The organism is Streptomyces sp. NPDC003943 (assembly GCF_053605265.1).
Window position 1 is genome coordinate 1 of sequence record NZ_JBSGIW010000021.1, and the last position, 57671, is coordinate 57671.

42 protein-coding genes, 1 pseudogene and 1 riboswitch (1 of these 44 running past the window's edge) are annotated in these 57671 nt (G+C 72.4%); of the genes and pseudogenes, 12 read left to right on the top strand and 31 right to left on the bottom strand.

The features are described 5' to 3' along the window. The 16 genes and pseudogenes from ACWEV0_RS11835 to ACWEV0_RS11910 form a co-directional block, all read right to left on the bottom strand. Positions 1-362, bottom strand: a pseudogene (locus ACWEV0_RS11835) (hypothetical protein); the annotation flags it as partial. Further along, complete coding sequence (locus tag ACWEV0_RS11840; RefSeq protein ID WP_453148706.1) at positions 359-3976, bottom strand: hypothetical protein; 3618 nt, start codon at positions 3974-3976, stop codon at positions 359-361. The gene ACWEV0_RS11840 and the pseudogene ACWEV0_RS11835, both read right to left, overlap by 4 nt. A 14-nt stretch (positions 3977-3990) precedes the next feature. Beyond that, the gene (locus ACWEV0_RS11845) at positions 3991-4992 is read right to left on the bottom strand and encodes a hypothetical protein (RefSeq protein WP_453148708.1); all 1002 of its coding nucleotides are present in this window, start codon (positions 4990-4992) and stop codon (positions 3991-3993) included. Positions 4993-5003: 11 nt separating this feature from the next. After that, positions 5004-5621 (bottom strand): hypothetical protein, encoded by a 618-nt coding sequence (locus ACWEV0_RS11850; protein ID WP_453148710.1) that lies wholly within the window; start codon positions 5619-5621, stop codon positions 5004-5006. Beyond that, entirely contained in the window at positions 5618-7834 is a 2217-nt protein-coding gene (locus ACWEV0_RS11855; RefSeq protein ID WP_453148712.1) for a hypothetical protein, read from the bottom strand. Before ACWEV0_RS11855 ends, ACWEV0_RS11850 begins: the two co-directional genes overlap by 4 nt. Beyond that, the gene (locus tag ACWEV0_RS11860) at positions 7831-9141 is read right to left on the bottom strand and encodes a baseplate J/gp47 family protein (protein WP_453148714.1); all 1311 of its coding nucleotides are present in this window, start codon (positions 9139-9141) and stop codon (positions 7831-7833) included. The genes ACWEV0_RS11855 and ACWEV0_RS11860 overlap by 4 nt, the downstream gene beginning before the upstream one ends. A 3-nt stretch (positions 9142-9144) precedes the next feature. Further along, entirely contained in the window at positions 9145-9543 is a 399-nt protein-coding gene (locus ACWEV0_RS11865; RefSeq protein WP_453148716.1) for a hypothetical protein, read from the bottom strand. A gap of 13 nt (positions 9544-9556) precedes the next feature. Continuing rightward, positions 9557-9901 (bottom strand): hypothetical protein, encoded by a 345-nt coding sequence (locus ACWEV0_RS11870; protein ID WP_453148718.1) that lies wholly within the window; start codon positions 9899-9901, stop codon positions 9557-9559. Then, a complete protein-coding gene (locus tag ACWEV0_RS11875) occupies positions 9901-11610 on the bottom strand; it encodes a hypothetical protein (RefSeq protein ID WP_453148720.1) in 1710 nt (569 codons plus the stop codon). Before ACWEV0_RS11875 ends, ACWEV0_RS11870 begins: the two co-directional genes overlap by 1 nt. Then, positions 11607-11957: a hypothetical protein gene (locus tag ACWEV0_RS11880; protein ID WP_453148721.1), complete on the bottom strand. Its 351-nt coding sequence runs from the start codon at positions 11955-11957 to the stop codon at positions 11607-11609. The genes ACWEV0_RS11875 and ACWEV0_RS11880 overlap by 4 nt, the downstream gene beginning before the upstream one ends. Positions 11958-12010: 53 nt before the next feature. Next, positions 12011-12511 carry a hypothetical protein gene (locus ACWEV0_RS11885; RefSeq protein ID WP_453148723.1) on the bottom strand — a complete coding sequence of 167 codons (501 nt, stop codon included), beginning with the start codon at positions 12509-12511 and terminating at the stop codon, positions 12011-12013. A gap of 3 nt (positions 12512-12514) precedes the next feature. Next, positions 12515-12775: a hypothetical protein gene (locus tag ACWEV0_RS11890; protein ID WP_453148725.1), complete on the bottom strand. Its 261-nt coding sequence runs from the start codon at positions 12773-12775 to the stop codon at positions 12515-12517. Between the two features lie 2 nt (positions 12776-12777). Further along, entirely contained in the window at positions 12778-13170 is a 393-nt protein-coding gene (locus tag ACWEV0_RS11895; RefSeq protein ID WP_453148727.1) for a hypothetical protein, read from the bottom strand. Positions 13171-13199: 29 nt separating this feature from the next. Beyond that, complete coding sequence (locus ACWEV0_RS11900; protein WP_453148729.1) at positions 13200-14336, bottom strand: hypothetical protein; 1137 nt, start codon at positions 14334-14336, stop codon at positions 13200-13202. A 99-nt stretch (positions 14337-14435) separates the two neighbouring features. Beyond that, positions 14436-15239, bottom strand: coding sequence for a hypothetical protein (locus ACWEV0_RS11905; protein WP_453148731.1), 804 nt, complete (start codon positions 15237-15239; stop codon positions 14436-14438). A gap of 341 nt (positions 15240-15580) precedes the next feature. Continuing rightward, a complete protein-coding gene (locus tag ACWEV0_RS11910; RefSeq protein ID WP_453148827.1) occupies positions 15581-16264 on the bottom strand; it encodes an HAD-IA family hydrolase in 684 nt (227 codons plus the stop codon). A 151-nt stretch (positions 16265-16415) separates the two neighbouring features. Between ACWEV0_RS11910 and ACWEV0_RS11915 the strand changes: the two genes are divergently transcribed. Continuing rightward, entirely contained in the window at positions 16416-16973 is a 558-nt protein-coding gene (locus ACWEV0_RS11915) for a carboxymuconolactone decarboxylase family protein (protein ID WP_453148733.1), read from the top strand. A 238-nt stretch (positions 16974-17211) separates the two neighbouring features. Here the strand turns inward: ACWEV0_RS11915 and ACWEV0_RS11920 are convergent, their stop codons facing one another. Beyond that, on the bottom strand, positions 17212-18021 hold the full coding sequence (locus tag ACWEV0_RS11920; protein WP_453148734.1) for an inositol monophosphatase family protein: 810 nt from the start codon (positions 18019-18021) through the stop codon (positions 17212-17214). A gap of 147 nt (positions 18022-18168) precedes the next feature. On the opposite strand from ACWEV0_RS11920, the gene ACWEV0_RS11925 reads away from it, so the two are divergent. Continuing rightward, the gene (locus tag ACWEV0_RS11925) at positions 18169-18630 is read left to right on the top strand and encodes a GreA/GreB family elongation factor (RefSeq protein ID WP_453148736.1); all 462 of its coding nucleotides are present in this window, start codon (positions 18169-18171) and stop codon (positions 18628-18630) included. Between the two features lie 20 nt (positions 18631-18650). Here ACWEV0_RS11925 and ACWEV0_RS11930 read toward each other — a convergent pair whose 3' ends face one another. Genes ACWEV0_RS11930 through ACWEV0_RS11940 form a run of 3 tightly spaced genes read right to left on the bottom strand, consistent with a single transcriptional unit; the run spans position 18651 to position 21177 of the window. Then, on the bottom strand, positions 18651-19289 hold the full coding sequence (locus ACWEV0_RS11930; RefSeq protein ID WP_453148829.1) for a DUF1345 domain-containing protein: 639 nt from the start codon (positions 19287-19289) through the stop codon (positions 18651-18653). Between the two features lie 17 nt (positions 19290-19306). Further along, positions 19307-20143: a family 1 encapsulin nanocompartment shell protein gene (locus tag ACWEV0_RS11935; protein ID WP_453148738.1), complete on the bottom strand. Its 837-nt coding sequence runs from the start codon at positions 20141-20143 to the stop codon at positions 19307-19309. Positions 20144-20148: 5 nt separating this feature from the next. After that, a complete protein-coding gene (locus ACWEV0_RS11940) occupies positions 20149-21177 on the bottom strand; it encodes a Dyp-type peroxidase (RefSeq protein ID WP_453148740.1) in 1029 nt (342 codons plus the stop codon). 250 nt (positions 21178-21427) lie between these two features. Between ACWEV0_RS11940 and ACWEV0_RS11945 the strand changes: the two genes are divergently transcribed. Next, positions 21428-23950: an ATP-dependent Clp protease ATP-binding subunit gene (locus ACWEV0_RS11945; protein ID WP_453148742.1), complete on the top strand. Its 2523-nt coding sequence runs from the start codon at positions 21428-21430 to the stop codon at positions 23948-23950. A gap of 52 nt (positions 23951-24002) precedes the next feature. Here the strand turns inward: ACWEV0_RS11945 and ACWEV0_RS11950 are convergent, their stop codons facing one another. Beyond that, on the bottom strand, positions 24003-25271 hold the full coding sequence (locus ACWEV0_RS11950) for a YhgE/Pip domain-containing protein (protein ID WP_453148744.1): 1269 nt from the start codon (positions 25269-25271) through the stop codon (positions 24003-24005). Positions 25272-25394: 123 nt separating this feature from the next. Here ACWEV0_RS11950 and ligD point away from each other — a divergent pair, with 123 nt between their 5' ends. Together ligD and ACWEV0_RS11960 are read left to right on the top strand one after the other, a co-directional pair. After that, positions 25395-26330 (top strand): non-homologous end-joining DNA ligase, encoded by a 936-nt coding sequence (gene ligD / locus ACWEV0_RS11955; protein ID WP_453148746.1) that lies wholly within the window; start codon positions 25395-25397, stop codon positions 26328-26330. A gap of 5 nt (positions 26331-26335) precedes the next feature. After that, positions 26336-26707, top strand: a complete 372-nt coding sequence (locus ACWEV0_RS11960) for a hypothetical protein (protein ID WP_453148748.1) — start codon at positions 26336-26338, stop codon at positions 26705-26707. 16 nt (positions 26708-26723) lie between these two features. On the opposite strand, the gene ku is transcribed toward ACWEV0_RS11960, so the two are convergent. After that, entirely contained in the window at positions 26724-27713 is a 990-nt protein-coding gene (ku, locus tag ACWEV0_RS11965) for a non-homologous end joining protein Ku (protein WP_453148750.1), read from the bottom strand. Positions 27714-27849: 136 nt separating this feature from the next. Continuing rightward, on the bottom strand, positions 27850-32193 hold the full coding sequence (locus ACWEV0_RS11970; protein ID WP_453148752.1) for a ricin-type beta-trefoil lectin domain protein: 4344 nt from the start codon (positions 32191-32193) through the stop codon (positions 27850-27852). Between the two features lie 381 nt (positions 32194-32574). On the opposite strand from ACWEV0_RS11970, the gene ACWEV0_RS11975 reads away from it, so the two are divergent. Then, on the top strand, positions 32575-39519 hold the full coding sequence (locus ACWEV0_RS11975; protein ID WP_453148754.1) for a ricin-type beta-trefoil lectin domain protein: 6945 nt from the start codon (positions 32575-32577) through the stop codon (positions 39517-39519). Between the two features lie 85 nt (positions 39520-39604). Here the strand turns inward: ACWEV0_RS11975 and ACWEV0_RS11980 are convergent, their stop codons facing one another. The 4 genes from ACWEV0_RS11980 to ACWEV0_RS11995 all read right to left on the bottom strand — a co-directional run bounded on the left by ACWEV0_RS11980 (position 39605) and on the right by ACWEV0_RS11995 (position 44402). After that, complete coding sequence (locus tag ACWEV0_RS11980; protein WP_453148756.1) at positions 39605-40489, bottom strand: geranyl diphosphate 2-C-methyltransferase; 885 nt, start codon at positions 40487-40489, stop codon at positions 39605-39607. 17 nt (positions 40490-40506) lie between these two features. Further along, a complete protein-coding gene (locus ACWEV0_RS11985; protein ID WP_453148758.1) occupies positions 40507-41808 on the bottom strand; it encodes a family 2 encapsulin nanocompartment cargo protein terpene cyclase in 1302 nt (433 codons plus the stop codon). Between the two features lie 77 nt (positions 41809-41885). Next, positions 41886-43298 (bottom strand): family 2B encapsulin nanocompartment shell protein, encoded by a 1413-nt coding sequence (locus tag ACWEV0_RS11990; protein WP_453148760.1) that lies wholly within the window; start codon positions 43296-43298, stop codon positions 41886-41888. Positions 43299-43724: 426 nt separating this feature from the next. Next, positions 43725-44402, bottom strand: coding sequence for a GntR family transcriptional regulator (locus tag ACWEV0_RS11995; protein WP_453148762.1), 678 nt, complete (start codon positions 44400-44402; stop codon positions 43725-43727). Between the two features lie 165 nt (positions 44403-44567). On the opposite strand from ACWEV0_RS11995, the gene ACWEV0_RS12000 reads away from it, so the two are divergent. From ACWEV0_RS12000 to ACWEV0_RS12020, 5 genes are all read left to right on the top strand, one after another. Continuing rightward, entirely contained in the window at positions 44568-45893 is a 1326-nt protein-coding gene (locus ACWEV0_RS12000; RefSeq protein WP_453148764.1) for an MFS transporter, read from the top strand. Continuing rightward, positions 45890-47053 carry a maleate cis-trans isomerase family protein gene (locus ACWEV0_RS12005; RefSeq protein WP_453148766.1) on the top strand — a complete coding sequence of 388 codons (1164 nt, stop codon included), beginning with the start codon at positions 45890-45892 and terminating at the stop codon, positions 47051-47053. Before ACWEV0_RS12000 ends, ACWEV0_RS12005 begins: the two co-directional genes overlap by 4 nt. Positions 47054-47055: 2 nt before the next feature. Beyond that, entirely contained in the window at positions 47056-47964 is a 909-nt protein-coding gene (locus ACWEV0_RS12010) for a polysaccharide deacetylase family protein (RefSeq protein WP_453148767.1), read from the top strand. Between the two features lie 57 nt (positions 47965-48021). Next, a complete protein-coding gene (locus tag ACWEV0_RS12015) occupies positions 48022-48705 on the top strand; it encodes a class I SAM-dependent methyltransferase (RefSeq protein ID WP_453148769.1) in 684 nt (227 codons plus the stop codon). 67 nt (positions 48706-48772) lie between these two features. Next, complete coding sequence (locus ACWEV0_RS12020; RefSeq protein WP_453148770.1) at positions 48773-51868, top strand: ABC transporter substrate-binding protein; 3096 nt, start codon at positions 48773-48775, stop codon at positions 51866-51868. Positions 51869-52243: 375 nt separating this feature from the next. On the opposite strand, the gene ACWEV0_RS12025 is transcribed toward ACWEV0_RS12020, so the two are convergent. The 4 genes from ACWEV0_RS12025 to ACWEV0_RS12040 form a co-directional block, all read right to left on the bottom strand. Continuing rightward, positions 52244-53998, bottom strand: coding sequence for an ABC transporter ATP-binding protein (locus ACWEV0_RS12025; RefSeq protein ID WP_453148772.1), 1755 nt, complete (start codon positions 53996-53998; stop codon positions 52244-52246). Between the two features lie 198 nt (positions 53999-54196). Continuing rightward, entirely contained in the window at positions 54197-55474 is a 1278-nt protein-coding gene (locus ACWEV0_RS12030) for a cytochrome P450 (RefSeq protein WP_453148774.1), read from the bottom strand. Positions 55475-55560: 86 nt separating this feature from the next. Next, positions 55561-56199, bottom strand: a complete 639-nt coding sequence (gene thpR, locus ACWEV0_RS12035; RefSeq protein WP_453148775.1) for an RNA 2',3'-cyclic phosphodiesterase — start codon at positions 56197-56199, stop codon at positions 55561-55563. Positions 56200-56314: 115 nt separating this feature from the next. Beyond that, a complete protein-coding gene (locus tag ACWEV0_RS12040) occupies positions 56315-57136 on the bottom strand; it encodes a transglycosylase SLT domain-containing protein (RefSeq protein WP_453148777.1) in 822 nt (273 codons plus the stop codon). A gap of 4 nt (positions 57137-57140) precedes the next feature. Further along, a riboswitch (cyclic di-AMP (ydaO/yuaA leader) is annotated at positions 57141-57298 on the bottom strand. Between the two features lie 366 nt (positions 57299-57664). Between ACWEV0_RS12040 and ACWEV0_RS12045 the strand changes: the two genes are divergently transcribed. Beyond that, a protein-coding gene (locus ACWEV0_RS12045) for a UdgX family uracil-DNA binding protein (protein WP_453148779.1) crosses the window boundary here: on the top strand, positions 57665-57671 show its 5' end (the start). 680 nt of this gene lie beyond the right edge of the window; 7 of the gene's 687 nt are visible here — the first part of the coding sequence; its start codon is at positions 57665-57667; its stop codon lies beyond the right edge, outside the window.

Below are 57671 nucleotides of genomic sequence, written 5' to 3' on the forward strand. Positions count from 1 at the left end.
GTACGGTCACCCGAGTCGCGCCCGCCGGCGCCGGCGCCCGATCCGGTGCCGAGGCCGCCCGCGGGTCCGGCCGCGCCCCACCGGGAAGCGCCGCGGAACCGCACGGTGACGGGGCGGCCCCCGCGGTCGTAACTGGGCACCTGATAGCCGTCCCCGGACGTCTCCTCGCCTTCGGCGCGGGCCCCGCCGTGAGCCTCGGGTGCGGGCGTTTCCGAGAGGTGTCCGCCGGCCGCCCGTACCGCGTCCGCGAGGGCCTGCCGGACAGCCGCCTCCAGGAGCCGGGCGGTGTCCGTCGCCAGCCCCTCGGGTCGGGCGACGGACTCGGGCAGGTGGAAGTGGCGCTCGGGGCGGCCGGTGTTCACTGCACCCTCCTTCCGGCGATGATCCGGTAGACCGTGCTGAGGTCGTCGGCGGTGACCTCGAAGACGATGTCGGGATGGCGGGCGCTGAGCCGGGCGAGCACCCCGCCGCGTGACCCGCCGCCGAGGCCGGCGGCGCAGATTCTGCAGACCTCCTCGTCGACGCGGATGTACACGGTGTGGCCGCGCGCCGCCTCCCGTTCGGCCTCGGTGAGGGCGTTCAGGCGGGCGTCGAGCTGCTGGCCGATGTCCTGCTCGGCATGGCCGTGGGCCTGCCGCACGACGACTCTGTCCGGCGGCCGGATGTCATGGGCGGGGTCGTACGAGCCGAGGGCGAGCGGCGAGCCGCCGGAGAACCGCTCCCCGGCGAGCGCGGGGATGTCCGAGCGGGCGACGGCGACCGTGCCCCGGTACCCGGCGGCGGCCTTCGCGGTCGGCTCCACCCACTGCACTCCGGCCAGGGTCTTGAGCTCCTCGTATCCGGCCGGCTCGACGGATGACGGTTTGCGCAGCCCGGCCGCCTCCAGGCGGCGGCGCTCGGCCTCGACCGCGTCACGCGCCGCGCGCAGGTCCTCGCGCAGCTGGTCCTGGACGGCGGGGTCGCTGGGGCGCTCGGGCCTGTAGGGGCGCCGGGTGCCGCCCCACGCCTCGTTCAGGAACCCCTTGGCGACCGGGTCATGGGCCTCGCGGGCCAGCAGCTCCTCGGGGCCTGCCTTCTCGTACCACCACCGGTCCAGGGCCGCCTCCCGGTCGGTGAGGGATGCCTTCTTCAGCTGCGCCCAGCTCTGCCACCGGGGAGCGGGGCCGGGTCCCGCGGTCTTGGCGGCGGACGCGGGCACGGGTTCGGGAGTCTCGGGCGGCGGCACGGACGCGGGGCTCTCATACAAGGGCTCGACCCGCGCGGGAACGCGCGACTCGGTGCCCGTGGGGCGGGCGTGGGTGAGCCCCTCCGCCGCCTCGTCGACGCGCTTGACGAGCGCCCGCGTCCAGGCCCGTGCCTCCGCCGCCGACAGGCCCTGGCCCATGGCCTGCTCCATCCGTTGTTGGGTCAGGGCCATGGCTTCGGCCCATCGTTCCGCCGTGACGCCCTCGGTGCTCAGGAGGCGGGTCAGCAGGGCGGCCTTGACCAGGGTCGGACGGGCCCGGGTCAGGAGTCCGTGCAGGAACGGCTCGACGGTGAAGGCGGCGACGACGCCGACGACCGCGTCGAACTCCATCTTGGCCACGTACACGTCGATGTCCGACCAGCGTCCGGCGACGACGTCGTGGGCGAAAATCTGCAAGGCCCCCCAGGCCGCGCCGCCCACCGCTCCGGTGACGAGCCTGGTCGCGAGCCAGGAGGCGATCCTGGCCCGCAGGGTGGCGGTGCCGATACGGCTGCCGGCCCAGCCACCGAGCCCGGCGCCGATCCGGTAGCCGGTGACGGCGCCGAGGTAGCCGTCGACGGCGGCCATGAGGAAGCCACCGACGCTCGCCTCCTCCTCGTGGAGCAGGAGCTTGAGCAGGTAGGCGCCCTCCGAGAGGGCGATGTTGAACCTTACCGCCTTGATCCCGCCGCCCAGTCGGACGAGGGAGGCGACGACGCCGGCCTCCCAGGCGACGGCGAGCCCGCCGATCGCGAGCACGGCGAAGCCGAGGGTGCGATAGTCCTCCCCTTCGCGGCCGAGCCGCCACTGCACGAGCCGTGCCTCGAACGCGCCGACCGGTTCGCGCAGGGGACCCGCCGCGATCCCCCACGCCTCCCCACGGCCCGCGACACGCGACACGATCTCGAACCCCACCTCGTAGGAGGGCAGTCCGTTCTCCTGGGCGTCGTACACCTCCAGGAGCCGGATGCCGTACTCGACCTCGACGCGCTCGAAGTCGTCCTCGGTGATCCGGGCCGCCCGCGCGGCCCGCTCCATGGCCACGGCCGTGAACTCCTCCTCCGTGTAGAGGCGTTCATCGCGCCCGCTGAGGATGTCCTCGACCATGGACCGCCGCTGCGCGAGGAGCGCGTCGCGCAGCGCCTCGGCCCTGCCCTGCTTCGGCCGCACGACGGTGACGGTCTTGCCATAGACGGACTGCGTGTCCCCGAAGAGCCGGCCGGCGAACACGGTCTCGTCCGGGTGCCGGTTGAGCTGCACGGCGCCCTGCATGGTGCCGCCGACCGTGTAGGCGTGGGCGGTGGTGACGGCCCGTTCCCTGGCGAGGGAGGCGCGCAGCGCGCGTACCCGCTCGTGGTGCGCGTACGGGGTGGCCTCGGACTGCTGGAGCAGGCGCAGCCGCAGGGCGAACCGCCGGGTGGCGTCGGCGGCGTCGAAGAACTCGTGCAGTTTCCCGTGCCGTTCGATGCTGCCCAGTACGTGTTCGAAGAGGCTGCCGAACCGTCCGCGCGCGTGCGAGGTGGTCTTGGTGAGCACCCGGTCGAGGGCGGCGCCGAAGCGCTCGTCCCCGATCAGCGCGACGAGCTCGCCGGCCAGCTTCCGGGCCTCCGGCCGGAGGACCGCGGCGCCGAGGGTCTCCGCGGTGAGGTCGAGACCGGCCCGGCAGTAGAGGACACGCTCGCCCGCCACGTCCGGCCACTTGGTCTCCTGCCGGACGGAGTCGGGCACACCGGGCATGGCGTCGCCCTCGGCGGACTCGGCGACGAAGAGGCGGGAGGCCGGCTGGTGGCGCGGGTGCCCGTCGCCCGTGTTCCGGTCGAACAGTGCCAGGAGGAGTTCGCGATCGATTCCGGCCGGGGTGCGGACCGGGTTCGAGGCGGCGCGCAGCACGGCGGGCCGGGTCCAGACGGTGACGGTCTCGCTCGCGAACTCCTCGGCGTACCGGCTCCATGGAATGCCGGTGGCCCGCTCGAAGACGGCCTCGTCCACGCAGAACCCGGCCTCGCGCACGGTCATGGTGACCGAGAGGCCGGGGCCGAGGACAGCGACGTCGGTGAGGTCGGCGCGCGGCAGCCGCATGGAGGCGAAGACGACGTGTCCCATGGGCACGTGCGGGATTCGGGCGGCGACGGTCCCGCTCTCGTCGGCCTCGGTGAGCCGCCGCAGCGCGGCCTCGGAGGCGGAGTGCGCCCAGGCCGGATCGGTCCTCCCTCCTTCCTCCTTCTCCTTCTGCCCCTTCTCCTTCTGCTTCCCGGAGCTCCTGGTCAGCAGCTCCTGCCCCAACACGTCGGCCGCGTACGTCGCCCTGTTGACGCGCACCAGCCAGACGTCGACCGGGCGCACGGTGCCGGTCAGCGAGCGGTACAGCACGGCCTGGGCGAACGGCTGTCGCATCACCTCCGCCACGTAGCCGAGGAACCGGTCGACCTCGATCCGCGCCCGCACGGCGGCTACCACGGTCCAGGGCTCCCGGCCGTGCACCTGGATTCTGGCGGGGCGGCCGGCGTCGCCGTACGAGGGCAGCGCGTAGCCGTCGTCCACGTCCCGCCCCGGGTCGTGCGCCTCCCGCACCCCGAGGCCGTCCGCCGCGGCCCACGGCGACGCGCCGCACTGGCGCCCGATCTCCCGCTCGGCCTGCGCGAGGCGCCGGGCGACGAGGGTGGTCAGGCGCCGGGTGAGCGCGGCGAGTTCGTCGGGGCCGGGCTCGCCGGTGAGGGTGATCCTCACCGGCACGTGGACGTGGATCTCCAACGGGACGGCCTCGGCTACTCGGTGACCAGCGTCATGATGCGCAGCCCGGAACCGACCATGTCGCCCCGGTCGGTCCAGAGGCCGAGGTCGAAGACGTGCAGGCTGCCGATGGGGGCGCCTTCGGGGAGTCGGACGACGATGTCGGTGGGGATCTTGTTGGGCCGGCCCTCGGCGAAGGTGAAGGGAGTGTCGAGTCCGGGGATGAGCTCGGACCGCAGGTCGAAGCCGGGCGCCACGCTGCTGAGCGTGATGGGAACCGGCCCCCGGGAGGTCATCAGGCTCAGGCCGCCCACGGACGTCCCGTCGCCGTTCGGCACGATGCCCGAGTGGGTCCTGAGCACGTCGAGCTGACCGGCGTCGGGCTTCGTCGTGACGTGGTCGGCGCGGACGAGGTACCGCGTTGACGCACCGAGGGTGGCGGCGGCGAATTCCGGGGGCGGATAGGTCGTCGTGGGGATGTTCTTGGATGTGCCTCCGCCTCCGCCTTGCGGGGCGGGCACCAGCATGATGTTGCACTGGCCGTGATGCGGATCCTTGTCGGGGTGCAGGGGTTCCGTCGACGTGACCGGCACTTCCTGGCCCTCACCGCCGCCCTGCTGGAAGGTGTTGGCCATGAGGCAGAAGTGTTTCTGGGGCTCTCCGCCGAGTTCGGTGGGGTCCGGGTGCCAGACCGGCGTCATGAAGAACGTGACCAACTCGTCCTTCTTGATGTCCTGAGGGTTTCCGGCGTTTCCGAACCGTTTGACCGCGTCCCCCGGGCTGCTCATGCCGATGCCCGGATCGAACAGCCATGCCTGCACGGAGACGTTCTTCCTCGTCTCGGGTCCCCTGTTCTTCACGCGGACGATGACGTTGTTGTCCCTGCCCGCGTATGCCTTCGTGTCTGTGCCGAACGAACTGCTGATCCGGATGTTGGCGTTGGCGTACGCCGGTGTGGTGGCGTTGGGGGGCCACGGTCGCGTGCCGTCGGTGTCGGCCGCGTCGTCGATGGGGATGAAGAGCTGGTTCTCGGTCACGGGAGTTCCGTTCAGGCGGCGTTGTAGGAGAGCTGCACGCTGGTGATGTAGACGGTGCCCCCGGCGGTGGCGCCGTCGAGGCTCGCGTTCACGAAGTAGCTGAAGTGGGACATGTCGACCAGGCCCTTGCCGGACGTGACCGGCTGGGCCTCACCGAAGGCTCCGCCGGAGCACGTGACCTCGGCGATCTGCTCGGGCGGGCCGAGGACGCTGAGCGAGTTGCGGAAGAGCGTCACCTTCAGAGTGCCGTCGCCGGCGTTCCGGCCGGTGGCCCCGAGGGTGAGCAGCTGGACGCCGTCGGGAGGTGTGACGGTGAGAAGCCCGGAGAGTGTGATGTCGGTTGAGCTCGCCCGGGTCGCCACCCCGGTCGCGTCGAGCACCCACTCCGCCCTGAGCTGCACGGGCGCGAACGTCGGCGCCAGGGTCAGCTTCCGCTGCACCACCGGCCGCTGCGCCACCGCCTTCAGCCCCGCGTCGATCGCCGTCACCACCCCCGACAGCTTCTCCAGGTCCCTCTGGATCGCGTCGAAGCGGACGTTGAAGCCGTTCTGTCCACCGGCCGCCACCCGGTCTCTGTTGTCCACCCACGCCACGTGTTTGAAGGTGGGGCTGAAGCTGATGTCGGTCACGGATTCCCTCCGGTCAGGGGACGGGTGACGATCTCCACGCCCAGCGGGCGCAGGTCGTCGAGGAGGTTGAGGATCAGGTTCCGGGTGGCGGGCGGCAGCGTGTGGCCGGTGAGTTCGGGGCGGAGCCGTACGGTCATCTGGTACGGACCGGGCTTGTCGCCGACGCGGTAGGCGGCCTGTACCCAGGCGGGGCCGGGGCGCAGGCCGCGTACGGACATCTCGCCCGGCGCGGTGGTCACGAGGGCGGCGGCGCCGTCGCCGGTGGACCAGGCGAGCACGCCGGCGGCGCCGGCCTCGGCGGTCGCGGGGGTCACGGTGAGGGGCACGGTGGTGCCGGTCTCCAGGCAGTCGATGTAGAGCCCGGGTGCGCTGACCCGGACGGGGTCCTGGTCCTCCTGGGCGACCGTCACGACGCCGCCCGCGACGCGGACGTAAGAGAAGCCGGCCCGGTGGGCGAGCGCGCCGAGCGTTCCCGGGGGCAGGTCCGGGTGGCTGAGGCGCAGTTCCCGTGCCTCCTTGGCGAGTTGGCTCGCGGTCGCGCTCAGGTCCCTTCGTACCGCGAGCCTGCCGGTCGCCGAGGCGGGCAGCAGGGCGATCAGGGCGTCGAGGTGTTCGGCGAGCTCGCGGCGCATCCGGTGGTTCTCCGCGTCCGTTCCGTACTCGGCGTGGGCCGGGTCGTCGTGGCGCACGAGGAAGGCGGGGTGGAGGCCCTGGCCGGGCGGCATGGGCGCGGGCGGGTCGGGGTCGAGGGTGCCGTCGGCGCCGATCGCGGTGCCGTCGGCGACGGTCACGGGGTGGACGGTCAGTTCGCGGGTGGCGGAGAGGGTGAGGGAGTCGAGGCGGAGTTCGGCGGTGACGATCACGCGCCCCGCGGCCTTGCCGGTGAACGTGACGGACGCGCCCTCGGCCGGCGGGGCGAGCACGCCGCGGCCCGCGCCGCACTGCACCACGTACCAGCGGACGAGGGAGCCGGGGGGCAGCAGGACGGGCCGGGCGGCGAGCGTGATGCTGCCGTCGACCGGGACGGTGCCGCCGGCGGTGTCCATGCCGAGGAGTTCGCCGGGGGCGCACTCGGCGTAGACGAGTCCGTCGCCGCGATGCGTGACGAAGTCGAATCCGGCCCAGTGGGCGAGGGCTGCGAGCCGCTCGGAGGGGAGGGTGGCGTGGCTGATCAGCACGGCGCGGCCGGTGGCGCGGGCGTCGGCGGCCGTCGGGTCGTATCCCGCGTGCACGCGGGACCTGGAGGTGAAGAGGTTGAGCTGGCCGATGGCCGCGGCGACGACGGGCTGGGCGCGCATGGGATCGGGTACGCCGGGGAGCGGATCGGGCTCGATGGCGAAGGGTGACAGGGTGACGAGGAAGTCGGGGTGGAAGGGTTCCTCGGCGCGGGGCCGGCGCAGGTCGGTGCCGATGGTGCCGAGCATGTCGATGCTCTGGCCGGGGAGCAGGGCGGAGGGGACGACCCGCAGCGGCAGCAGGCCACGGCGCAGTTCGGCGTCGGTGTCGTCGAGGACGAGCGGGTCGGCGATGCCGTCGATCGGGCCGACGGCGTCGTTGAGGGCGGCGGCGAGTCCGGCGGGGGTGGGCAGGGTCCAGCGGCGGGCGACGGTGAGGCGCCGGCGGTAGGCGTCGTCGGTCTCGCCGGGGGCGCGGACGACGCCGAGGCCGGAGCCGTTGCGGTCGAGTTGGGCGCCGTAGGCCTGGGCGGGGTGGCGCTGGGCGACGGTCCGGGCGAGCTGTCGGCGCAGGTGGTCGCGTTCCCAGCCGACGGCCCACAGCAGCCGGCTCATGGTGCCGAGGAGGGCGGTGAGCTGCCACCACTCCTCCTGGCCGCCGGTGAGCCCGGACTGGATGCCGGTGAGGATGCCGGTGCCGTCGGGCAGCGGGACGGAGGTGCCGGCGGTGAGCCCGTCGGGCAGCGGCACGGTGAGCGTCGCGCCGCCTCGGACGCCGAAGGTGACGGTGGTCGCGGCGGGGATGTCCTGGCGGGCCTGGAGGACGTAGAGCGGCTGCGGGACGACGCCGAACCGGGCGGTGTGCAGGGTGAAGTCGTACGGGTCGATGACCGTGCCCCGCACCACGAGCCGCAGCTGGTCGGCGCCGCGGGCGAAGGGCGCGGTGAGCCGGGCGGCCATGTCGGCGACGGCGAGGCGGGGCCGGTCGGGCGCGGCGGCCGGGTCGGTGGCGGTGGTCGGGCCGGTGGTGGTGGTCACGCGCCCACCACCTCGATGCTGCTGAGGGCGGGGTCGGTGGCGAAGACGGCCATCTCGGTGGGGCCCATGGCGAGGGACTCGCCGATGGCGGCCTCGACGGTGCCGAGCTGATAGGGCACGGAGCCGAAGCCGAACCGGCCGAAGGAGGGCGGGCAGCGCCGCAGATGAAGCCTGCGGACGTCGTCGACGCCGGGCTGTTCGGCGACGGCGCACATCACCCGGGCGTAGAGGACGTCGTCGCCGAGGCGGAGCCGGCCGATGTCGGCGGCGAGGCGCTCTCGGATGCGGGTGACGGCAGTGGGGCCGTCGAAGCCGGCGGCGAGGACGATCTCGGCGCGGACGGCGACGTCGATGTGGTCGGCCTCGACGATGTTCAGGTGGACTCCGATGGGCCTGACCCGGTCCACGGCCTGCTCGACGAGCTCGTACACGCCGGTCACGGAGCCGGGGGCGGGGAGGGTGCGCCAGGGCCGCAGGCCCCGGTGGGCGACGGCGACCTCGGCGAAGTAGGGTTCGCCGACCCGGCGTTCGTCGCTGAAGGTGCGGCCGCCGAAGTCGAAGCCGCCGAAGTATGCCTGGGAGACGTCGATGCCGCCGAGCGGGTCGGAGACGCGGGCGTCGATGACGTCGGACACGCCGAGCGCGGCCTGCCGGACGCTCTCCACGGTCCACAGGGCGCGCGGGAGGGCGATGATCCGGGCCCGGTAGGCGTCGTCGTCCTCGGGGATCAGCTCGTCGAAGGGCGCCGGGTTGGTGACGACGAGGGCGGCGGGCGGCCAGTCGGCGAGGTACTGGGCGCGGTGTTCGGGGTGCACGTCGTCGACGGTTCCGGCGGCGACGGGCGCGTCCCCGGGGTCGACGGCGAGGACGCGTACGGTACGGGCGGGGGCGGCGGCGGTCAGTTCGACGGGCGCGGTGGTGGCGAAGGCCCGGGCCGGGTCTCCGTCGCCGAGCAGGACGGTCGCCTCGGGCAGCACGTAGGTGCGGCCGGGGACGCCGCCGGTCAGCGTGAGCGCGACGGTTCCGGCGCGGCGGCCGGGGTGGCGGGTGAGTCCCGCGTCGTCGCCGAGCAGGTCGAGTGCGGCGCCGGACGCGGTGGCGGTGAACTGCCCGTAGTACAGGGCCTCCATCCGCTTCCACAGTTCGGCGTCCTCCTGCGCGACCACTTCCAGGATCTTGCCGAGGGGGCTGGTGGACGACAGGTCGACATCGGCGCCGAGGGCGGCCCTGGTGCGGGCCTTGCTCTCGGCGAGGATCACGTCGAGGCCCTTGAGGACGAAGCCGTCGCGGGTCACGCCGTACGTCATGGTTCACACCTCCACTTCGGCGGTCAGGGCGGTGGTCCGGCCGTCGACGGCCTCGACGAGGACCCGGGCGGTCAGGAGCCGGACGACGGGGTCCTCGGTGAAGGTGACGTCGAGGACCTCCCGTACCCGCGGGTCGGCGGCCAGGGTGCGGACGATCTCCAGGCGCAGCAGGTCCTTGAGGACCCGGCTGCCGCCGGGGTGGGTGAAGGCCTCGCCCGCGCTGAGGCCGTACCGGTGGTTGCAGCGGTCGGTGCCGTACGGGGTGAGCAGGCGCAGGGTCAGGGCCTGGACGAGGTTGCCGAGGCCGCGCACCTCGGCGAGGCCGGTGCCCCGGACGACGAGGTCGCCGTCGTCGAGGAGCAGGCTGTGGCCGAGGGGTTCCGGGGTTTCGTCGGTTGCCATGGTGGTCGGTTCCTCAGTCCGTACGGAGCAGGGTCTGGCCCGCGTCCGCGACCTGCCAGGCGACGGGGAGGACGGGGGTGGCCTGGGTGGTGCCCTGCGCGGTGGCGAGGGCGACGGGCGTGCCGCCGACCGCGAGCAGCCGGCTGGCTCCGGCGCTGACCGCGGTGATCCGCGCGCAGGGCGCCTGTCCCTTGGTGGCGTCGACGTTGGGGCAGTCGGGGACGGTCGCGGCGAGCAGGTCGGTGACGAGCAGGGCGGGTGCGCCGCCGACGGTCAGCGCGCTCTGCGAGGCGGTGGCGAGGACGGTGCCGCCGTGGGCGCACTTCAGGACGGAGGCGGTGGTGAGGACCTCGGGCATCACTTCACCTGCACCGAGGCGCCGTCGAGGGACAGGCTCACGGCCCCGTTGGTCAGCGTGATCCCGCTTCCCTTCGTGCGGACGGTGACGGCACCGGCGGGGTCGATCTCGATGGTGGTGCCGGTGTGGTGCTCGATGGTGATCGAGTCGTCGTCGGGCGGGGTGGGGCGGGTGCCGACCTGCGGGAGCTTCGGCGTGCCGACGAGGACGTGCAGACCGCGGGCCTGGATGACCCGGCCGCCGCTGGCGTCGGTGAGGTCGTTGACGCCGGGGCCGGTGGGCTGCCCGTCGGAGCCGGTGCCGGTGGGCAGGGCGAGCCAGTAGTCGCCGGGTTCGGGCGCGGGCGCCCGGGCGCCGGGGGTGCGCGGCCAGAGGTAGCCGACGACGGCGGCGTCGTTGACGAGGTTGCGGTTGTGGGCGAGCAGGGCGCGCATGCCGGGGTAGACGGGGGTCATGAGGCCGCACGGGCCGAACGCGAAGGGCGCGGCGACGGGTTTGTCGAGCAGCACGTCGTCGCCGACCGGGCCGCTGACGCTGGGCGTGCTCATGGAGGGCGGCGGGGACTGCCCGTAGTTGAGGGACACCTGGTGTCCGGCGGCCCGGTAGGAGCTGACCTCGCCGACGTCGACGGCGGGGCGGGCGAGCAGGGCGCGCTCGGCGCCGGCGTCCAGGCGGTCGGTGACGGCGCGGACCCCGTCGACGGCCTCGACGAACTCCCCGGCGCGCGCCGCGACGAGCTGGACCTCGCACACGTAGCCGGTGCGCACGCCGAAGCGGTGCACGAGCCGGTTGACGCGCAGCGGTCCGGCGGGCGTGTCGTCGATGTGGTCGAAGGTGACGACCTGGCCGACCCTCAGGCCGGGGTGGCCGAGGACGACCACGTTCATGGAGCTGCGGACCGGCGGGGCCTCCTCGCCGGGCGCCACGACGAGGGTCTCCTCGCCCTGCGCGTCACCGCACGAGACGAGGTTGACCTCGGGGTCGAAGACGACCGGGGCGGGGTCTTCGGTGCCGACGGCGGGGCCGATGAACACGAGCCGGTCGCGGATGACGACGGGGGCGCGGGCGGTGCCGGCGAGCTCGCGCAGGGCGTCCAGCGCGGTGGGGTTGCGCACCGTGTGGTCGGTGAGCGTCGTCTCGAGGGCGGAGCCCTTGGCGAGGCTGAGACCGGCGGCTGTGACGACCTTGTCGGCGAACTCCAGGGCGGTGGTGGACTGGGCGCGGTGGACGGCCGCAGGGGTCGACCGCAGGTCGTAGCCGCCGGCGTCCTGGCCGGTGAGCCGGACCCGGCCGAGGCCGTCCTCCGCGACCCAGGAGGCGAGTTTGCCGAGGCGGCCCACCATGACGGGGGCGGCGCTGCGGGCGCCTGGGTCGTCGAAGTATCCGAGCCGGATGGTGACGGCGAGCGGACGGCGGGCGAGGGTGGCACGGAGCGCGGTGACGGTCTCGGCGGGCAGGTTGACCAGGGTCACGTCGAAGGTGGACGCGACGGCGCCCTCGACCATGGTGACGGTGATGTCGGCGTCGAGGACGAGCGAGCCGCCGAAGACGTCGTTGGAGACGTTCAGCGGCAGCGCGGTGAGGCCGGCGAGACCGGCGAGACCCGTGCGGGCGCCTGCCGTGGCGGTGGCCGCGCCGGCGGAGACCGCGGGCCCGTCGGCGGGCTGCGCCTCGTCGACGGTGACGCCGTAGCGAATGGCGAAGCTCATCGGGCGGACACCCCCGCGAGGACCTTCGAGCCGTAGCCGCCGGTGCCGTTGAGGTTGCGTACGTCCACCAGGGCCTCCCGGAAGACGAGTTGGAGCTCGCCGGCCGGGCAGGGCAGGGCACGGACGGCCTTGCGGCGCAGCAGCGGGACCAGTCCGCCGGGCTCCTCGCGGGCCACGGCGACCACGAGGAAGGGGCCGTCGCCGAGCAGGTCGAGGACGCCGCCCGCGGCCACCGTCTGCTCGTCGGCGTTGACGTACAGCTCGATCCGGTAGACGTGCTCGCCGAAGCGCAGCCGGAAGGACTGCGGAAAGCCTTCGTCGGCGTCGACGGGCAGACTCGCCTGCATCGGGCCTCCTTTCGGGACGGGGCGGGGGACGGCGCTTGCCGGGGCGGTGGGGCTCAGCCGAGCGGCGGACCGGGTGAGCGGGGCACGGATCCCGGGGCGGGTGCGGAGGGCACGGCGGCGCTGCCCGCGGCGAGCGCCAGGTCGGCGGCCTCCCCGACCAGCACGCCCAGGCTGGAGCGGGGCACGTACTGGAGGGTCATCGACAGGTCGAACGCCTCCCGTTTCTGCACGCTCTGCGCGAAGCGCAGGTCGGTGATCTGCATGTCGAGGCTGAGCGTGAGCCCGCACACGACCGGGATGCCGGTGGCGGCGAGGGCCGGGCCCGCGGCGGAGAGCAGCGCCCGCGAGGTGAGGGCGAGCACCTCCAGGGCCTTCTTCGTGGCGAACCGGTCCGGGCCGAGCAGCAGCGCCTCGATGACGAGGGTCTTCGTGGACGGCTGGGTGGCCTGGGAGAACCTGCTGCCCATGATCCGCTCGACCCGGTATCCCTCGGTCATGGTGATGCTCTGCACGTACAGCAGGGGGATCGTGCCGACGAGGACCTTCTCCGCCACGGGCTACCCCCGGCTGCCGAGTTCGCGGTCGAGTTCCTCGAAGACGTACGCGGCGATCCGCCGGACGTGGTGCTCCTGCAGCTCGCCGACCACCTCCACCTCCACCGGGAAGTGGTAGTGGACGACGTGGCCGGCGTCGCTCCGGTGGGAGACGACGGCCTCGCTGCCGGGGGCGGGCACGATGTACTCGCCCTCGTGGACGAGGGCGATCCCGGTGCGCTCGACCCGGTCTCCGGCGGCCGCCGCCTGGTCGTCGGGGGTCATGGTCAGTCCTCCACGCCGACGTTGAGGGCCATGCAGGTGAAGGTGGCCTGCGGGACGCCGTCGACGGTGACGTTGCTGGGCTGGGCGGCGTTCACCACGCAGCGGCTGAACTTCAGCGAGGAGAACGCCCAGTCGTCGCCCTTCTTCTCGGCGACCGCGATGGCGAACTCGCCTCCGTTGACCGCGAGTTCGGTGAGGTCGGCGACGGCTGACGCGATGGCGGGGATGGTGAGCGTGAAGGTGAAGGTGAAGGGCTGGCGCACATAGCCGACGCCGTCCGCCTCCAGGCTGTGGATCACCGTGTGCGGCACGTTGAACGACGGGGAGAAGTTGGTGATCGGCGAGATCGTCCGGCCGCCGAGCTTCACTTCCAGCCGGGTGTTCCAGTCGGCCATGGGGGCGACTCCTTACTCGATGACGCGGACTAGACGAACTTGAGCGTGATGTTGATGCGGTGGATCGCCCCCGCGTAGGTGACCCGCACCATGACCTCGGCGGCGCGCTCGGTCCGGGCCTTCCGGATCAGCTCCTCCTCGACGGTGGTGGGCTGCGGCTTGTCGAGCAGGGCGAGGATGGGGACGACGATCTCGTAGCCGTCGACGACCTCCGCCCTGCGCAGGGGTTCGAGGACGGTCTCCATCTCGGCGACGAGCCCGCGCAGTCCGGAGCGGGTGATCCGGAGGTTGCCGATGGTGCCGATGAGCTGGGCCTTGAGCCGGAACGTGATGTCGTCGACGACGCGGACGATGTCGATGTACTTCTTGCCTCCGGGGTTTCCCGTGTAGCCCTCGCCGAGATACACCCCGCCGCCCGGGATGAGTGGCGGGTCCACCAGCCAGTTGACACCCCGGCCGGCCGGGCCGCCGGTGCTCTCGTTCTCCGAGCCGTTGAGGCTGATCAGCTCCTGCGCCGTGAACGCGTCCGAGCGGACCTTCACCTGCTTCAGGAGCAGGGAGACATGGGGCTCGTACCCGGCGATGGTGCCGGCGACGGCGGCGGCGACGTCCTCGTCGCTCTTGTGCGCCACGTAGACCATGCGCTCGGTGACCAGAGTGCCGGTCACCACGGCGGGGTCGGAGGCGCCCTTGGCGAGCATCGCGACGCCCATGCGCTCCATGCCGTCGGCCACGGGGGCGGAGACGTGTTCGGCGAGCTTCACGATCGCGGGGGTGGGGACCGCCGGGCCGCTCGCCGGGGTGCTCAGCGCCAGCTCGGTGTCGGCGATCACGACCAGCTGCACGTTGAGGGCGCCCACCTTGGCGAGCGCGTCGCCGTGGGCGTCGGGCTGGGCGAGCCGTACGCCCCAGACCTCGCTGGGGCCGGGCTCCTGCACGAGGGCCGTCGCGATGGCCTCGCCGAGGGGGCCGGCGGCGGTCCTGCGGGCCTCGTTGACGTCGGTGAACAGACGGGGGACGTTGGGCGGGAGGAAGTCCGCGGGCGGGCTGGTGGCGGGCGGGTTCGCGACGCCGACGACGGCGACGTTGCCGTAGGCGCGGACCGCGGGGGCGAAGAGCGCGCCCTCGGTCTTGACGCGGACGTAGCGGACGGGACTGTCGGGCATGGGGGCTGCTTCCTTCCGGAAACGGGGACGGTCTTCGGGGGTTCGCCGATCGGCCCCGCAGGGCCTGCATGTGCGGTGGGAGTGGGGGCCGCGGTCGCGTCAGGCCAGGAACAGCGCCGCGATGCCCGCGCCCTCCAGCAGGCTCTCGATCTGCGCCTGGCCGAGCCCGGGTTCGGCGGGCGGCTGGGGCGGTACGGGGGCGGGGAAGGCGGCGACGAGCGCGTACGGCGCGACGCGCACCCCGAAGGGCCCGGGCACCAGGGGGCGCGCGCTCGCGGCGGAGGCGACCAGGCGGGCCGCCCGTACCGTCCCGGCGACGTCGTCGTGGGCTCCGACGACCACGGCGGCGTCCACGGCGACGGTCCGGCGGTTGGCCGGGTCGGCCGGGTCGAAGACGGGCGGCCTGCGCAGCCTCACCTCGGTACGCAGGTACTCGCCGGAGTCGCGCAGGTCCTCCACCGTGACCAGGCCGTGGCTGCGCATGAACGCGTCCAGGTCCAGGAAGCGGAACTGGTCGCGGAACTCGTCCAGCGTGTCGTACGTGTCGACGGCCTTGACGACGAGGGAGTCCAGGCCGCCGGGGTCGGTCTCGACGACGAGATCGACCTCCAGCTCGGCGAGGACGTCGATCCACACCGGCTCGGTGGTCTCCCCCTCCCAGCAGAAGTCGGAGCGGGTGATACCGGGGACGAACTGGCTCCAGTTGCCGCGGCGGGAGTCGAGCGGGAAGAGCGGCCACTGGGGCGCGGCCGTGCGGACCCGCAGGGCCGACACCGAGTCGATCCGCTCGTGCTCCAGCTCATGGGTGCGCTCGACGAGGAACCGGGCCCGGGGTTCGAGCAGCGCACCGAGTAAGGCCGGATCGGTGAGCCGGGCCAGGGCCCGGTCCTGAATGACACCCATGCACGCGTCCTTTCGCGCCGCGGCGGACCGCGGAGCGAAAGGTGCAGCTCGGCGTGCGGCAGGACATAGGGACGCATGCCCGAACGCCGCGGGACAAGGTCTTCTACTCCGTGCGGAGGAGAAGAGTCACCGATCGGGCGATTGCGCCCCGAGAGGTGTTTTCGGGAGGCTCCCCCGCCCCTTCGGGTGAGCGCACGCGCACCCCCGACGGTTGTGCGCCGGGCGCGCACGCCCGGCTCCTTCCGTTAACTCACCTATGCCGTAGACGGATTGACACACCCTCGACTCCCGTCCGGCCAGGTCGGCGTCAACGCCGGTCCGGTGGCCGTGTCCCGCGGGGCTCAGGCGCCGCCGAGGAGGCCGAAGACGGAGCGCAGGCCGTGCGGGCGGCGGTCGACGGGCAGGTGATCGACGAAGTGGACCCGGGCGCCGAGCGCACTTGCGCCGCCGTCGGCCGTGCGGTCGTCGCCGACCATCAGGGTGTCGGCCGGGGCGAGTCCGAGCCCGTCGCAGGCGAAGCGGAAGATCGCCGGGTCCGGCTTCTGGGCACCGACCTCGTACGACAGTGCGTAGACGTCGACCCACTCGTCGAGTCCGTGGGCGCGGAACAGCGGGCGCAGGTCCCAGGCGATGTTGCTGACCACGGCGACGGCGACGCCGGCCCGGCTCAGGTCGGCGAGGGTGCGCGCGGTGTCGGGATAGGCGTGCCACGCCTCCGGCGTCTTGTGCCGGTCATAGAGCGCGCGGGCGAGTCCGGGGTCGGTCACCCCGGCCTCGTGGATCAGCGCGGTGTACGCGGCGCGGTGCCGTTCCGCGTCGAGGTCGCGCTCCGCCCACAGCTTGCTCAGTCTGCCGGGCACGTGCTGCGGCGAGGGGCCGCCCGGCAAGGCGCCGTGGAAGGTGAGTCGTTCCACGGCGTGGGCGAAGTCGTCGCCGGAGAGCCGCACACCGGCCGCGGCGAGGCCCGCGTCCAGCCAGTGGGCGACGGACTCGACGCGGAGCAGCGTGCCGGAGAAGTCGAACATGACGCCTTTGATCACCCTCCGATCGTAGAACGCGGAACCGACGGGACGGGGCGGTCCGGGTGGGGAACTCCGTCAGGCACCTCCGCGTTATACCCCCCACGGGTATAACGGTCCGGATGGCGGGCCGGAGAGCGGAGCACCAGGAGGCAGCGTGCAGGAGACCACGACGCGGGGCGGAAAGACGGCACGGCGGCTGACCGCGCTCCAGCCGGAGCAGGCCGCCGGCAAGGCGCGCGAGCTGCTCGCCGACATCGTCGAGCGGCACGGCTCGGCGGGCGAGATGGTGTCGACGATGGCCCACTCCCCCGCCGTCCTGGAGGGCTATCTCAGCCTCTCCCGCGCGATGAAGCGGGTGAAGATCCCCCGCGCCCTCAGCGAGAAGATCTCCCTCGCCGTCCAGGAGTGGATCGGCTGCGGCACCTGCCGCGAGGCCCACGTCGCGGCCGCCCGCGCCGCCGGCCTCACCGACGCCGACATCGCCCTCGCCCGCCAGGGCACCTCGACGGACGCCCGGGAGGCCGCGCTGATCGCCGTCGCCCTGAAGGTCCTCGTCGAGCCGAGCGGGCTCGGCGACGAGGACGTGGCGGAGCTGCGGGAGCACGGCTGGAGCGACCGGATCATCGCCGAGGTGGTGGGGGTGGTGACGCTGAACATGCTGACGGGCGCGTTCAACCTGCTGGCGGGGATCCAGCCGGAGGAGGACGAGTAAGCGGACGAGTAGCAGCCAAGTAGCGGATCCCCCGGCCGCCTGCCCGGCGACTCGGCCTGCCCGGCGACTCGGCCTGCCCGGCGACTCGGCCTGCCCGGCGCGCCTCCCCGGTGCGACGGCTCCCGTCGTGGGGAGCCGTCGCACCGGGCGGGGGCCGATCACGCCGACCCGCCGGTCCGGGGCCGGGCGGGCTCGGCGCCGGGGCCAGCTCCGGGGCAGCTCCGGGTCAGCTCCGGGGTCAGCTCCTGATCAGCGCCATCAGCTCCTCGTGGGTCGCGGCGTCCGCCGCCACCACGAGCCCGCGGCCCTCCGGCCCGAGCGGGCGGCCGTCGATGCCGGTGACGACGCAGCCGGCCGCACGGCACAGCGCGATGCCGGCGGCGAAGTGGACGCTGTCGGACAGGTCGGCGCCGTCGGTGACGTACGCGGCACGCCGGCCGGCCGCGACCCAGGCGACCGCGAGCGTCGACGAGACGACCCGGGGGCGGAAGCCTGCGGCGCCGAAGCCGGGGTGGGCGAGCAGGTCCACGGCGCGGAAGCCCGGCGCGTGCGGGAAGGGCGGGTCCAGGTTGACGTCCACCAGGCGTACGGCGCCGGACGGCACCAGCGGTGTGTCGGCCCCGTCGTGCCGGGCCCACGCGGTCTCGCCGTCGGTCCAGAGGACCTCGTCGCCGAACGGATCGGCGACCGCGGCGATCTCCTCCCCCGCCGCCCCGCCCCGCAGGGCCACGTTCACGGCCACGACCTGGGTGCCGGCGGCGTAGTTCAGGGTGCCGCACAGCGGGTCGACCAGCCACTGGCGCCCGGCGCCGGCGGCGCCCTGTTCCCCGCCCTCCTCGCCGAGCAGGGCGTCCTCGGGCCTGGCCGCGCGGATGACGTCGAGTATCGCCCGCTCGGCCTCGAGGTCGGCGGCGGTGGCGAAGTCGCCGTCGCCCTTGTCGACGCGGTCGAGGCGGCCGCCGTACAGGCCGCGGACGACCCGGGCGCCGGCCAGGGCGGCGGTGACGGCGACCTGGGCGTCGTCAGAACGGCTGAATGTGGTGATCATGCGGGCACGATAGGGCCTGCCCGGCGGATGTCCGCGTGCTCCGGACGGGCCGGTTGAGGATTTGCCGGGTCCGTCCGGCGATGACCTAATGGAATTCCAGGATCCCCGACATCCGTCCCCGACCTGACCAGTGACACGGGAGCAGGAATGACCGACGGTCCCGAGCCCATCAGCGCCGACGCCCTCCGGGCGCTCCAGCGGGAACTCTCCGAACTGCGCGCCGAACGCGGCTCGGTGGCCGCCACCCTGAAGGACGTGGACGCCGTCGGTGACCGGGCCGACGAGGCCGACGAGTTGCAGCGGGTCACGGAGGTCGCCCGGCTGGACCAGCGGATCGCCACGATCGAGGGCCGCATCCGCGCGGCGTCCGTCGCGGGCGCCCCGGCCACCGGTGTGGTCGGCGTCGGGTCCCGGGTCACCGTGCGCTTCGAGGACGGCGACGAGTCGACCTTCCACATCGGCGAGCTCGCCGACGCCGACGACCCGGACCTGGTGACCTCCGACAGCCCGCTGGGCCTCGCGCTGCTCGGCCGCCGCGCCGGGGAGACGGTCACCTACCGGACGCCCACGGGGCAGACGACCGCGGTCGTGCTCTCGCTCGGCGGCTGAGGCCCGGGGCGGACCGCCGGTCACCCGGTGAAGGCGGTCGACACCAGGTTGATCGTCGTCGCCAGGATGCTCGCGCCGAACACGTACGACAGCAGGCAGTGGCGCAGCGCCACGGCGCGGATCTCCGGGCTGGAGACGCTGGTGTCGGACACCTGGTAGGTCATGCCGAGGTTGTAGCTGAAGTAGAGGAAGTCGCTGTAGCGGGGCGGGATGTCGGAGTTGAAGTCGATGCCGCCCTCGGGGGCGCGGTAGTACATGTCGGCGTAGCGGGTGGCGTACATGAGGTGCAGTGACGCCCAGCCCGTGAAGACGCCGGCGAGCGCGGCCGCGGCGGCGGCGTGGCCGCGCTCTCCTGCGTCCCCGCGGGCGAGCAGGAGCATCACGATGCCGACGAGGCCGCACAGGGCGGCGGCGACGACCGCGATCTCCTCCAGGACCGGACGGAAGTCCTCGCGGCGGACGTTGCGGCGGGTGGTGGCGGCGTCCATCGGCCACAGGACGGTCCAGCCGGCGGTGACGAAGGCGGTGCCCGCGGTGGCGATGCCCGCGAGGATGCCCAGCGGGAAGCGCGTGAGCGCGCCCACCAGGATTCCGGCGGCCGCACCGACGCCGGTCGCGGCCACCAGCCGTACGACCGCGGAGCGCGGCACCCAGGACACCACGGACACGGGCGGGGTCAGTGCTGGAGGACGACGACGGCCTCGTCCGTGTAGGTCAGGAACGTGAAAGTCTCCTGGAAGTACAGCTCGATGCCGTGCGCGTCGTGCGCGCTGTAGCCGATGGCGAGGTCCTGGCCGATCCGGAGTTCGAAGTCGCCGCCGCGGGTGGAAAGGACGAGGGCGCCGGTGAGAGCCGGGGCCCAGATCGGCGGGCCGTCGAGCATCCGGGCGAGGTGGGCGGCGATCGGATAGCCGTGGTCGGAGGTCTCGCTGACGGCGCGGTAGTCGTCGGCGCCCAGGAGGAGTGAGTAGGGCCCGTCGACGCCGGCGAGGCGCAGCTCGGTGAGGGCGCGGCTGACCGCGTCGGGGTAGTCGCGGGGTTCGTTGGGCAGTGCGAGCACCGGGTTGGAGGTACGGTCGCGCAGGCCGTCGATGCCCGCCGCCGGGTAACCGTCGAAGACGGCCCGGTCCTCGGCGAAGGCCATGGCGCGGGCGGCGTCCTTCACGGGCTGCCAGTCGGAGTCCTCGGAGCCGCGCTCGACGTCGTCGACGGCGTCCCGGGTGACGGTGAACGGCACCCGCAGTTCGACGAGCGGCTTCGCCTCGCGGAGCCGGGCCGTGACGCCGGGCGCGGGCGGCGCGATCCCGGTGAGGTGGCCGGTGCCGACGGCGGCGAGGCGCGGGCCGGCCGGGTCGGGTACGTCGACGACGCGCCGGCCGGCGAGATGGCGCCGGAAGGTGCGCCGGGCCTCCTCCTCGATCTGCGCCCAGGCGGCCGGGGTGACGGGGGCGAGTTCGCGGTGCAGGTTGTTCGTCGCGGGAGGCGCGACGGAGGGGTCACCGGACGGCGTCATGGCACTCACGCTCCTTTCAGGCTGCCGATGCCGAGGTCCTCCGTGGACCCGCCGGGCGGCAGGACCACGTGCCCGAGGGCCTCGGCCGGGTCGGCCGCTTCGGCGGCGGGCGGGTCGGGAAGGTCGTCGAGGAAGTCGGCGCTCGGGACGAAGAAGAGACCGCCCGTCACGGCCGTGGAGAAGTCGAGGATCCGGTCCGTCAGACCGGGCGGGTCGCCCAGGAACATACGGTCGAGCATCCGCTCGGTCACCTCCGGCGTACGGGAGTAGCCGATGAAGTACGTGCCGAACTCGCCGCGCCCGGGGCTTCCGAACGCCATGTTGTGGCGCACGATCTGCCGCTCGGTGCCGTCCTCGTCGACGATCGTGGTGCGGGCGACGTGCGAGTCCTCGGGTTTGACGTCGTCGGGCAGCTCCATGTTGGCCAGCTTGGTGCGGCCGATGACCCGTTCCTGTTCGTCGGTGCCGGCGCCGTCCCAGGCCGCGAGGTCGTGCACGTACTTCTGGACGACGACGTAGGCGCCGCCGGCGAACTCCGGGTCCTCGTCGCCGAGATGCACGGCCTCGACGGCCGCCCCGCCCTCCGGGTTCTCGCTGCCGTCGACGAAGCCGAGCAGGTCACGGTCGTCGAAGTAGCGGAAGCCGTGCACCTCGTCGACGACCGTGACGGCCGCGCCGAGCCGTTCCATGACCAGGCGGGCCAGCTCGAAGCACAGGTCGGGGCGCCGGGCGCGGATGTGCAGCAGCAGGTCGCCGGGGGTGGCGGGGGCGGTGTGGCGCGGGCCGTACAGCGGCCGGAAGGGGTGCAGCTCGCGCGGTCGGGGGCCGCCGAAGAGCCGGGGCCAGGCGGCGGCGCCGATGCCGACGACTCCGGTGAGCTCCTCCTCGCGGGCCCGGAAGCCCACGGAGCGGACGATGCCGGCGAGGTCGCCGAGGAGGTCGCGCACCACGGCCTCGCGACCAGGGTTCACGGTGACGACCAGGAAGACGGCGGCCTGTGTGGGCGGTGCGATGACGGGCTGGGGGGTGACCACGGAACTCCTCGGCGGCTGGCGGCCAGCAGGTGGTACCGAATCGGGTGATCTCCGGGCATGACGGACGCGAAGATCGTGGCCAGCCTAGCCGCGCCCGCCACCTCGCGCAGCCCTGGCCGCGCCCACCCGGAGCCGCGCCGGACACGGTGTGTGACCCCGCTTGCGCGGTGCGGGTGCCCGGGTTTCAGTGGTACGGCCCCATCAGGACGGTTCGGTCACGGTGGGTCACCCCCACCGTCAGGAGCTTGAGATGTCGATGGCGTTCGGTTCCCCCTTCGGTTCCTCCGATCCGTTCGGCGACCTGCTGAACCACTTCTTCGGCATGTCGCCGCAGTCCTCGCCGCCCGTCGTGCAGCGCGTGCCCATCGGACGCCTCCTCACCGAGTCGTCGCACGAGCTGCTCGGCCTCGCCACCCGCAAGGCGGTCGAGGACGGCACCACGGACCTCGACACCCAGCACCTGCTGTGGGCGGCCACCCAGGTCGAGCCCTCGCGCCGGATCCTTGACCGGGCCGGGGTGAACCCCGACAAGCTCGCCGAGCAGATCGCCTCCGGCGGGATGCTCGCGCGCGAGTCCGCCGAGCCGTCGGCCGAACCGGGGCTCACCCCGGCGGCGAAGCGCACCCTGGCCGCCGCGCACGCGTACGCGCAGGCGGCCGGCGTCTCGTACATCGGTCCCGAGCACATCCTCGGCGCGCTGCTCTCCGACCCCGACTCCGGCGCGACCCGCTTCCTGCGGGCGGAGGACACGGACGTGCAGAAGCTGCGCGGCCTCGCCGAGCAGGCGTCCCGGCCGGAGAGCACGGCCCCGGCGCCGAAGCAGCCGGCGACCTCCCTGGACGAGTTCGGCCGCGATCTCACCGAGGAGGCGCGGGCCGGAAGGCTGGACCCGGTGGTCGGCCGGGCCGACGAGATCGAGCAGACGGTGGAGATCCTCTCCCGGCGCTCCAAGAACAACCCGGTGCTCATCGGCGAGCCGGGCGTCGGCAAGACCGCGATCGTGGAGGGTCTGGCCCAGCGGATCGTGGCGGGCGAGGTGCCCGACACCCTGAAGGACAAGCGGGTCGTCTCGCTCGACCTGTCCGGGATGGTGGCGGGCGCGCAGTACCGCGGCCAGTTCGAGGAACGCCTCAAGAAGGTCATCGAGGACGTCAAGCAGGCCGAGGGCGAGATCGTCCTCTTCATCGACGAGCTGCACACCGTCGTCGGCGCGGGCGCGACCGGCGAGGGCTCGATGGACGCGGGCAACATGCTCAAGCCCGCCCTGGCCCGCGGTGAACTGCACGTCGTGGGCGCGACGACCATCGACGAGTACCGCAGGCACGTCGAGAAGGACGCCGCCCTCGAACGGCGCTTCCAGCCCGTCCTCATCCCCGAGCCCACGGTCGAGGAGACCGTCCAGATCCTCGAAGGACTGCGGGACGCCTACGAGGCCCACCACCAGGTCCGCTTCGCCGACGGCGCCCTCGCGGCGGCGGCCGAGCTCTCCGACCGCTACATCAGCGACCGCTTCCTGCCCGACAAGGCGATCGACCTGATGGACCAGGCCGGCGCCCGGGTCCGGCTGCGCAGCGCGGGCCGTTCGACGGAGGTCGTCAGCCGCGAGGACCAGCTGGCCAAGCTGCGCCGCGAGAAGGACCAGGCGGTGGCGGGCGAGGAGTTCGAGAAGGCGTCCGAGCTGAAGCAGCGGATCGCCGAGATCGAGGGCGAGCTCGCGGGCATCGAGGAGCGGCGCGAGGGCGTCGTGTCGGTCACCGCATCCGACATCGCCGAGATCGTGGCCCGCCGCACCGGCATCCCGGTCGCCCAGCTCACCACCAGCGAGAAGGAGCGGCTGCTCAGGCTGGAGGAGGAGATGCACGAGCGGATCGTCGGCCAGGCCGAGGCGGTCACGGCGGTCTCCGAGGCGGTGCGCCGCAACCGTGCCGGAATGGGCGACCCGAACCGCCCGGTCGGCTCCTTCCTCTTCCTCGGCCCCACGGGCGTCGGCAAGACGGAGCTGGCCAAGACGCTCGCGGAGCTGCTGTTCGGCGACGAGAGCCGGATGGTCCGCTTCGACATGAGCGAGTTCCAGGAGAAGCACACGGTGGCCCGGCTGGTCGGCGCGCCGCCCGGATACGTGGGGTACGAGGAGGCCGGTCAGCTCACCGAGAAGGTGCGCCGCCAGCCGTACAGCGTGGTCCTCTTCGACGAGGTGGAGAAGGCGCACCCGGACGTCTTCAACACGCTCCTGCAGATCCTCGACGACGGGCGGCTCACGGACGGTCAGGGCCGTACGGTCGACTTCCGGCACTGTGTCGTCATCATGACGTCCAACATCGGCGCGCACCGGATCCTCGCCCACGAGGGCGACGCGGCGGAGCTGAGGGACGAGCTGATGGAGGATCTGCGCGGGCGGTTCCTGCCGGAGTTCCTCAACCGGATCGACGACATCATCGTCTTCCACAGTCTGACCGAGCAGGACCTGTCGGAGATCGTCGAGCACCTCCTCGACCGCAGCAAGCACCGCGTGCACGCGCAGGGCATGACGCTGGAGGTCACCGAGGCGGCGAAGAAGCTCCTGGTCGCGCACGGCTACCAGCCGGAGTTCGGCGCCCGCCCGCTGCGCCGCACGATCCAGGCCGAGCTCGACAACCGGATCGCCTCGCTGCTGCTCGGCGGCGAGGCCGGACCCGGGGACACGATCGTGGCGGACGTGGTGGGCGACTCGCTGCACTGCACGATCCGCAGGGACGAGCGGGCGGCGGCGAACGCGGATGCCGCGCCGGCGTAGGACTCCCCGGTCGGTGTCAGGACCGGCCAAAGTCAGGGCCAGGACTCCGCCGCTAGGACTCCGCGGCCCGTGCCTCCGCCGGCTCGGCGGCGGGCGCGGGCTGCGGGGTGTAGCGGGCCAGGCCCCTGCGGTCGTAGTAGTGCGTCATCCCGAAGCCGAAGAGCAGCGCGGCCACGAACCCGATCGCGATCATCGCCCAGGCACGGCCGAGCCCGGCGTCGCCGCGGGCGTCGAAGTAGAGGATGGCCCGCACCCCGCCGGTGAGCTGGCGCATCGGCTCGAACGCGCCGAGGAAGCGGTAGAAGCCGGGGACGGCCTCCAGCGGGACGGTGGCGCCGGAGGACGGCAGCGCGAGCGCGATGAAGACGAACATGGACACCAGCTGCCCGACGCCGCCGAAGGCCGCGTTGATGGCCTGCACGCCGAGCCCGACGGCCACGGTCGCGCAGTACGAGAAGATCCACAGGAGCGGCAGGTGGGCCGCGTCCATGCCGAGGATCGCGATCGTCGCCACCATCAGGAGCGTGGTGGTGAGCAGCGCGATGCCCGCGGTCATCACCATCTTCAGGACCAGGGTCTGGGTGCGGTTGATGGGCACGGTGGGGTGCCGGGTGTGCCAGGGGCCGATCTCGCTGTCCGTGTAGCCGAGGGCGGTGTCGACGCCGGTGTGGATGAGGTTGCCGCCGATGAAGCCGGACAGGACGAGGAGCAGGGTGTAGTAGAAGGCGGTGAGCCCGAGTCCGCTGTGCCGGCCGATCGGATGCCCGACCCGGGTCACGACGGTCACCGGGTCGGCGAGCAGGACCTTCGCCGTCGGGTCGGGCGCCGCGGCGGCGAGCCGCTTGCCGATGTTCAGCGACGCCTGGTGCGCCACGCCCTGGTTGAGCTGTGCGGCCAGCGAGGAGCCCAGGCTGCCGAAGCCCGGGTTGGTGAGGACGGTCAGGGTGGGCCGCGCGGTCGCCCCGCGCGTGGTCAGCGCCTGCACGGAGGCGGTGAAGTCGGGCGGCACGACCAGTGCCCCGTACACCTTCCCGGACGACAGCTGGTCCTGTGCCGTGGCCGCGTCGACCAGGCGCCACTGGACCCGCCCCCGCGGCGTCGCCGCGCCGAGGGAGCCGGTGATCTCCTTGCCCAGCGCGCCCCGGTCCTGGTCGACGACGGCGACGGGCAGCCGGCGCATCGCGTCACCCGGGCTGAGGATGCCGCCCATGTAGAGCAGGGCGAGCACCATGGTGACGAGTGCGCACAGGACGGTCGGGACGAGCCAGAGCCCGGGGCGGCGGACGAGCTCGCCGGCGCGCCGGGGGGTCGCGGAGGCCATGGTTCTCCGAGGGGTGGTGGGAGCGGTAACGGTCGGTCCGTGCCCATGGTCGACGCCCGGGGAGGATTTGCCCGGTATTGACACCGGGAGGCGGGGTACGTGCGAAGACGAGGAGGTCGGCTCATGACGGCGGAACTCCGGGTCGGGCGGCGGACGGTCGAGCTGGCCCGCCCGCGGAAGGTGCTCTTCCCGGACGACGGCATCACCAAGGCCGATCTGGCCGACTACTACCGACAGGTGGCCGGGCGGATGCTGCCGCATCTGCGCGGGCGCCCGCTGATGCTGGAGCGGCACCCGGACGGCATCGACGACTCCGGCTTCATGCAGAAGGACATCCCCGGCCACTTCCCCGACTGGGTGGCCCACGCGGAGCTGCCCAAGGAGGACGGGACCGTCGACTACGTGCTGTGCGAGGACACGGCCTCGCTGGTCTATCTGGCCGGCCAGGCGTGCGTCACGCCGCACCGCTGGCTCTCCCGCGCCGACCGGCCCGACCACCCGGACCGCCTCGTCCTCGACCTCGACCCGGCGGACGGCGAGGACTTCGCCACCGTGCGGCGGGCCGCCCGGCGGCTGCGCGCGCTCCTCGACGAGCTCGGTCTGCCGTCGCAGGTGATGACGACGGGATCGCGGGGTCTGCACGTGGTGGTGCCGCTGCTGCGCCGGGACACCTTCGACGAGGTACGGGCCTTCGGCCGTGAGCTCGCCGGTCTCCTCGCCGCGCGGTACCCGGACGAGCTGACGACGGAGGTACGCAGACGGGCCCGGCGCGGCCGGCTCTACCTGGACGTCCAGCGCAACGGGTACGGCCAGACGGCCGTGGCCCCGTACGCGGTCCGCGCCCGGCCCGGCGCGCCCGTCGCCGCCCCGCTCGACTGGGCGGAGCTGGACGATCCGGGCCTCACCGCGCGCCGCTGGACCCTCGCCGACGCCGGCCGGCTCGCCGACCGCGCCCCGTGGGACACCCCGCGCGGGCGGTCCGCGACGGCGGCACACCGACGGCTCGACGCCCTGCGCGAGGACGAGGGCGAAAGCGCGGGCCCGGGCGAAGGAGGCTGAGCACCATGGCACGCGTGATGGTGGAAGGCAGCGAGGTCGTCGTCCGGCTGGGCCTGCGCGAGACGCTCGCCGCGCGCCGGCGCTCGATCCGGTTCCCGGTGTCGGCCCTGCGCGAGGTCGGCGTCGAGACCAGCTGGTGGCGGGTGCTGCGCGGCGAGGCCGGCCGGGGCCTGTGGCTGCCCGGCCGGTGCGTCGGACTCCGGCACGGCCCGGACGGCACCGACTTCGTCGCCGTGCGCGCCGAAAGCCCGGTGCTCCGGATGGACCTCTCGACCGAGGCGCCGTTCAGCCGCGTGTCCGTCTCCGACCCGGAGCCGGAGACGACCGAACGCGCGCTGCGCGTCCTCATGCCGGCGGAGCCGCCCCTGGAGCCGTAGTGATTCCCGGGCGGCTTCAAGCGGCTGCCTTCAGGGCTTCGAGGAGCTCGTCGCGGGTCATTTTCGAGCGCCCGCGGACGCCGGCGCTCGCGGCCTTCTCGTACAGCTCGTCCTTGGTGAGCCCGTCCAGTTCGTCCTCGCGGCGCCTCTTGCCGCGCTCCTTGCCTCGCTCCTTGCCTCGCCCCTCCCCGCTCTCCTTGGCGCGTCCCTCCTTGCCTCGCCCTTCCCTGGCCCGCTCGACGCTCGCGCGCAGCGCCTCGGTGAGGTCGATGACGTTGGTGGCCTCCGGGGCGACCTCCGCCTTCTCGACGCTCTCGCCGGACTTCTTCGCCTTGACCAGTGCGGCGACGGCGTCCCGGTAGGTGTCGTGGAACTCCTCGGGGTCCCAGTCCATGGCGAGCGCGTCGATGAGCCGCTCGGCCATCCTCAGCTCCTTGGCCCCGGTCTTGCGGCCCGTGGCGTCGGGCAGGTCGGGGACCTCCTCGCGGGGGTCGCGGATCTCGTCGGCCCAGTGCAGGGTGTGGAGCTTGAGGATGCCGTCGTCGGAGGTGAGGGCGACGAGGTACTCGCGTCCGCGCATCACGAAGGTGGCCACGCCCGCCCGGCCGCTCTCCGCCAGGGCGCGTTCGAGGAGCGCGTACACCTTGACGTACTCCTTGCCCTTGGGGCCGAGGTAGTAGGTCCGGTCGAAGAAGACCGGGTCGATCGCGTCCAGCTCGACGAATCCGCTGATCTCCAGCGTCCTGGAGCGGCCCGGTGCGATGTCTTCGAGTTCCTCGGGTTCGACGACGACGTACTCGTCACCGGTGTCGAAGCCCTTGACGATGTCCTCGGCGGGGACCTCCTCGCCGGTGCGCTCGTTCACCCGCCGGTTGCGGATCCGGTCGGCGGTGCCGCGCTGGAGCTGGTGGAAGCGGAGGGTGTGGGCGGAGGTCGCGGTGTGGATGCCGACGGGCACGCTCACCAGGCCGAAGCTCAGTACACCGGTCCAGACCGGTCGGGCCATGCCGATCACCGCCAACCGCCGAGGCACGCACGTCACGCCCCCTCCGACACGCGAATGCCCGCCCGCCCCGTTCGGAAACGGGGACGGGCGGGCGGTCACGAACGCCGTACGGCGGCCCGAGGGACCTGGCGGGACCCTACGGGTTGACCGGCAGCGCGGGCGTGAAGAGCGTGGGAACGCTCCACTGCTGCGCCGGGGTGCCGTTGCAGTCGAACAGCTGGAACACGGTGCCCCAGTTGCGGTTGGCCCAGGGCACGTCGAGGCAGCGGCCCGACTGCGGGTTGTAGATCGAGCCGTCGGCGCGCGGCTGCCACTGCTGGCCGCCCTCGCCCAGGCACTGCCAGAAGAGCACGGCGCTCTGCGACGTGGTCTGGTTGCCGCTGACGGCGACGCACTGGCCCTGCTGGGTCAGCGTGCCGTTGGCGTTGACGCTGAGCTTCTGCGCGTCGGAGCCGTTGCAGCCCCACAGCTGCGGGTGCATGCCGTTGCCGCTGTTGTTGTTCGGGGCGTCGACGCAGATGTCCGGGGCCGGGCCGAAGCGGATCGGGCTGCCGGAGGTGGTGGCCTGCGGGGTGTAGCCCTGGTAGACGGCGAGGTTGCTGACCCGGCCGGTCAGCCAGGAGCTCGGCTGGCTCTGGTACTTGTACCGGCCCATGACCAGCGGGCCGCTCGGCACCGGGCTGGTGCTCGCCGCGTGGTAGGCGCTGGCGGCGAGCCTGCCGTTGACGTACAGGCTCATGGCGCCGGTGGTGGCGTTGTACGTCGCCGTCAGCTGGGTCCAGACACCGGCCTTGAACGCGTTGGCCGCGTTGGCCGTGGCGGTGTAGTCGTACGACCAGCCGTCGTCGTCGCTGCGGGCCAGCGCGAAGCGCCAGCCGTTGGCGTCCGCCCAGAGCATGAACGCGCTGCCGTGGAGCAGGTCCTGGCTGACGACCACGCCGTCCGGCTTGTCGAGCTTCGCCCAGGTGCTGACGGTGAAGCTCTGCCGGGTGTCGACGACCTTGTTCGGCGCCGTGACGGTCGACTTCAGCGTGTCGCTGAAGACGGGCACGCTGACCGCTCGTCCGTCGACGGTGTCCTGGGTGTAGCTGATGGCCGCCGCGGTGCCGTCGTTGCCGGCGGGGACGGACTTGGTGTCGCCCTCCAGGCGCCACTGCGCGGTCGGGGCCTGGGTGTTGCCGCGCACGTGGTAGCCGGTGAAGCCGTTGACCGCGCCGGCGTTCACCGCGCCCGCCCAGGCGTGCAGCGTGCCGGCGGTGTCGAGGGCCCAGAAGTCCGGCACGCCGTCGTCGGTGACGTCGCCGTCGGAGCCGACGCGCGGGTAGCCGGCGCCGGTGATGCCGTAGCCGATGCGGGCCGTGGGCTGCGCGGTGACGCCAGTGAACACGGTGTACGTGACGCCAAGGACGTCGTCGGTGCGGGTGGAGGTGGCGAGCCTGTACTGGAAGATGTCACCGCTGGTGCGGTTGCGCACCCACAGGGCCGGGGCGGTGTCCGCCGTCGTGGCGGTGGCGAGGTCCAGGGTGTTGCCCGGGACCATCAGGTCCTTGTCGTCCCAGTCGCCGGTGCCGGACACCAGGGACGGCGGGGCGAGCGTCTGGTTGGACTTGACCGGGTAGAACCAGAGGTTGCCGGCCTCCACCGAGAGCAGACCGGTGGCGTCGGACACCTTGCGGCTCGGCGTGCGCGAGGTGCGGGCCGGGCCGGTCGGGGTGACCTGGCTGGAGTACTGCCAGGTCCCTACGTTGCGGTAACCGGTGCAGTTCGCGAACGCGGGGTCGCAGTCGGGCTTGTCGACGGTGTGCTTGGTGCCGAGGGTGAAGCGTCCCGGGTTGGACAGCGTGTTGTCGTAGACGAACAGTTCGGACCCGCCGAGCGCCCCGACGGTGGCGGGCTCGCGGTGGACGAACAGGTCGTCGACGTTGCGGCCCGGGTCGAGGGAGCCGCGGTGCGCGATCCGATAGTCCTTCCAGGTGCGGCCGGAGCTCACCTCGGGCGCCTGGAGGGCGGTCGCGGCGGTGCCGCTGGGCACGTAGCTGGCGGTGCTGCCGTCGGTGGCCCGGCCGTGGGTGACCAGGTTGCCGGCGGTGTCCGGGATCAGGATGTCGGGCCGGGCGTCACCGGTGGTGTCGCCGAAGGCCACCGGACCGTCCTTCCACGGCACGTAGAAGGCGTACGAGAGGGTCTGGGAGGCGTTGCCCGCCTCGTCGAGGGCCCGCGCGTAGACGATGTTGGTGCCCCAGTGGGTGGGCTTGACGCTGATGCTGCTCGCGGAGAGCGGGCTGCCGCAGCTCTGCTGGGCGCCGGCGAGCTGCGGGTCGAAGCTCCACTGGACGCAGGCCAGGCCCGAGGAGCGCAGTCCGGCGCCGGGGCTCGGGTCGGACGCGGAGATCGGGATGGAGCCGGTGTCGCCGAGGCGCAGGTTGGTGATCTGCCCGTTGCCGGCCGGCGGGTACTGGGTGTTGGGGTCGGTGAACTGGCCGAAGGACATCACCGGCGGGGTGATGTCGACGGCGAAGTGGCACGTGGTGCTGGACGGTCCGCGCAGCAGGCCGTCGTCGCCGTGGGTGGCCCAGGCGTAGTTGTGGCCGTTCTGCAGGGTGCCGACCGGCACGGAGTAGGTGGCCTCCGACCAGTTCGACACGAAGCCGGACCAGCCCTGGTTCGCGGTGGCGTTCGCGGTCTCGTCCCAGAGGTCGACCCACTCGGTGAGCTGGCCCTGGTTGGGGCTGGTGACCCGGGAGATCAGGTCGGTGTGGGTGTCGGTGACCCAGCCGTACGAGGTGCTGGGCACCGAGCCGCAGGCCTGGGTGTCACCCGCGACGACACGCCGCGGGACCGGGTTGACGCGCAGGTTGTCCGGCGTGTTGGGCGGGAAGTCGTACTCGGTGCTGAGCGTGGCGTTGTAGTTGAACCGCTTGAAGCCCATCTTGTCGCCGGAGCCCTCGTTGCCGCGCAGGGCGAAGGCGATCGGCTTGCTGGTGTCGCGGATCGCGTCCCGCATGGCGCCGGTGACGTTGAAGTCGACGGGGATGTCGTTGTAGCAGGCGGAGTTGGTGCCGTTGCCGGGCACCCACTTGCCGTCCAGCCAGTCCCCGACCACGTGGTTGTTCCAGGAGACCGAGCCGTCGAACGCGCCTGCCCGGTACACGTTCACGGGGTACGTCGTGGAGCAGGACCAGTCCGAGGAGATGTACTGGTTGACGCGCAGGCTGGCGTAGTTGATGGTCGAGCCGTAGTACCCGTTGATGTCGAACTCGAACAGGGCGCGCTCGATGCCGTACGGCGACTCCCAGCCCTGGTAGCCCGAGCCGGGATGGTCCCGGTCGTTGGAGCCGGAGCGGTCGAAGTTGCTGGTGCCGGGCCAGGCCTGCATGACCCAGGCGTGGTGCTGCTTGCCGCGGGAGTCACGCGACCAGTCCGGGTCGACGTAGACGGGGTAGCTGGTGTCCGCGCCGTCGAGCAGGTCCATGCTGGGGGCCAGCGCGATGGCGCCGTGGCCCTTGCCGGCCGTGCCGGTCACCTTCACCTGCGTGACGGGGATCTTGGCGACGGTGGCGCGGGCGCCGGGTCCTTCGGGGCTGCTCAGGCCGTCGATGGCGCCGTTGGTCTTGTCGACCGGCGCGGAGGCGTCCATGTCGGCGTTCTTGCTGCCGCGCACGCCGGGGTGCCGGGCCTCCTTCGCGGACCACATGATCGGCGCGGGCGAGCGGAAGACGGTGTCACGGCCGTGGGCGGCGGTGAGGTTGCCGTCCTTGTCCTTGGCGAGGTCGAGGCCCTTGGTCTCCGTGGGGAACACCATGTTCCGTACCGCCGGGTTGGCGGCGGCGGCCGGGCTGCGGAGGATCACGACGGTGCCGTAGCCGCCCCACTTGGTGGCGGTGACCTTCAGGTCGGTGTCGGGCGCCACGTTCTCGAAGAGGGCGCCGTTGCCGCTGAGGACCGGCTTGGGCAGCGCGCCGGGGAACGGCGAGGAGACGGCGAGCTGTCGGCCGTCCTCGGTGGTCATGGTGGCCAGCGGGCCGGTGCCGCCGCCGGAGATCACGAGGTCGGAGTCGGCGGCCTTCGGGGCCACGGTGCCGTCGGCGCGGGTGACCAGGGTGTCGTCGAGGGCTACCCAGCCGCCGTCCCTGCCCTTCATGCGCTGGGCTTCGAGGCTGCGCTCGGTGCGCAGCTTGCCCTGGGGCGTGACGACCGTGGTGCTGAACTCGTCGGTGAGTTCGGGGACCTGGACGTCCTTGCCGGTCTTGGCGGCCTTCAGCTTCGCCTTCTCCGCGGCGGTGCGGGCCGCCGTCGGCTTCGGGCGCCCGGCGCTCCCCCGGGAGGGGGCGGGAGCGGCCGGGGAGGCGGACGGATCGGTCTTGGGCGACGGCGCGGCCAGCGCCGTGTAGGGCGTGGCGGCCAGCATCGCGGCCGATATCGCCAGGACGGCGGCGGCCGCAACCGGCCGTCGTAGTCCGGCTCTTGGTGCAGTGGACATGCCTCTGTACTCCCCCATGCATGTGCGTGGTCCCGGCGCATGGCGCGCAGAGATCGGGGGCACTTTGGCAGGACATGGTCAACGATCAAAATGCGCCACGCCGACCCGTGTCCATCTTGTGTGCAGCCTTCACGAATTGCACACGCTGTGATCTAGAACACGTCCGAATTTCAACTGCTCATGGGATACGGGCGGTTGTGGCGACTGCTACCTTCCCGTCCGATTGTGCCGTCGCTCAGTCGGACCGGCGGCCCACTACTACTTTCAACTTTCAACGGGGGATGAGCGATGCCTCGCTTTGGCATGCGCCGAACCGGGCGACTTTCACGGACACGGGCGACCGTTCCGCTGATCGTGGCCCTGACGGCGTCCCTTCTGGCAGTGCCGGCGGCCCAGGCCGCTCCGGCGAAGCCGGACTTCGACAGAATCTGGCAGCCGCCGAAGACGCCGCTGCCGCACACCGCCTCGATATCCGGGACCACGGCGAAGAAGCGCCGCCCCGTGGCTCCGCCGCACGCCGTGCCGAAGCGGGCCGCGGCGGCCCCCGCGCTGCCGGCCGTCACCGCGCTGAGCGGCACGGCGCTGCCCACGACGGCCCCGGCCCGCGCCGGCCGGCTCCCCGTGTGGGTCGGCCCTTCGGCGAAGGGCCACAAGGCCGCGCTGCCCGCGGTGACCGTCGTACGCAACGACGGCACGGCGGCCCGAGCCGCGGGCGTGCACGGCCTGCTGTTCTCGGTCGCCGCGGTCGGCCAGGGCGCGTCCGGCACCGTGCCGGCCACCGTCGGGCTCGACCTGACGGCCCTCCAGCAGGCCACCGGCGGGCAGTTCGCCGCGCGCGGCCGCCTGGTGACACTGCCGGCCTGTGCCGCGACCACCCCGAATCTGGCGTCCTGCCGGATCCGCACCCCGCTGGCCGCGCACTACGACAAGGCCACCGGCCGGCTGACGGCCGACCTCGCCGTGCCGGCCGTGGCGCCCGCGCCCGCCCGGGTCACCGGCGGCGGGGCCCAGTCGCCGCTCCTCGCGTCGGCCGGTGGCGCGAGCGCCCCGATGCTGCTCGCCGCCGAGACCGGCTCCTCGGGCGGTGGCGGCGACTACAAGGCGTCCAGCCTCAACCCGTCCTCGGCCTGGGCCGCGGGCGGCTCCTCGGGCGCGCTGACCTACAGCTACCCGTTCGAGCTGCCGCCGGGCCTCGGCGGCCAGCCGCCGTCCCTCGCGCTCGGCTACGACTCCTCCTCCGTGGACGGCCGCACCTCCGCCACCAACACCCAGGCGTCCTGGGTCGGCGACGGCTGGGACCTCAACCCCGGCTTCATCGAGCGCACCTACAAGCCCTGCGGCAAGGCGGGCATCACCAACTCCGGTGACCTGTGCTGGGGCGGCTTCAACGCGAGCCTCTCGCTCGGCGGTCACTCGGGACAGCTCGTCCGGGTCGCCACCGGCGCGGCCGGCAGCGACGCCGCGACCGGTGTGTGGCGGCTGAAGAACGACGACGGCACGAAGATCGAGTTCGGCTCGGGCGCCGCCAACGGCGTCCAGGACGGGGCTTACGCCAAGGTCACCGACACCGCCGGCACCGTCTACTACTTCGGCGTCAACCACCTGCCCGGCGGCGACAAGAGCGACGCGGCGGCGAACTCCGTCTCCTCCGTGCCGGTGTACTCCCCCAAGTCCGGCGACCCCTGCTACGACTCGGCCAAGGGCAACGCCTCCTGGTGCACGATGTGGCAGCGGCTCCAGCTGGACTACGTCGTCGACGTCCACGGCAACCTGACGACGTACACCTGGGCCCCCGAGACCAACTACTACTCGCGCGGCGGCGGCCAGAACCCGGGCGCCGGCACGCTCACCGCGTACACCCGCGCCAGCACCCCGGCCTCGGTCGCGTACGGGCAGCGCCTGTCCGACCAGGTCGCGGCCAAGGGTGGCCTCCAGCCCGCCGTCCGGGTGACGCTCGGCACCGCCGAGCGCTGCGTCGACACGACCGCCTGCGACCCCTCGCAGCGCACCGAGGCGAACAAGAACAACTGGCCCGACGTGCCCGTGGACCAGGAGTGCAAGAGTTCCGGCACCTGCTCCAACCTCTCGCCGACGTTCTTCACCACCCGTCGGCTGGCCACCGTGCTGACCCAGGTCCGGGTGAACAACGCCTGGCAGGACGTGGACTCCTACGTCCTGAAGCACTCGTTCCCCGACCCGAAGGACGCCACCAGCCAGAAGGCCCTGTGGCTCGACTCGGTCCAGCGCACCGGCAAGGCCGGCAGCCCGGAGATCACGCTGCCCGCGGTGACGTTCGTCCCCGTGATGCTCGCGAACCGGGTCGACGGCACCGACCTCGTGCCCGCGCCGCCGCTGATGGACCGGCCGCGCATCCAGCAGATCAAGAACGAGACCGGCGGCGTCCTCAACGTCGACTACAACCTGCCGGCCTGCTCCCGCCTCAACCATGTGATGCCGCCCGCCGAGGACGACAACACCATGGCCTGCTACCCGGTCCGCTGGACCCCGCCCGGCTCGGTCGTCGGCTCCGACCCCGTGCTCGACTGGTTCAACCACTACACCGTCGCCTCGCTCACCGAGAACGACACCACGACCGACGCACCGCAGAAGATCACCGGCTACGCCTATGGTCCGGCCGGCTGGCACCGGGACGACAGCGAGTTCACCGACCCCAAGTCCCGTACCTGGGGCGACTTCCGCGGCTTCGCCACTGTGACCGTCACCACCGGCAGCGGTAACGACGGCCCCAAGTCGCAGGTGCGCACCACCTACCGGCAGGGCATGAACGGTGACGTCCGCAAGGACGGCTCCACCCGCAGCGTCCAGCTCACCGACGCTCTCGGCCGGTCGGTCACCGACCAGGAATGGCTCAGCGGCCAGACGCTCCAGACCGAGACGTACGACCAGGCCGGCGGCAGCGTCGTCAGCCGCAGCGTCAACGGTGCCTCGGGCGAGGTGGCCACCGCCACCCAGACGCGCTCCGGTCTGCCGGACCTAGTCGCCCGGTACGGCGCCACCACGACCACCGTCACCGCCCAGGGCAAGAAGGCCGACGGCAGCTGGCGGTCCACGGTCACCACCACGACCACCGACTCCGCGCACAACAACCGCGCCGCCACCACCCTGGAGCAGGCCGAGGGCCTGCCGGACATGTGCTCGCGCCTCGACTACGCCACCGGGCCCGACCCGCAGGTCACCGGCCTGGTGAAGGAGAAGCTCGTCGTCTCCGGCACGGACGCCTGCACCGCGGGCGCGGCGGCCGCCAACACCGTCGCCCGGACCCGCACGTTCTACGACAACCTGCCGTTCGGGCAGGCCGCCGCCACCGGCGACGCGACGAAGCAGGAGGTCCTGGACCGGTACCAGACGGACGGCACGCCGGCCTTCGTGCCGACCGCGGCCACGACCTACGACGCCTACGGCCGGACCGCGACGGTCACGGACCCGAACAGCAAGGACAACCAGCACCCGAACGGCGCCGTCACCACGACGACCTACACGCCCACCGCGACCGGTGAGCTGCCGGCCACGCTGACGGTCGCCGCCCCCGTGCCCGGCTCGACGAGCACCTGGGACAGCGTCACCACGATGGACGTCCGGCGCAACCTGCCGCTGACCGTCAAGGACCAGAACCTCAAGACGACCACCGAGACGTACGACGCGCTCGGCCGGCTCACCGCCGTCTGGCTCCCCGGCCGCACCCCCGCGGTCAACCCGAACGCCAACATGACCTTCGGTTACGGGGTCTCCAACCAGGCCGGCGTCCCGTCGACGACGACCACCAACAAGCTGACGAAGGACGGCGACACGCCGGTCTACGTCAAGAGCGTCGACATCCTCGACGGCTTCGCCCGCACCCGGCAGACGCAGACGTCACCCGCCAACCCGGCCTACACCGGCCGGCTGGTCTCCGACACGCTGCTCGACTCGCAGGGCCGCCCCCGGACGTCCAACGCGCCCTGGTACAACGACGTGTCGGGCCCGACCGGCACCCTGCTGCCCTCGGCGGAGGGCAGCATCCCGTCCCAGACCCGCACCACCTACGACGGCCTGGGCCGCGCGGTGGTCACCGCGTCCTGGTCGAACAACGTGGAGCAGTCCCGTACGACGACCGACTACAAGGGCGTCGACCGGACCGACGTCGTACCGCCGAAGGGCTCGGCGCCGACCACGACCCTCACCGACGGCCGCGGCCACACCACGGAGCTGTGGCAGTACACCACCCCCACCGCCACGGGCCTGCCGGCCGACGCCACCGTCACGCGCTACACGTACACGGTGGACGGCAACCCGCTCACCCGTAAGGACGCGGCGGGCAACACCTGGTCGTACGGCTACGACCAGCGCGGCCGCCAGATCACCGCGACCGACCCCGACACCGGTACGACCACGCAGACGTGGGACGCCGCCGGACGGCTCGGCAGTACCACCAACGGCAAGGGCCAGACGGTCACCTTCACCTACGACCTGATCGGCCGCAAGGCCGGGATGTTCGACGGCCCCGCCACCACCACCGACAAGCAGCTCGCGGCGTGGACCTTCGACACCGCGACGGCCGGCAAGGGCAAGCCCGCCTCCTCGACGCGGTACGTCGGCGGCACCGGCGGCCAGGCGTACACCACCACGATCAAGGGGTACGACGACGGCTACCGCGTCACCGGATCCACGGTGAGCATCCCCGGCACGGACGCCGGACTGGCCTCGGGCACGTTCACGTACACGACCAGCACGGTCTACGACAAGATCACCGGCAGCCCGAAGGAGACGGTGCTCCCGGCGGTCGGCGGGCTCCCGCTCGACGACATCGTGTACTCGTACAACGACTACGGTCAGATGTTCAAGTACGCGGGCGCGACGACGTACGACACGCAGTCGGAGTACGACGCCTTCGGACGTCCGATCCGATCGACCGTCAACCCGTGGGCCTCGCAGATCGTCGCCACCACGGACTTCGACCAGGCCACCGGCCGGGTCAAGCAGCAGTTCGTCGACAAGCAGACGTCCACCACGGGCGCCGTCCAGCAGACCGGTTACACCTACAACGACTCCGGCCAGGTCACCTCGATCACCGGCATCGCCGGCAACACCCCGGCCCAGACCGACCGCCAGTGCTTCACCTACGACGCGCTCGGCCGGCTCGCGACGGCCTGGACCGACAACGGCGGCCTGACCGCCCCGGAGACCGGACAGACCCAGGACCAGGGTGGTTGCGCCACCACGACGCCGACCGCCACGAACATCGGCGGCCCGACGCCGTACTGGCAGGACTACGGCTACGACCTCACCGGCAACCGCACCAGGCAGGTCAGCCACGACCCGGCCGGTGACACCACCAAGGACGTGACCACCACCCAGACGTTCAACGCCCCCGGCACCGTCAACACCCCGACCACCGCGCCCACCACGGGCGGCGGCACGGGCGGTCCGCACGCCCTGCTCACGGCGTCGGCCAAGACGGCGACGACGACCAACAACGACAACTTCCAGTACGACGCGGTCGGCAACACCACGTCCTTCCGCGCCGGCAAGGCCGGTACCAGCAACCTGACCTGGAACAGCGAGGGCAAGCTCGCCTCGCTGACCACCGCCACCCAGATCAAGGGCATCGGCGGCAAGTGCATGGACATGCAGGGCGGCAGCACCACCAACGGCAACCCGGTGCAGATCTACACCTGCAACACCGGCGCGGGCCAGCGGTTCGCCACCGCCGGCGACCGGCTCTCCACCGGCAACAAGTGCCTGCAGGCCATGGGCACCACGGCCGGCTCGCCGGTCCAGATCCAGCCCTGCGACGGCACCGCCGCCCAGACCTGGACCGCGCGCACCGACACCACCTTCTACAACCCCGCGTCCGGCCGCTGCCTCGCCGTCCCCGGCGACGTCACCACCGACGGCACCGACCTCGTCATCGGCGACTGCGCCACCACGGTGCCCGCCGGACAGAAGTGGACCGTCCCCGACACGAGGACGACCTACGTCTACGACGCGGACGGCAACCAGCTCGTCCGCCGTAACCCGGGCAAGACCACGATCAACCTCGGCACCGACGAGCTGACCGTGGACACCACCTCCGCCACCAGGCCGCAGCCGCAGACCGGCGTCCGCTACTACCCGATCCCCGGCGGCATGACCATCGTCCGCACGGGCGCGGGCACCGCCGCCGGCGCGTTCGTCGTCCAGGTCGCCGACCACCACGGCACCAACGGCCTCGGCATCGACCTGTCGACGCTGGCCGAGACCCGGCGCCCCACCGACCCCTTCGGCAACCCGCGCGGCACCCAGCCGTCGGCGTGGGCCGGCGACAAGGGCTTCGTCGGCGGCACCAAGGACACGGCGACGGCCCTGACCAACCTCGGGGCACGCCAGTACCTGCCCACCGCGGGCCGCTTCATCAGCACGGACCCGCTGTTCGACAGCGCCGACCCGCAGAGCTGGAACGGCTACGCGTACGCGGACAACAGCCCGGTCACCAACACGGACCCGGACGGGAAGATGTGCCTGCACGGATCGCCGGGCGGCGGCAGGGACGGCAAGTGCGCGGGGGTGTGGGGTGACACCGACGGTGTCATCGGCGACGGCTCCAACAACTGCGTCTGGGACTACTGCGCCGGTCACGCGCAGCAGATGGAGGAGGCCGCCGACGCCGCCGGCCTCTGGAACCGCACTCCCCGCGGGGAGGGCTCCGGCCCCAACCACATGTCCGAGGCCAAGAAGAGGTGGAACGCCGAACACAAGGCGGCGCGCGTGGCCAAGGAAAGGGCTGCCGCGCGCCTTCTGGGCGCGGCGCGCTGGAAGATCGCCGAGGACTACATGTACGACGAGATCATGCGGAACCTGCAGTCCGGTGACTTCCGGAAGATCCAGGATGCCAACGACAGCTGGCTCCCGTTCTCTCTGGCCAAGGCGGCCGCCATGTGGACGTACAAGGTCCGGGCCGGGGCCGACTGGGATCACAAGCCGAAGCTCAAGGCGATGATGAATCTCTTCACCGAGCCGGACTACTACTTCACGGTACCCGGCAGCGACGTCGAGGCGTACTACGACGTCTGGTCGAACGTGCACTACGGCTTCGTGGGCAAGGCGGCCGGCTTCAGTGACAGTGACCTCGAGGGCGGCGCCTCCGCGTCGTTCCCCGGGGCCAGCCTCGTCGTCGGCGGGACCGACGAGGGTGACCGAGTGACCGTCCGCCAGGGCATCGAGATGTTCAAGAAGTACGGCACCGGCATGACCCGGGAACAGTTCCACCAGGGGATGCTGGACACCATCTCCGCCATGCGGGCGAAGGGGGATGCCACCAAGAACCAGGTCCGCCCGTCGACGGGCTGACCCCGCACTTCCACCCACGAAACGGGCGGCGGGCGTCCTCACCACGGTGAGGGCGGCCGCCGCCCGGCGTTTCACCCGGCCGCCGTCAGACCCGGTCGGCCGCGATCAGCACGTACTGGAACGAGCCGTCCTTGTACGACTCGATGAACGCCTCCTCGATGCCCGTCACCAGCGACGACGTGGCCCGCAGCTCCCAGTACGGGAGGGTCTCCGGGGTCAGGTCGATGACGGCCTGGGGCACCAGGCGGTTGTCGGCCATGGCGCGCAGGTACTCGCGGCGGGAGTGGATGTTGCACTCGAAGTGGGCGTTGATCTGCGAGACCCACTTGGAGGGCTGGCCGTACTTCGGGTTCCAGCAGCCGGTGATGGTCACGTAACGGCCGCCGACCGCGAGGATGCGGGAGTGCTCGGCCATCAGGTCGTGCAGGTCGACGTACATGCTGGACTCGTTGTTCCAGGAGGCGGCGGCCTGGCCGGTCTCGAAGGGGGTGTCGAGCATGTTGCAGACCCGGGCGTGGACGTGGTCCGCGATGCCCAGCTCCGCGGCGCGCCGGTTGGCGAAGTCGGCCTGCTTGGCGGAGAGGGTGACGCCCTCGACCTTGCAGCCGAAGCGCTGGTGGGCCATGACCATGGAGCCGCCGCGGCCGCAGCCGGCGTCGACGAGCGTGTCGTCGTGGCCGATGGGGCCGAGGTGCTCCAGGAGGACGTCGGTCTGCGCCGACTCCAGGCGGTGCAGCTCGGCGATCAGCTTCTTCTCGTACTCGCTGTCCTCCGGGGTGCCGAGGGCCGCGTGGTCGATGTCACCGATGCCGTAGTGGTGGTGGTAGAGCCCGTCCACATCGCCGAGGCGGAGGTTCACGGGCCTGGCCTCGGCGTTCCAGTAGCGGGCGATGTCGCCCTGGTACGGCGTCGCCGGCGCGGGGACGAACGTCGAGGTGCCTTCGGCGGTGGTGAACTCGGTGCTGGTCACAGATAAAGGTCCGTTTCTTACCAGAAGTCGGGCAGGCTGTATCGGTACGTGTTGGTCATGTGCCAGTAGTGATTGCCGTCGACCCAGGCGGCGACGCCCTTGAGGAAGCGCGCCACGGTCGGTACGGGGCAGGTCGCGGCCAGCTCGGCGGCCTCGGCCTCGAAGGTGCGCATGAGGTCGTTGTGGACCTCGACCGCCTTCAGATAGGCGTCCTTCTCGGAGACGCCCTCGCGTTCGGCGATCACCACCGGCAGGTTGAGGTGCAGGCCGGGGCTCTTCTGCTCCTTGGTGTAGGAGTAGAGGTCGTTGACGATGGTCGTCGCGTTCCCGGCCAGGGCGATCACCCGCTGCATGGCGGGCATGGCGTGCAGGTCCGCCGGCAGTTCGTAGCCGCCGACGGAGTCCGTGATGGTGGGGCAGGGGCGGAAGTTGTTGAACTGGCGCATCGCCAGGTACTCCCACACCTCGGGCACGGTCTCGGTCTCGGCCCACGCGGCCTCGGCGAGGTACCCCATGTGCAGCCGGGCCATGTCGTGCCGGAACCGGTCGGCCTGGGACGGCGTGGCCAGCTGGACGAAGTACTCCATGGCCGAGCGGTAGGCGCGCCGCGGGGCGTCGGAGTACAGGGACTCCGCCCAGGCCGGCGCGTACTCGTTCGTCGTGTGCACCGCGTCGAGCGCGGTGTGCGCGAGCAGCAGCCGGCTGCCGAGGCCGACCGGCGAGCCGCCGTGGTCCTCGCAGTAGCAGTCGTCGACCGCGTTCTCCGCGACCATCAGCCGGGCCGCGGCCATCAGGTGCTCGACGGTCGGCGCGTCCGGGTGGCAGGCGACCATGTAGCGCCCGGTGGAGAAGCCGTCGAACTGGTCCTCCCACTCCGGAGGGTAGACCTCGGCCTCGTCGACCGCCCACGTCTTGATGCGCCGGCTGAGCTCCTCGACCCGGGCCGGGTCCGGCTCCGCGATCGGGTGGTAGTAGAGGCCGGGGATCGGGGTGCCGGCCACCGGGGCGGCGGGCTCCGGAGCGCCGGGCGCCGGGGCCTCGGCGACCGGTGCGGGCGCCGGCACCTGCACCGGCTCCACCACCGACCCCACCACCGGCTCCGCGCGGCGGGCGAGGGAGAGGCTCGACGTGCCCAGACCAGTGGGTCCGCCCGGGATCCGCCCTGGTTCCGGACGGGTCACCGTGGTGGTGGTGGCGGCCACGGCCGGGGCCGCGGCCTCCGGCCCGGTCGCCGTCCCGGTGGGGGGAAACAGGGCGGCCGGCGGGCCGGGCAGGGCGGGCAGGCTCGGCTGCCCAGGGGAAAGCCCGGGGACGGGCATCCGTGTCTCCTTGCTGGGATGGATGGGGGCCCGGCCCGGACGGGTCCGGGCCGGAGCGGGCCTGCGAACCCTCCGCGCTAGTTGCGGCGGGCGATCTGCACGTTCTCGAGGACGCCGAGCGCGTCGGGGACGAGGACGGCGGCGGAGTAGTAGGTGGTGACCAGGTACGAGATGATCGCCTGCTCGCTGATGCCCATGAAGCGCACGGACAGGCCGGGCTCGAACTCGTCGGGCAGTCCGGTCTGGTGCAGACCGATGACGCCCTGGTTGTCCTCGCCCGTACGCATGGCGATGATCGAGCTGGTCTGCTCCTTGCTGATCGGGATCTTGTTGCAGGGCAGGATCGGCACCCCGCGCCAGGCCGGGACGTTCTGGCCGCCGACGTCGACGTGGGTCGGGTAGAGGCCCCGGGAGTTGAACTCGCGTCCGATCGCCACGATCGTCTTCGGGTGGGCGAAGAGGAACTTCGTGCCGCGGCGGCGACCGATCAGCTCGTCCAGGTCGTCCGGGGTCGGCGCGCCGGAGTGCGGCTGGATGCGCTGCTTGAAGTCGGCGTTGTGCAGCAGACCGAACTCGGGGTTGTTGATGAGCTCGTGCTCCTGGCGCTCGCGCAGCGCCTCGATGGTGAGCCGGAGCTGTTCCTCGGTCTGGTTCATCGGGCCGTTGTAGAGGTCGGCGACCCGGGTGTGGACCTTGAGGACGGTCTGGGCGACGGAGAGCTCGTACTCGCGCGGCTTGAGCTCGTAGTCGACGAACGCGCCGGGCAGGGTGGCCTCGCCGACGTGGCCGGCGGACATGGCGATCTCGGCCTCGCCGTGCTTGTTCTGCCGCTGCTCGGGCAGCGAGCTGAACGCCTCGATGTGGGCGCGCAGGCTGGGCGCCTGGCCCTTGACCGCGTCGAAGTCGGCCCGGGAGAGGGTGAGCAGGGTGCCGGGGGTCTCGGCGGTGGCGGTGTAGTCCCAGGTGGCGTCGGCGTCGAGGAGGGCGTTCTCGCCGAACCGGTCGCCGTCGGCGAGGGTCGCCACGGAGACCTCGTCGCCGTACTTGCCGACGGAGGTCTGGTTGATCCGGCCGTGCGCGATGAGGTGGATCTGGTCGGCGGAGTTGCCGCGCTCGACGATGACCTCGCCGGCGCGGAAGTCGCGCTGGACGCAGCGGCCGGCGAGGGCGGTGAGCACCTCGTCGTCGTCGAAGCCGCGCAGCAGGGCCAGTTCGCCGAGTTCGCGGGGGATCACCCGGACGGTGGCGCCGTCCTGGACGAACTCGATCACCCCGTCGCCCACGGTGTAGCTGAGTCGGCGGTTCACCCGGTAGGCGCCGCCCTTCGTCTCCACCCAGGGGAGCATGCGGAGCAGCCACCGGGAGGTGATCTCCTGCATCTGCGGGGCGGACTTGGTGGTGGTGGCGAGGTTCCGGGCAGCCGCGGTGCTCAGGCTGGACTGCGGCCGCGACGGCTCCAGCTGAGTGTCCGGGCCGGTCTCAACGGTCATGGGGCGAGCGCTCCTTGAAAGAGGAAAAGCGGAAAAACCGACACAATCTCTGGGATTCCCGCTCAATCACTGGGAATCCGTCCAGATCCCGGGGAACAGTAACCGCCCTCGCTCCCCGATCACGGCACGAGACCGGGGGCATTACCTCTATGCAGTGATCTTGCGGCGCCCGGGGTTTATTCGTGCGATCCATGACATTCGAGCCACCCGGTCCTACGAGCGCCCGGCGCACGCTCCCTTGGTGCGCGCCCCCGTCAACTCCTGCCGCAACAGGCGAACATGAGGTGCCATCAGCGCGAGAAGCGTGCGAGCTCCGGGGCATGACGGAGGGCGCGCCCGCCGGTCGAGTGCCTCGGGCGTCGGCGGGCGCGCAGGTTTCCGGCCAGGAACGGGCCGTTTCGGGGCACGGCAGGTGGCGGCAGCGGCTCAGGCCGAGCCGAAGAGCAGCCCGAGGGCCACGTCGCGGTAGTGCCGGATGTGATGGAGCGAGCAGTCTGCGGCGGCGTCGGCGTCGGCCGCGGCGATCGCCTCGTACAGCGCGCGGTGTTCGGCCCAGAGCGGGCCCGGGTCGTCGATCTGCTGGAAGAGCCAGCGCAGCCGGCCCTCCAGGGACTCCAGGGCGGTGGCGAGCATGTCGTTGCCCGCGAGTTCCACGATGCGGTGGTGGAAGGCGGCGTTGGCGCGCGAGACCCGCTCGGGCCGGCCGGCCAGGGTGGCGCGGCGCGCGTCCTCCAGCAGTGCGCGGAGTCCTTCGAGTTGAGTGTCGGTGCGGCGCTCGGCGGCGCGCCGGACGGCGAGCACCTCCAGGGCCTCGCGCAGGTCGAAGAGGTTCTCCACGTCCTGCCGGGAGAGCTCGCGGACCACGATCCGGCGCGGCGAGAGGGCCTGCAGGAAGCCCTCGCCGAGCAGGATGCGGATGGCCTCGCGCACGGGGACGCGGGAGACGCCGAACTCCTCCGCCACATCGCGCTCGACGAGCCGGTCGCCCGGGCGCAGCCGCCCGTCGATGATCCGGTCGCGCAGCTCCTCGCAGACCTGGTCGCGCAGCCAGCCGCCGCCGCTGACGGCCGGCACCTCACCCTTGACCGCTTCGGTACCGGTCACGTTCCCCCCTCGCACCCGCACGCCCCTCCCATCTCGAAGTCATTACGGTATACCAAACGCTTGACGACCCCCGGGCACGCTGCTTTGGTATACCAAAACGCGGAGCGGGCCCCTCCGCACGTCTGACGTCTCACCCTGTGCGATCCGCGAATCGAGGGTTTGTCCGTGAGTACCCCATCGGTCGGCAAGACCGTCCCCCAGGCATCGGCCGCCACGGCCGGCGCCCGCCCCAGCCGCGTCCGCTGGACCATGTTCGTCCTGCTGCTCGGCGTCGTCGCGCTCAACTACGTCGACCGCGGCTCCGTCTCCGTCGCCCTCCCTCTGATCACCAAGGACCTGGGCCTCTCCAAGGAGACCACCGGCTTCGTCCTCAGCGCCTTCTTCTGGACCTACGCGCTGATGCAGATCCCCGGCGGCTGGCTCGCCGACCGCTTCGGCCCCCGCCGGATGGTCTCCGGCGCCTGTGTCGGCTGGGGCGTGGCCCAGGCCCTCACCGCCGCCGCCACCGGCGCCGGCTCACTGCTCGGCTTCCGCCTGCTGCTCGGCGCCGTCGAGGCCCCGGTCATGCCGGCCGGCGGCAAGCTCAACGCCCAGTGGCTGCCGGCCGCGGAGCGCGGCCGCGGCGCGGTGCTGCTCGACGGCGGCGCCCCGCTCGGCGCCGCGCTCGGCGGCATCATCATCTCCGCGCTCATCGCCTGGACCGGCAGCTGGCGCGTCAGCTTCGTCATCGCCGGCGTGCTGACCGTCCTCATCGGCCTGTACGCCGCCTGGTACGTGCGCGACACCCCGCGCGAGCACCCGGGCGTGAACGACGCCGAGGCCGCGTACATCGAGGGCGCGCACGCCGCGGAGGACGCGGACGGCCCGGCCGACGAGCGCACAGGCCTGCGCCCGTACCTCAGGCACCGCTCGTTCTGGGCGATGTGCCTGGGCTGGATGGGCTTCAACGGCGTCTTCTACGGACTGCTCACCTGGGGCCCGCTGTACCTGTCCGAGACCAAGGGCTTCGACATCAAGACCATCGGCTGGTCGACCCTGGTCATCTTCGGCGCCGGCTTCGTCGGCGAGCTCACCGGCGGCTGGATCTCCGACCGGCGCAAGGCCGCCGGCGCGGGCGCCAACGCCGTGCTGCGCACGATGATGGGCGTCGCGGGCGTGGCCGTCGTCGCCGGACTGCTCGGCGTGGTCCTCGTACCGGACCCGACGACCGCCGTCACGCTGCTCTCCGTCGTCATGTTCTTCCTGCGCTGGGCCGGCCTCTACTGGTCCCTGCCGTCGATCCTGGCCGGCCGCGCCAACGCGGGCGTCGTCGGCGGCGCCATGAACCTCTCCGGCAACATCGCCGGCATCGTCACCCCGATCGCGGTCGGCTACATCGTCGGCGGCACCGGCTCGTACACCTGGGCGCTGCTCTACTTCGTCGGCGCGGGTGTCCTCTTCACCGTCTCGTCCCTCGTCATCGACTACAGCAGGAGGCTCGCCGTCCGATGATCCGTATCGGCATGCTCACCCCGTCCTCCAACACCTGTCTGGAGCCGGTCACCTACCGCCTCCTCGACGGCGTCCGGGACCTCGCGAGCGCCCACTTCGCGCGGGTCCCGGTCACCCGGATCGCCCTCGACGGCGGCTCCGACGCCCAGTTCGCCTCCGCACCGATGCTCGCCGCGGCGAGGCAGCTCGCCGACGCGCGGGTCGACGTCATCGCCTGGAACGGCACCTCCGGCTCCTGGCTCGGCATCGACCACGACCGGGCGCTGGCCGCCGCGATCACCGCCGGGACCGGCATCCCCGCCACCACCTCCACGCTCGCGCTGCTCGACGCCTGCGCCGCCTACGGGGTGACCCGGCTCGGCCTCGCCGTCCCGTACACCCGGGACGTCGCCGAGCGGATCGTCACCACCTACGCGGCCGAGGGCCTCGACTGCACGCTCGCCGAGCCCTTCGGCGTCGCCGACAACGAGGCGTTCGCGCGGATCCCGGAGCCCGACGTGGCCCGGCAGATCGAAGAGGCGGGTGCCGGAGACGCGCACGCGGTGGCCGTCGTCTGCACCAACGTGTACGGCGCGGGCGCGGCCCCCGGCCTCGAAGCCGCACTCGGTATACCGGTCTTCGACAGCGTCTCCGCGACGCTCTGGAAGGCGCTCGACCTGGCCGGCGCGCATCCCGCCCTCGACGGCCACGGCGAGCTGCTGCGCTCCGGCAGCCTGCGGGCCGGCTTCCAGCGGGCACTCACCGAACTGCGCGAGGCCATCGGCGCCGACCGGACCACGCTCCGGCTCGACCTGCCCGCGCACGGACTGCACGTGGACCTCACCGCGGGCGAGGCGCTCGGCCCGGGCGTCCGCTCCATCCGCCGCGACGCCGGGCTCGACCAGCGCCGGCTCAACACGGTCGAGTGGCTGGAGGAGCACCGGATCCCGCTGGTCCAGCCGCACTTCCGCGGCGACCCGAGGCCGCCCCAGGCGCTGATCGACGTGTACGGCGTGCGCGCCCAGCTGCTCTCCCCCGTCGTCCGGGGCGCGGACATGAGGGGCTGGATCTCCGCGCACAGCCTCACCGAGCGGGAGTGGGACGCGGCCGACCAGGCGGTCATGGCCGCCGCGATCGACCGCGTGCACCAGCTGCTCGACACCTACGGAAAGGCACACTGAGCATGACTGCGAAGGACATCAGGATCGCCCTCGGTGTCGACGTCGACGCCGTCGCCGGCTGGCTCGGCAGCTACGGCGGCGAGGACTCCCCCAACGACATCCAGCGCGGTGTCTTCGCGGGCGAGATCGGCACCCCGCGGCTGCTCCGGCTCTTCGACCGGTACGGGATCCGGACCAGCTGGTTCATCCCCGGCCACTCCATCGAGACCTTCCCCGAGCAGACCCGGATGGTGGTCGAGGCGGGCCACGAGGTCGGCGCGCACGGCTACTCGCACGAGAACCCGATCGCGATGAGCCCGCAGCAGGAGGAGGACGTCCTCGCCCGCTCGGTCGAGCTGATCGAGGAGTACACCGGCCGCAGGCCGCGTGGCTACGTGGCGCCGTGGTGGGAGATGTCGCCGCACACCGCGGCCCTGCTGCACAAGTACGGCTTCTCCTACGACCACAGCCAGAACTACCGCGACTTCACCCCCTTCTACGCCCGGGTCGGCGACAGCTGGACCAAGATCGACTACTCGAAGGAGGCCAAGGACTGGATGAAGCCGCTGGTCCACGGCCACGAGGTCGACCTGGTGGAGTTCTGCGGCAACTGGTACGTGGACGACCTGCCGCCCATGATGTTCAACAAGCACGCCCACAACAGCCACGGCTACGTCAGCCCGCGGGCCCTGGAGCAGGACTGGCGCGACCAGTTCGACTGGGTGTACCGGGAGCTGGACTACGCGGTCGTCCCGGTGACCCTGCACCCCGACGTCAGCGGCCGGCCGCAGGTGCTGCTGATGCTGGAACGATTCATCGAGTACGTCTCCGGGCACGCCGGCGTCAGCTTCTGCACCCTGGAGGACGCGGCCGACGACTTCCGCCGCCGCTTCCCGTTCGACCGCACGGAGCGTCCGGCCGACATGCGCTGACCCTCCCGTGGGTAGGCGGCCCGGGACCGGGCCGCCAGGCCCATGGAAAGGAGCGACATGAGCGACGAGGCTTCCGGGGAGCGGGCGTTGTCGGCGGCGCGGCTGTTCGACGGGCTCGGGGCGGAGTACGAGAAGGCGTTCGGGACGCTGCCCGAGCAGCTGGCCGCGGTCGACTGGCTCACCGCCCGCCTCCCCGCCGGCTCGCGGGTCCTCGACGTCGGCAGCGGCACCGGCCGCCCGGTCGCCGGCCTGCTGACCCGGGCCGGGCACCAGGTCACCGGCATCGACGTGTCGGGGACGATGGTGGAGCTGGCCCGGCAGCAGGTCCCGGGGGCGCGCTTCGAGCAGTGCGACGTACGGGACTTCGAGGCCCCGGCGGGCTCCTTCGCGGCCGTCTGTGCCTTCTTCCCGCTCCTGATGATGACCCGCGCCGAGGCCGTCGCCGCCCTGCGCCGGATGACGTCCTGGCTCGCCCCCGGCGGCTTCCTCGTGAGCGCCACCGTCCCGGCGGACATCGAGGACCTGGAGATCGTCTGGATGGGCCGGCGGGTCCGCGTCTCCAGCTTCGCGGCCGAGGAGTACGTGCGCCTGCTCCGCGAGGAATGCGGGCTGCACGTCCTCCACCAGGCGGTTTCCGTCTTCCGCCCCGACGCTCCCGAGGCCGGTCCGGAGGAGCACCTGTTCTGCTACGCGCGACGGCCGGCCGAGGGCGCCGACGAGAGTGCGGGGTCGGGACGATGAGGCGCCCGGGTCTGATGTAATCGTCACCGGACGGCTCCCGTAGGTGGGGCCACCGGCGGGGGGAACGTTGGAAGAGCTGACCGCGACCGACCCGAAGCGGGTGGGGCGCTATCGGATCCTCGCGCGCCTCGGCGCGGGCGGCATGGGCCGGGTGTATCTCGGTCGTTCCACCAGCGGCCGGATGGTCGCTGTCAAGGTGGTGCGCGCCGAACTCGCCGAGGACACCGAGTTCCGCCGCCGGTTCGCCCGTGAGGTGGCGGCGGCCCGGCGCGTGACCGGCTTCTTCACCGCGGCCGTCGTCGACGCCGACCCCGAGGGCGATCCCGCCTGGCTCGCCACCGCGTACGTCCCCGGTCTGCCGCTCGACGCGGCGGTCCACGCCCACGGGGCCTGGCCCCGGCGCTCGTTGCTCTACCTGGGCGCCGGTCTGGCCAAGGCCCTGGAGGCGATCCACGGCACCGGTCTCGTCCACCGTGACCTGAAGCCGTCGAACGTGCTGCTCGCGGGCGACGGTCCGCGCGTGATCGACTTCGGCATCTCCCTCGCCACGGAGACGAGCGCCCTCACCCAGACCGGCATGGTGATCGGCACCCCCGGCTACATGTCACCGGAACAGGTGACGGGCCGTCAGGTCGGCCCGGCCAGCGACGTCTTCTCGCTCGGCGCGGTCCTCGCGTTCGCGGGCACCGGGTCACCGCCCTTCGGGATCGGCGCGCCGCACTCGGTGAACTTCCGTGCCGTGTACGAGGATCCGGACCTCTCACGGCTGCCCGCGGACGCGGACTTCGTCGCCCGCTGCCTGGCCAAGGAGCCGGAACAGCGGCCGACGGTCACGGAGTTGCTCGCCGAGTTCGCGCGCCTCCTCGGCGAGACGGGCCAGCAGACCTACGACGCCGGACTGCCGAAGGAGACCGACTGGCTGCCCGAGCGGGTGGCGAGCGCGCTCACCGGCCGGAACGCTCCCGAACCGGCTGCCCCGCCCGCGCCGGCGCCCACGCCTCCCGACCCCAGGGACGCCCTGGCCAAGTGGCCTGCGCCCTCCTCGGCCCGGATCCAGGATGCCGCGGGCCCGGATGCCTCTGCCCCGGAGTCGCCCGCGACTCCGGCCCCCGCCGTGGCGGCGCCCACGCCCGCGCCCGCGCCGGTCGTACCGGCCACACCACCGCCGTCCCCGGCCCCAGCCCCGTCCGCGCTCCCGGCCCCGGCCCCGGCCCCGGCCCCGGCCCCCGCGGTCGTACCGGCCACGCCGCCGATGCCGGAGCACGCGCCGGCGCTGCCGAACGGTGAGCCTCCGCTCGTCTCCTCCGCCTCCTGGCCGCCCGCCTCGCCCGTCACCACCCCGGCCTCCCCCGCCACGCGCGGGACCGGCCGGGCCAGGACCCGCCGTATCGTGGCGATCGCCGTCGCGGCGGCCCTCGTGGTCGGCGGCGGTGTCACCACGGCCGTCCTGATGAGCCGGCACAAGGGGCAGGGCGACGACAACAAGGCCACGGGCGGTGGTTCGAGCTCCTCGCGCGGCTCCGCCACCGGCTTCGACGCGGCGGTCGGCAACGTGGTCAACCCCTCCGGCAAGAAGGGCGGCACGCTGCGGCTGAGCAGCGGCTCCGACGCCGACTCCTGGGATCCGGGCCGCTCCTACTACGGCTGGGTCTGGAACTTCCAGCGTCTCTACGCCCGTACGCTCCTCACCTACGCCGGCAAGCCGGGGCAGGCGGGCACCGAGCTCGTCCCGGACCTGGCCGACGCCGCGCCCCAGGTGTCGGCCGACGGCAAGACGTACACCGTGCGTCTGAGGTCCGGCCTCACCTTCGAGGACGGCACGCCGATCACCTCGAAGGACGTGAAGTACGCCATCGAGCGGATCTTCGCGCAGGACGTCGTGAGCGGCGGCCCGATCGATCTGGTCGACGCGCTGGACCAGGGCCAGAAGTACCGCGGCCCGTACCAGGACAGGTCCGCCGAGGGGCTGCGCTCGGTCACCACCCCCGACGAGCTCACGCTCGTCTTCCGCCTCGCGAAGCCGGACTCGCGCTTCCCGTACCTGCTGGCTTCCGGCGTCACCAGCCCGGTGCCGGAGGCCCACGACACCGGCGCCCGGTACGCCGAGAAGCCGTTCTCCTCGGGGCCGTACAAGTTCGCGTCGTACACGCCGGGGCGGTCCCTGGTCCTGGTGCGCAACGACAAGTGGAGCCAGGCCACCGATCCGCTGCGCAAGGCGCTGCCGGACCGGATCGAACTGAACATCACCACGGACCAGGACAGCGTGACCACCGCACTGCTCAACGGCACGGTCGACCTCGACGCGCAGCAGGCCGGCCTGTCGGCGGCGGCCAGGTCACGGGTACTGCAGGACGGCAAGCTGAGGGCCCAGGCGGACGCCCCCTTCAACGGCCGTCTCTCCCTGGTCGCGCTCGTCTCCACGGTCGCGCCGTTCGACAACGTGCACTGCCGCAAGGCCCTGCTGTACGCGGCCGACACCACCGCCCTGCAGACCGCCCGGGGCGGCCCGACCGCCGGGGTCCCGTACGGGAATCTGCTGGCCCCGACCCTTCCGGGCGCCGACACCTACGACCCGTTCGGCCTGACCGCCGGAAAGCCGCAGCCCGCCAAGGCGAAGGAGGAACTGGCGGCCTGCGGCCATGGCGACGGATTCACCACGAAGCTCCTTGCCAAGAGCGACAGGCCCCAGGACATCGCGGTGGCCACGGCCCTGCAGAGCGCGCTCAGGTCCGTGGGCATCAGCGTGCAGATCGAGCAGAGGCCTTTCAGCGACTTCTTCGAGGTCGCCGGCTCCCCCAGCACCCTGAAGAACAAGGGATACGGCCTGCTGATCAGCAACTGGAGCGCTGACGACCCGTTCGGAGCGACCTTCCTCCAGCCCCTCGCCGACGGACGCCGGATCACCCCGAACAGCAACATCAACTACGCCCAGGTCAACGACCCCGGTCTCAACACCCTGTTCGACCAGGCGACCGCCGCCGGTGACGCCGGCCGGGCGAGCGAGATCTACCAGCAGATCAACCACAAGCTCACCGACGGCGCCTACTACCTGCCGGTCACCGCCGGCAAGACGCTGAACTACCGCAGCCCCCGGCTCACCAACGTGTACGTCAACCAGACGTACGGCATGGTCGACTTCCAGGCCCTCGGGGTCGGCTCCTAGGGCCTGTCCGTCGGGTCAGGAACAGGGGCACCCAGCCAGGCCGCCACGAGGCGCTTTGAAGTTCAGCTCCCGGGCTTCTTGGTCAGCGATGCCAGGACCGTACCGTCCGACGCCCGTATGACGATCGTGCCCCCCGGCCCGACCGCCGGGCCGGAACGGCCGCCGGTCGCGTGGAACGCGACCCAGCCGGGGGTGCCCGGCAGGGTGACGATGCGGGCGTCCAGGGTCCTGCCGTCGGCTGAGACGGTGACCCGGGCCGGGGCCCCGGGGCGCCGGCGCTCGCCCTGGTCGCGGCGGTCCTGCCGGCCCGGTCGGCCCTGCGCGGTCCGCTGACGGGCGCCCGCTGACCGGGCGGGCCGGGGGCCGGTGCCCGGCTCAGTGCACGTCGGCCCCCTCCCTGGTCTCGTCGGCGTCGAGGAAGCCGCCGGACTGGTGCTGCCACAGCTTGGCGTAGGCGCCGTCCGCGCCGAGCAGCTCCTGGTGGGTGCCCTGTTCGACGATCCGGCCCCGGTCGAGGACCACGAGCTGGTCCATGCCGGCGACGGTGCTCAGCCGGTGCGCCACCACCAGCGCCGTGCGGCCCTCCATCAGCCGCCACAGCGCGTCCTGGACGAGGATCTCGCTCTCCGAGTCCAAGGCGCTGGTGGCCTCGTCGAGCAGCAGGATCGGCGCGTCGCGCAGGATCGCCCGGGCGAGTGCGACCCGCTGCCGCTGGCCGCCGGAGAGCTTCACGCCGCGCTCCCCCACCATGGTGTCGAAGCCGTCCGGCAGCGCGTCCGCGAACTCGGTGACGTGTGCCGCCTCGGCCGCGCGCCGGATGTCGGCTTCGGTGGCGTCCGGCCGGGCGAAGGCGATGTTCTCCCGCAGGGTGCGGTGGAACATCGCCGGTTCCTGCGGCACGTACGCGATGAGGCCGCGCAGGTCGGACTGGGTCATCCTGCTGATGTCCTGGCCGCCGACGAGGATCCGGCCGGCGTCGACGTCGGTCATGCGCAGCAACAGCCGGGTGAGCGTGGTCTTGCCGCCGCCGGACCGGCCGACGAGGCCGATCTTCGTACCGGCGGGCACGTCCAGGTCGAGGCCCTCGAACAGCGGCTTGCCGCCGCCGTGCGCGAAGCCCACCTTCTCGAAGCGGACGTCCCCGGCGCGCGAGCGCAGCGGCTCGGGCGGCTCCGGGTCGAGCACGCTCGGCGGCTCCAGGAGCAGTTCGGTGAACTGCGCCGCCTCCGTCATCGAGCTCTCCAGACGGCGGTAGATCTGGTTGAACTCGAACATGATGCGGGTCGCGTTGCTGTAGTAGGTGAAGGCGACGACGACCGCCTCCACGCCGTGGTCACCGGCGCCGAGCGCGAGGGCCAGGACCAGGCCGAGGACGTTGGTGAGCACGGACATCGGTGCGACGAGCGTGTCGATGCGCAGGTTTCCGTAGTCCCAGGAGCGCAGGGTGACCTTCCGCGCCTCGGCGAGGCGGGAGCGGTTCTCGGTGGCCTCGCGCGGTTCGGCGGCGAAGGCCCGTACCGTGTCCATGTTGCCCAGGCTGTCGGCGACATGTCCGGACACCCGGGCGATGGCCGCCTCCCGCAGGGCGACGAGGGCCTGGCGGCGGCGGATCAGCGGGGTCACGCCGAAGGCGGTGACGAGGATCATCGCCAACAGGCCGACGACGAGCAGCGGTTCGTACGTCCACAGCACCACGGAGGCGAAGCCGAGGGGCACGAAGCTGCCGAGGACGTTGAAGGTGAGGGTGTCGACGAAGTCCTCGAAGCACTTGCCGAAGCCGATGACCCGCTTGGTGAGCGAGCCGGCGAAGTTGTCGTGGAAGAACGCGGCGTCCTTGGCGAAGAGTTCGTCCATCCCGACGACGGTGAGGTGCTCGATGCCGAGCGCGTCGACGCGGTTCAGGCAGTGCAGTCCGACGCGCCACAGCGCCTCGGAGAAGAGCAGCACGCCGCCGATCCCGAGGACGTACGGCAGCATGGCGCCGGTCCAGCCCCCGTCGCTCACGCCGCCCGCCGCGCCGCCCGCCGCGCCGTCGGCGATCCGCGCGACGAGCTTGGCGACGATCAGTGGCGCGATGTAGGCGATGCCGATGTTGCCCAGCGCCGGGAGCAGCATCGCGGGCACGGTCATGCGACGGAGCCTGGCCAGCTCGCGTCCGTAGTAGCGGAGGGCGAGCAGTACCGGGCCTTTGCCCGGTGTACTGCCGCTCGATTCAGACAATCCCATCACAACCCTGTTTTGTCGGACCGACTGGACAGGGTCCGCAGTGTCCCGCGACGGCAGCCGCGCGGTCCAAGCGTTTTTCGCCCGGCGGGCGGACGGACGCCGCTAACCGGCCAGAACGGCGGGAGTGGGCCCGTCGGGCCGTACGGTGAGGCCGTAGGCGGCGCGTGCGGGGACCGCCCGGAAGCGCGGGGCGTGCGCCGGGAGCAGGAGTTCGAGGAGCGCGACGGACTCGCGGAGGGCGAACTGCAGGCCCAGACAGGCGCGGGGCCCGACGCCGAACGGGAAGTAGCTCCCGGGGTGGGCGGGCCGCCGGCCCGGTGTGGTGAAGCGGGTGGGGTCGAACTCCTCTGGCTTCTCCCAGAGTTCGGGGTCGCGGTGGGTGAGGTAGGGGCACACGATGACATCGGTGCCCGCCGCCACCGCGTGTCCGTCGAGGACGTCGTCCTCGGCCGCGCTGCGCGGCAGGATCCAGGCGGACGGATAGAGACGGAGGGTCTCGTGGACGAGCGCCGACACCGCCTGCTGCCGTTCGGGTGAGCCCTCGGGCCCGGCCGCGAGCGCCCGCTCGCGCTCCTCCGGGTGCCGGTCGAGGAGGAGATGCAGCCAGGTGAGGGTGGTGGCGGTGGTCTCGTGGCCGGCGAGCATCAGGGTGACGAGTTCGTCGCGGATCAGCCGGTCGGTGTACTCCGGACGGGTCTCGCCGGCCTCGACGAGTACGTGCAGGAGGCCCGGCCCTTCGGGGCCGGCGCCGCCGTCGCGGGCGGCGGCGACGGCGTGGTGCGCCACCGCGTCAATCCGCGCCAGCTCGGCGGCGACGGCCGCCCGGGCGGTGGCGCTGTCGGCGGGCAGGCTCGGCATCGCGGCCACCACCTCGGGGAGGGCGGCCAGTTCGCGTTCCGTCACGGGGTCGAGGGCGTGCCCGGTGAGCGAGCGCCAGATGGTGTCCAGGGCGAAGCGCCGCATCTCCTCGCCGACGTCGAAGACCTCCCCCGTACGGGCGTACGCGTCCCAGCGCGCCGCGGTCGTCCGGGCGGCCGCGGCGATCCGCTGCTCATACCTGCGCATCCCGCGGCCGGTGAACTGGGCCTGCAGCATGCGGCGTTGGCGCTGCCACGCCTCGCCCGTCGCGGAGAGCACCCCGTCGCCGACGAGCAGCCGGGCCCGGTGCGAGCGCTTCACGTACCGGTCGGGGCGCACGGCGAGCACCTGCCGCACCGCCTCGGCGCCGGTCACCACGACGGTGGGCCGCTCCCCGATCCGCACCCCGGCGACCCCGCCGTGTGCGTCGCGCGCCTGGGCGAAGAGGTCGACGAGCTCTCCACCTCCGGCCCGCCACCGCTCGACGGCGGCGGCATCGAGTTCGGGCACTGCTACGGCCACGGGCTTCTCCTGACTCGGCGGGACCGGTGCATCACGCACTGTAGGAGAGCGGCCACGCGAGGCGACACCCCGCCTCTTCGGCCCGGTCAGCGGCCGCCGAGGGGCCCGCCGAGGGGCTCGCCGAGGGGCCAGGACTCGATGTCGCGGTAGCGGATGGGCGCGGGGCCGCGGCCGAAGTTGCTGCCGACGAGGTGCAGGCGCTCGGTGCGCCAGGTACGGCCGGTGAAGCCTCCGAGGCCGGCGGCGACCGCGGCCACGGAGGCCGTGTCGCCGCGGCGGGCCCGGGCCAGGGTGAGGTGCGGGCGCAGCGGGCGGTCCTCGAAGGGGATGCCGCACGCCTTCACGACGGCGCGGACGTCAGCGGCGAGGAGGTGCAGCCCTTCCAGGTCGCCGGCGATGCCGCTCCACAGCACCCGTTCGTCGAAGTGGCCGCCGCCGCGCAGCGTCAGTTCCAGCGGCCGGCGCGCGGCGGCGAGTTCCGCGAGCGCGGGTCGCAGCGGCGGGACGGCCGCGGCGGGGAGCTCGCCGAGGAAGGCCAGGGTGATGTGCCAGTCCTCGATGCGGTTCTGCCGCAGGGTCGGGTACGCCTCGTAGGCGGGCCGCAGCTCGCGGGCCAGCTCCTCCTTGGCTTCGTCGGGCGGCGCCAGGGCGATGAACACCCGGACGGTCGCGCTCCGGGAGTCCTGGGGTTCCTGATCCTGAGGCTCCTGCGACACCTGCGACATCTGCGATCCTTGCGGCTCCTGCGGCCCCTGAGGTTGATCCTTCACGCAGGACTTCGTACCTCTTTTCGTACCGCCCGGTCCATTCGGGGGGCCGGGCGGCACGGAAGAGGAACGGTCAGTAGGCGCCGAAGACGTTGTCGATGGAGCCGTACTTGGCGGCGGCGTAGTTGCAGGCCGCGGCGATGTTGGCGACCGGGTCGTAGACGTCGTCGGCGGTGCCGGCCACGTGGTACGCCTGGAAGGTGGGGTCGATCACCTGGAGCAGGCCCTTGGACGGGGTGCCGGCGACCGCGTTGGAGTCCCAGTTGTTGATGGCCTGCGGGTTGCCCGAGGACTCGCGCATGATGTTGCGGTAGATGCCGTCGTAGCTGCCGGGGATGCCGTTGCGGGCCATGACGTCGAGGGCCTCGCGGATCCAACCGTCGAGGTTGTTCGCGTACGTGCCGGAGCCGGCGGTCTTGGCGGTCTTGGCGGTCGTGGCCGCGGCCGGGACGGACGCCTGGACCACGGTGCCCGCCGCGCTCGCGCTCGCGCCGGTGAAGCGCGGGGCCGCCGGGGCCTGCCGGGACGTCGGGTCGACGGTCAGCTTCAGCCCGGGCCGGATGAGCCGGGGGTCGTGGCCGATGGCCCGGCGGTTGTCCTGGTAGATCTTCTTCCAGCCGCCCCGGACCGAGTACTTCTCGGCGATCCCGGAAAGCGAGTCACCGGCGACGACGGAATACCGGACCGGACCGGCCTGCACGGCCTTCCGTACGGCCGTCTGCGCCACGGCCTTTTCGACTGCGACGGTCTGGGCCGCGTGCGGCTCGGCCGCCACGGCGCCGGTCGCCCCGGCCAGCGGCAGGGCGAGTGCGGCGCTGCCGGTGAGGCCGGCGACGGCGAGGGAGCGAGCGAGCGGGGTGCGCTTGGGGCGTCGGTGCTTCCCGTGTCCACGCATGGCGAATTCCTCTCCTCCGCCTGCGAGGTGAGCTGTCGGGTTCGGGCAGGAGATGCCCGGCCGTGGCGCGCACGGCTTCACCCCTAGCCGTCCCGGGATCCCGGGACCGGCGGCAAACCTGGGTCCCCCGCTCCTGCCGGGCGAGTGTGGTGAGTGCGGTTTCCGGGCGGTGGCAGGATTCGGCGTTTCCGTCCGGTTGCGGCGTGACCGTATGCGAAAACAAACGACGAAAACAAGACGGAATTAGCGCACCGGAAATGACCTTTCCCGGAAACACAAAAGGATCATTCCGCTTACCTGGACCCGATTCCCCAACCCTTTTCGGGAGGTGCGGACTTGACGCCGCGCCAGCATCGGCCGAGCCGGGCGGACCGTGACCCGAATCACCCGCACCGACCGCGCCCCGCCTTATCTACTAAATGCACTCATGAGGCACCTCATCCGCATTTCTCCATTTGAATAGAATGGGTAAATATAGTCCGATTTGCCCGGCGTGATTCGGGGTAGCCGTGGAGTCGAGGAGGGCCCATGAACA

Excerpts from the sequence above, each read along its gene's own strand:
- ACWEV0_RS11860 (WP_453148714.1), bottom strand. The coding sequence starts at position 9,141 with ATGACGTACGGCGTGACCCGCGACGGCTTCGTCCTCAAGGGCCTCGAC.
- ACWEV0_RS11870 (WP_453148718.1), bottom strand. The coding sequence starts at position 9,901 with ATGCCCGAGGTCCTCACCACCGCCTCCGTCCTGAAGTGCGCCCACGGC.
- thpR (WP_453148775.1), bottom strand. The coding sequence starts at position 56,199 with ATGTCGCAGGTGTCGCAGGAGCCTCAGGATCAGGAACCCCAGGACTCC.
- ligD (WP_453148746.1), top strand. The coding sequence starts at position 25,395 with ATGACGGCGGAACTCCGGGTCGGGCGGCGGACGGTCGAGCTGGCCCGC.
- ACWEV0_RS11895 (WP_453148727.1), bottom strand. The coding sequence starts at position 13,170 with ATGGCCGACTGGAACACCCGGCTGGAAGTGAAGCTCGGCGGCCGGACG.
- ACWEV0_RS11875 (WP_453148720.1), bottom strand. The coding sequence starts at position 11,610 with ATGAGCTTCGCCATTCGCTACGGCGTCACCGTCGACGAGGCGCAGCCC.
- ACWEV0_RS11950 (WP_453148744.1), bottom strand. The coding sequence starts at position 25,271 with ATGGCCTCCGCGACCCCCCGGCGCGCCGGCGAGCTCGTCCGCCGCCCC.
- ACWEV0_RS11900 (WP_453148729.1), bottom strand. The coding sequence starts at position 14,336 with ATGCCCGACAGTCCCGTCCGCTACGTCCGCGTCAAGACCGAGGGCGCG.
- ACWEV0_RS11905 (WP_453148731.1), bottom strand. The coding sequence starts at position 15,239 with ATGGGTGTCATTCAGGACCGGGCCCTGGCCCGGCTCACCGATCCGGCC.
- ACWEV0_RS11985 (WP_453148758.1), bottom strand. The coding sequence starts at position 41,808 with ATGCCCGTCCCCGGGCTTTCCCCTGGGCAGCCGAGCCTGCCCGCCCTG.
- ACWEV0_RS11880 (WP_453148721.1), bottom strand. The coding sequence starts at position 11,957 with ATGCAGGCGAGTCTGCCCGTCGACGCCGACGAAGGCTTTCCGCAGTCC.
- ACWEV0_RS11970 (WP_453148752.1), bottom strand. The coding sequence starts at position 32,193 with ATGTCCACTGCACCAAGAGCCGGACTACGACGGCCGGTTGCGGCCGCC.
- ku (WP_453148750.1), bottom strand. The coding sequence starts at position 27,713 with ATGGCCCGACCGGTCTGGACCGGTGTACTGAGCTTCGGCCTGGTGAGC.
- ACWEV0_RS11925 (WP_453148736.1), top strand. The coding sequence starts at position 18,169 with ATGACCGACGGTCCCGAGCCCATCAGCGCCGACGCCCTCCGGGCGCTC.
- ACWEV0_RS11865 (WP_453148716.1), bottom strand. The coding sequence starts at position 9,543 with ATGGCAACCGACGAAACCCCGGAACCCCTCGGCCACAGCCTGCTCCTC.
- ACWEV0_RS12005 (WP_453148766.1), top strand. The coding sequence starts at position 45,890 with ATGATCCGTATCGGCATGCTCACCCCGTCCTCCAACACCTGTCTGGAG.
- ACWEV0_RS11990 (WP_453148760.1), bottom strand. The coding sequence starts at position 43,298 with ATGACCGTTGAGACCGGCCCGGACACTCAGCTGGAGCCGTCGCGGCCG.
- ACWEV0_RS11890 (WP_453148725.1), bottom strand. The coding sequence starts at position 12,775 with ATGACCCCCGACGACCAGGCGGCGGCCGCCGGAGACCGGGTCGAGCGC.
- ACWEV0_RS12040 (WP_453148777.1), bottom strand. The coding sequence starts at position 57,136 with ATGCGTGGACACGGGAAGCACCGACGCCCCAAGCGCACCCCGCTCGCT.
- ACWEV0_RS12025 (WP_453148772.1), bottom strand. The coding sequence starts at position 53,998 with ATGACCGTGCCCGCGATGCTGCTCCCGGCGCTGGGCAACATCGGCATC.
- ACWEV0_RS12015 (WP_453148769.1), top strand. The coding sequence starts at position 48,022 with ATGAGCGACGAGGCTTCCGGGGAGCGGGCGTTGTCGGCGGCGCGGCTG.
- ACWEV0_RS11910 (WP_453148827.1), bottom strand. The coding sequence starts at position 16,264 with ATGTTCGACTTCTCCGGCACGCTGCTCCGCGTCGAGTCCGTCGCCCAC.
- ACWEV0_RS11945 (WP_453148742.1), top strand. The coding sequence starts at position 21,428 with ATGTCGATGGCGTTCGGTTCCCCCTTCGGTTCCTCCGATCCGTTCGGC.
- ACWEV0_RS12010 (WP_453148767.1), top strand. The coding sequence starts at position 47,056 with ATGACTGCGAAGGACATCAGGATCGCCCTCGGTGTCGACGTCGACGCC.
- ACWEV0_RS11935 (WP_453148738.1), bottom strand. The coding sequence starts at position 20,143 with ATGACGCCGTCCGGTGACCCCTCCGTCGCGCCTCCCGCGACGAACAAC.
- ACWEV0_RS11920 (WP_453148734.1), bottom strand. The coding sequence starts at position 18,021 with ATGATCACCACATTCAGCCGTTCTGACGACGCCCAGGTCGCCGTCACC.
- ACWEV0_RS11960 (WP_453148748.1), top strand. The coding sequence starts at position 26,336 with ATGGCACGCGTGATGGTGGAAGGCAGCGAGGTCGTCGTCCGGCTGGGC.